The following is a 57,671-nucleotide window of genomic DNA, read 5'->3' as shown; positions in this document are numbered from 1 at the left end:
TGCACAGTCAACCCATCGGCCCGGTCTGCATCCGTTTGGGCTTCAAAATTGCGCACATCCAGCCGCAAACGATACCCAACCGGCAGGTCGATATTAAAATCGCCCACGGCTTCAAGCCCGGCGCGATTATCAAGGGACCGCGCCACATAGCGCTGGAGCAAACGCGGAGTGCGTTCTTCCCACCGGGCAGCGACCAGATATTCAAAGCGATTGGCCCCACGGCGCACCGCAATGCGTGTGGTATCAAGCGCACCGGAAAGCTGCGGCTCTTCCACAAAAATCAAAGGCGCGCGCTGGTCGTCTTTATCGGCACGGGGCAATGGCTGAAGTGTAAAAATGGACGGGGGCGGACCATCTTGCCCCAGATCCACAAGACCGCCACAGCCCGAAAGTGGCAAGGCCAAAGCAACGGACAAAAGGCTTGTGCGCAAAGAACGGCGGATAAAACGTCCCTTAAAACAACGCATGAAATGGGTCATCAGTTTTTCTGCCCTTCAAACTCTGGTTGCCTGGAGCCAAACAATGCCTCGATCGGTTTGTCTTCAAACTTCTGCGCGACCGTATCAAGCCTTTGGGTCAAACGCCGCAGATCACCGATCAGACGCGCCACTTCCGGCAAGCCTGTATTCACAAAGCGCGACACCCCTTCGCGGTTATCGGACACCAGCCCCGTCAGTTCATCAGCCAAAGCATCGGCGGACCGGGCAGCCTCGGAGGCTTGCTCAAAGGTCTTGCGCACATCTGTGTTCATCACATCATTGGTGGTTTCAGCCAGGTTGGAAAAGGCTTTTGCGGTGTTCTGGAAATCAATGATAGCATCATCCAGATGCAGCAAAACCGCATTGATTTCCTCTGAACGCCCCGCAAGGCTGCTTGATAGAATATCGATATTTTCCAAGATATTGGCCACCCGCTGCTGGGTGTCCGGCCCCAAAAGTTCCTTCACATTATTAACCGCCAGAATGGCTTCATTGATCAGATTGGGGGCCTCTTCGAATACCTGCTGGATGGGCGATCGTTCCGACGGGATTTCCCCCACACCCGCATCTTCAGAAATGGGGAGGGCACGGCCCCTTTGGCCACCGGAAATCTGCACAAAGGCAATGCCGGTAAATCCTTGTAATTCCAAACGGGCCACGCTGCCTTCCAGAATTGGAACATCATATTCGATGCGCACCAAAACCCGCACCTTGGACGGATCTTCGGGAGGGATGGAAATATCCAGAACAGACCCCACAGGCACACCGTTCAGCCGCACCGCGCTTCCCTCGCTCAGCCCGGCAACCGATCCTTCGAAGAAAATCTCGTACCGCTTATATTGCTGATCCACATCCACCTTTGCCAGCCAGATCACAAAGGCGAAAAGGCCGCTGATAAGCAACAGCATGAACGTGCCGATAAGCAAATGATGTGCGCGCGTTTCCATTCGGATCTTCTCTCGCTTAAAGGACAGTCATCGTTTCTAAGGGTGCAACATCTGCCGCAAGCCCCCGCCCTGAATATAGAGTGGTCATTCCACCCTGCGACGGGCTTTTTGCGCCGCCCGCGAACGTGGCCCATGGAAATACTCTCGCACCCATGGGTGATCGAAGGCCAGCAATTCCTCGATCGTTCCTGTTATGATTACTTTTCTCTCGGCCAGAACAGCGATCCTGTCGCAGCTTGTGAATAAGGTGTCCATATCATGGGTAATCAAAAATACCGTCAGCCCCAAAGTGTCGCGTAGTTCCAAAATCATTTGGTCAAAAGCTGCGGCCCCAATGGGATCAAGGCCAGCCGTGGGCTCATCCAGAAACACCAGATCAGGATCAAGAGCCAAAGCCCGTGCAAGGCCCGCCCGGCGCTTCATGCCGCCAGATAATTCCGACGGATATTTCGGCCCCGCATGGGCCGGCAGCCCCACCATCGCAATTTTATAAGCCGCGATTTCATTCATCAACCGCGGCGACAAATCGAAATATTCCCGCAAGGGCACCTGCACATTTTGCGCGACCGTCAACGAAGAGAAAAGCGCCCCTTCCTGAAAGAGAACGCCCCATTCACGGCGTGCTGCTTTTTTATCTTCGTCGGAAAGCAGCGCCTGATCGCGCCCCGCCACCTCGATCTTGCCCGCATTGGGCTTATGCAGGCCAATGATCGACTGCAACAAAACCGATTTTCCGGTGCCCGATCCGCCAACAACGCCCAGAATGTCCCCGCGCCTTACATCCAGATCAAGGTCATGATGAACCACAAGGCTGCCAAATTGATTGTGCAGGCCGCGCACCTTGACCACACAGTCATCGGCGTGGTCCTGGGCCTTTTCGGCCTGATCCTTTATGATCATATCCTGAACCATCACCATCCGATCGTTGTGAAGAACATAGCGAAAAACGCATCCAGCACAATCACCAGAAAAATCGATTCCACCACCGCTGCCGTGGTGTTCCGTCCCAAAGATTCTGCTGTTCCATGCACCGACAGCCCCTGAAAGCACCCGCTCACCGAGATGACGCCCGCAAAAAAGAACGATTTAATAAGGCCGATATAAAGCTCGTTGAGCAAACTCAGGTCCGACATACGGTTGAGAAATTGGGACGGAGTAATATCCAATGTGAACCACGCCATCAAAGCCCCGCCGATCAGGCCCATCACATCGGAAAAAAAGGTCAAAAGCGGTAGAACAAGCGCAAGGGCCACAATGCGGGGCAAAACCAGAACATCAATGGGATTGATGCCCAATGCCTTCATGGCATCCACCTCTTCGCGCATCACCATCGAACCGATTTGCGCCGCAAAAGCGCTGCCCGACCGCCCTGCAACAATCACCGAGGTGAGCAAAACACCCAATTCGCGCAAGACGCCAATGCTCACCAAATCCGCCACCAGAATTTCCGCGCCGAACTGGCGAAGTTGCACAGCTCCTTGATTGACGATCACCGCCCCGATCAAAAAGGAAATAAGCCCGACAATCGGCATGGACCGCAAGCCGACCACTTCCATTTGATAGACAAGCGGTGTCAGGCGAATACGCCTTGGATCAAGGATCGACCTGGAAAGCCGCCCGAAGACATTTCCCAAAAACGAAAGCAGCGCCCCGAAATTAACGATGATCGTTACAGTGGCGATCCCCACATCTTCGACCAGCTTCAGCAAAGCCGATTCACGGGGCGGCTCGACATCACAATAGGCATCGCTTTTACAGATATGTTCGACAATGCGTTTTTGTTTATCATTGCCAAAGCGGAAAACAGTTTTCACCTGAACCGCATCAAGCTGAAGTTGCAGCCGATGCACCAGCCAAGCCCCCACCGTATCCAAGGCGGCGACCTGACACAGATCGATTTCCGCCCGGTTTTGCGCCATTGGCTGAACACGCGCGACAATATCTTCCAGCCGGGACGCCGTTTCAATCAGCCATGATCCACGGGCGACCAAACGCAAAACATCGCCATGGCCATCAATCTCAAGCCCCGGCTCTTCAATGGTTTCTTGTCCGACACCCGACACAAAGGCTCCCATTCTTATGATGCCCGGAATTTCCACACCGGCATGACAGCTTAGCTATTAAAGTCGCGCTTTCCAAACGGATTGACGCCCCCGCGCCCAAGGCACGAAGGCGTTTGCTGCAAAGGCTTAATGATTGGCTCTGGTTTGTTCGCGCACTTCCTGTTTAGCGATCTGGTTGCGATGCACTTCATCAGGGCCATCGGCCAAGCGCAGCGTACGGGCCTGCGCATAGGCATAAGCAAGGCCGAAATCATCCGATACACCGCCGCCGCCATGAGCCTGTATGGCCCAATCGATCACGTCGCACGCCATATTTGGGGCCGCCACTTTGATCATGGCGATTTCTTTTTTCGCCGCCTTATTGCCCACCGTATCCATCATCCACGCCGCTTTCAGGGTCAAAAGCCGTGCCGTATCAATGCGAATCCGCGCGTCAGCAATGCGTTCCGACCATACCGACTGACGCACCACCGGCGCGCCAAAGGCTTCACGCGCCGTCAGACGCTGGCACATTTTTTCAAGCGCCCGTTCCGCCAGCCCAATAAGCCGCATGCAGTGATGAATACGGCCCGGCCCCAAGCGGCCTTGGGCAATTTCAAAACCGCGTCCTTCGCCCAACAGCATATTCTCTTTGGGAACGCGCACATCGGTGAAGGTCATTTCCGCATGGCCGTGCGGCGCATCATCATAGCCAAACACCGGCAGCATCCGCGTCACCTTGACCCCCGGCGCATCCATGGGCACCAGAATCATCGATTGCTGGCGATAAATATCTTCATGATTGGGATCAGATTTGCCCATGAAGATCAGAACCTTACAGCGCGGGTCCCCGGCTCCTGATGTCCACCATTTGCGGCCATTGATCACATAATCATCGCCATCACGAACAATACTGGATTGAATATTGCGGGCATCGGACGACGCCACATCCGGCTCTGTCATGGCAAAGGCCGACCGGATCTCGCCCGCCAATAAAGGTTTGAGCCAGCGTTCTTGCTGGGCCGGCGTGCCATAGCGTACCAACACTTCCATATTGCCCGTATCGGGGGCAGAGCAATTGAACACTTCCGACGCAAAGAAAGAGCGGCCCATTTCTTCGGCCAAAGGCGCATAATCAAGATTGGACAGTCCGGCGCCTTGATCGCTATCGGGCAAAAACAGATTCCAAAGCCCTTCCTTACGCGCTTTGTCTTTCAACTCCTCGATAATCGTCAGGGGCTGCCAACGGTCCCCCTTTGCCACTTCAGCGAACATATCCGCCTCAAAAGGATAATAATGCGTTTCCATAAAGGCGCGAACGCGGGCCAGCATGTCCTGGCAACGGGCGGAATAAGCAAAGTCCATGGTCTGCGCTCCTGATTGGGCAAAATCGGTGTGGCCCATAGTATCGGGCCTTCCCGCTTTGAAATCCACCGCTTGCATCACGGCCCTGCCAATTCAGGAGGGAGCTGTCTGGCCGCAAATACTGAAAAGGGGCGGCAATATGCACCGCCCCTTCCTTGATATAGGACGCAGCAGTCGATCAGGCCAAGTCTTCCATCATTTCTTCGAACATGGGGAAGGTAAGCGCCTGCGGACCATCGGACAAAGCCTCTTCCGGCTTGGGATGGAATTCCACAATAATGCCATGTGCGCCCACGGCTTTTGCCGCCTTGGCCATGGGAATCACCATATCGCGCCGACCCACCGCATGGCTGGGATCGACAATCACCGGCAGGTGGCTCATCTGCTTCAACAAAGGAACAGCAGACAGATCCAGCGTGTTGCGGGTGGCAGGCTCGAAGGTGCGGATGCCGCGTTCGCACAAGATCACCTGCTTGTTGCCTTCGGACAAAATATATTCCGCCGCTTGCAACAATTCATCCAGCGAGGCCATCATGCCGCGTTTCAAAAGAACGGGACGATGGGTGCGGCCCACCAGCTTCAATAGCGGGAAATTCTGCATGTTGCGCGCGCCGATCTGCAAAATATCCGATTGCTTGGCCACATCCACCACCTGATCGGTGGACAAAACCTCCGTTACGATGGGCAGGCCATGCCGGTCGCCCGCCTGTTTCAAAAGATCCAGCCCTTCAAACCCCATGCCCTGAAAGCTATAGGGATTGGTGCGCGGTTTGAAACACCCGCCGCGCAGCATGGCCCCGCCATTGGCCCGCACATGTTCGGCGCAGGCCATCACCTGCTCCGGCGATTCCACAGAACACGGCCCCGCAATCACCGTGAAGCCATCGCCAATACTGGCCGACCCCACATGGATCACCGTATCATCGGGCTTGTGCTGGCGACTGGCCAGTTTCCACCCTTTGGGTGCGGGGGCCGCCGGGGACGTGTCGGACTTGGGCTGGGCCGGAATTTTCGCCCGAGCCTTGGCCTGCTCTTTGGCCTGCAATTTGCCTTCTTTGTTTTGCACATCACGCAAGGCATCGGGGGTCACTTCGGTGGGGGCCACATCTTCCGATGGATAGCATCCCAAAACCTTCAAGAACCGCGTGCGCCGCGCCAGATCGTCAAGGGCGGCCGCCACGGCCCCATCCCGGACATTGCCCAGAATATCGATATAGAACAACTCCTCCCACGGATTGCCGTGCAAGGGCCGCGATTCCAGCTTCAGCATATTGATGCCGTGATCGCGGAACACCAAAAGCGCATCCACAAGGGCGCCGGGCTTTTGATCCACCGACAAAACCAGCGTGGTTTTGGCCGGAACACTTTCAGGAACCGCTGCCGGAGTGCGGGCCACCACAATGAAACGGGTGTGATTTTGCCGCTGATTGGCCAGATCGCTTTTGATGTCATAAAGGCCCCACAAAGCCCCCGCTTCCCGTGAGGCAATGGCGGCTGCCGTGCCCCCCGCATCGGCGGCACGCTCCATGGCGTGGGACGTGGTTTCGCAATAAATAATTTCCACATCCCCAAGCCGGGCCAAGAAATGGCTGCATTGGGCATGCACCTGCGGATGCACGAACAAGGTGGTCACCTGATCCGGTTTCAGCTCTGTATTTGCCGCCAACAGGCTATGCTCGATCTTGTGCGTCACCTCCCCCACAATGGACAGACCCGTGTGCTGCAACAGGTCATACACATCATTGATGCTGCCAGAGGTGGTGTTTTCGATGGGCAGAATGGCGCAATCCGCCTCCCCTTCCTCGGCTTTTCTCAAGACCGCCTCAAAGGTATCGCAGCCCAGTTCCACCAGCTTGCCAGCGCGGCGGGCAAAATATTTCTGACAGGCCGCCTGACTGTAAGATCCGGACCCGCCAAGATAGGCCACCCGACGCAAACTGGTCCCGTCTTCGGCATTTTCCCGCGCATGAAGGCTGGCTTGCTGCAACAGGACCGAATCTTCAATGATCCCTTGGAATAATTTGGTTACCAGATGCGCATCCAACCCCAATTCGCGGCCCCGACGGATCATCGACACCAGACTTTTGCGCTCAACCCCGGTATCGCGCACGGCCTGACCGCTTTTGAGCTTGTTCTCTGCCACATGAAGACTAAGGCTGCGCCGCTGGGCCAGAAGCTGCAAAAGCTGCTGATCCACGTCGGAAATTTTGCTCCTCGTCTCGTCCAGTTCTGTCGTTTTTGTCGCTGACATGGTCCTCACCTTGCATAAAAAAAGCCTCCCGGGGTTCCGGAAGGCCTGTCGCTTGGATTAATGCTGTGTGCAATTCAGCAGCCGAGCGCTATACGACCTCCCCGGTGGGGGACGTAAAATAGAACCCAAAATAAAAAAAGCTGCGTTGCATAATCATGGGGCGACCATAAGTGCGCCCTATGCGCAATGTCAATAAAGAAATTATCAAAAATGCGCAATATTTGTTTCCCTTGAAACCATTATGGCTCACGAGAAATGGACTTGCATCCCCTGGATCAAGCCTGCAACAAAGAAAGAGAGACGCATTAGACAAGAGACAAGGCGTGATTTGATATGTCGAAACAAGGCGATGCTCTGCGCAAACTCTATCCGCCACTTGCCAGTGAATTCTCTGATTATCTGGATGTGGGAGACGGGCATCAGCTCTATTACGAAGTGTCGGGGAACCCTGACGGGCGGCCTGTGGTGTTTTTGCATGGTGGCCCGGGAGGCGGCACATCGCCTGTACAGCGCAGATTTTTCGATCCCAAGCGCTACCGCATCATTTTATTTGACCAGCGGGGCTGTGGTCGTTCCAAGCCCTTTGCCAGTCTTGACGCCAATACCAGCCACCATCTGGTGGCGGATATGGAACGCCTGCGCCGCCATTTGAAAATAGATCGCTGGCATGTGTTTGGCGGATCATGGGGCAGCACGTTGGCGCTGCTTTATGCCCAAAGCTATCCCGAACGGGTCACGGCACTTGTTTTGCGCGGCATTTTCCTGATGCGGCAACGGGAACTGGACTGGTTTTATAAAAGCGGCACCAACGCCCTTTTCCCCAGCGAATGGCAGGATTTTCTGGCCCCTATCCCCTTGGAAGAACGAGGAGATATCATTGAAGCCTATTATCGCCGTCTGACAGGGCCCAATGAAGCGGAGCGAATTCAGGCTGCCAAGGCATGGAGCCGGTGGGAAAGCAGTTGCGTGACTCTGGTTCCCGATGAACAACAGATCCGGCAAAGCGATAACGCCCAGTTCGCCTTGGCTTTTGCGCGCATAGAATGTCACTATTTCAAGCACCGCGGCTTTCTGGAACATGATGATCAAATTCTGCGCCACGCAGACCGCTTGCGCCAGATTCCCACAATTCTGGTGCAAGGGCGCTATGATGCCATTTGCCCGCCAATATCCGCATGGGAGCTAAAACGCGCCCTGCCCGATGCCACTTTGCGGCTTGTCCCCGTGGCAGGACATTCCGCTTTTGAACCCGCCATCGTGCATGAATTGGTCACGGCAACGGACCGGTTGGCCTGATCGGGCGTCCGGCGTTTTTCATGCCGCCTCTTTGAAGAAAACGCCCGATAGTGCCGATCAAAACAAAAGCGGTATTGCGCTAGGCAGGCAAGTGCGACACTCTCTTGATGGCTGTAATCTTGTTAAAGTTCCGAAGGACTCCATTATGTTTCGCCGTTTGTCTTTGACCCTTTTCGTCCTTACCGTCAGCCTTGCAAGTGCAAGCTGTGGCTCACCATCCGGTGAGCTTCTGGTTGAAAATGCGTGGGCACGGGAAACACCGGAAGGGGCCCCCAATGGGGCCATTTATCTCACCATCCACAACAATACCGGCAGCGATGACCAATTGATCTCTGCCGCATCCTCTCTGGCCCGGCATGTGGGGCTGCACACCAGTGGCGAAGAAGACGGCATGATGCGCATGCGTCCCATCGACAGCGTTGCGATTGCCTCTGGCAGCACCGCGCAACTGAAACCCGCGGGCGATCATATCATGCTGATGGGATTGGAAAAACGGCTGGAAGCGGGAACCCGGATACCACTCACATTGCAGTTTGAAATCGCCGGAGAAAAAACCATCGACGTTCGCGTTATCGGCATGACCGACAGTCCGGATTGATCTGCCTTAATCGTATAAATCCTGCCATTATACTGCCAGATCGCCCTGCCTTTATCACGGGAACGGATGAAAGATATTTACATAGAATATTGAGCGTGGAGACCTTTATGCCCTTCCGCTATCTCGCCTTTTTTATCCTGATTTGTGTCGCGTCTCCGGCCCGGGCGCAATGGTTCATCCCCGGCGATCCGGAAGATTGGAACGCGCAAGTCGGTCTTGGCGCTGCTGTGCGTCCCGATTTTCCCGGTGCCGCATCCCTTGTTGCTACGCCCGTTCCCTATTTCGATATCACCTATAAGAAGCGGTTTTTTCTCAATACCGGCCGTGGCCTTGGCACTTTTCTCTATGGCGACAAAAATGGGCGCTTGAAATATATGCTCGGCGCCAGCATCGGCCCCAGCTTCGACACACGGGGACGCAAGGATGTTCCCGGCCTGCCAAAAGTAGGTGTTACCGCATCGGGCCAAGCCTTTGGCGAGATATTCTTTGATCGCTGGTCGGTGGAATTCACCGTCCACAAGGATATGATCGGCAAGGGGCATGAAGGCCTGCGCGCTGATCTTGGCCTCAATTACACCCAGCGGATCGATGGCAAGCGCGGCTTGTTGCGCGTAGGACCGCAGGTGCAATTTGGCTCCGGCGATTTCATGGACAGCTTTTTCAGCGTAACACCAGAGCAAAGCCCCGCCGCGAACCTTCCCACATTCAATGCCAATGCGGGGGCCGCCCGGCTGGGTGGACAAGCCTTCCTGAGCTATCCCATTGCCGAGCACTGGAATGTGGTGTCTGCGGCCACCTATTACCGGCTTGTCAATGATGCAGCCGACAGCCCTGTCACCCGCGACAAAAACCAGCTCAGCCTGTTTCTGGCGCTCGCTTACCGGTTCTAGGCGGGCCGGAGACTACGTGACATGACATTACATCCCTGCGCGATAGACAACCTCACCATCGATGATGGTCAAAACCGCATGGGTTTGGGGAATGTCCGCAACGGGAACGCGCATGATATCTTTTGAAAAGGCGCTGAAATCGGCGCGTTTTCCCACTGTGATACTGCCAATTTTATCCTCTTGGAATGAGGCAACAGCAGGCCAAAGGGTAAACATCTTCAACGCTGTCATGCGGTCCACCGCCTGTTCAGGGTGCCAGCCTTGGGCCGAAAATCCATTCAGGTCCATGCGCCCCACGGCAGCATAAAATTCGATCATCGGATCACCGCGTTCAACCGGCGCATCAGAGCCCGCAACGATCATTGTGCCCTTATCAAGCAGCGTTTTCCATGCATAGGCCCCCACAAGCCGTTCCTGACCCAAACGTAAGGGAGCAAAATGCAGATCACCAATGGCATGGCTGGGCTGCATAGAGGCAATCACCCCCATTTCGGCAAAGCGGTCCATATCACCGGGGTCAAGAATCTGGGCGTGTTCGATACGCCAGCGGGGATTTTCCACGCCCCGGTCTGCCGCATCCACAGCCTCAAAAGCGTCTTTGTACCAATCCAGCAACATGTGATTGGCTTTATCGCCAATGGCATGTGTGTTGATCTGGATGCCGGTTCTTAAGGCCTTCTCCAAAAAGGCCGAAGTTTCTGCCTTTTTCATCATCAAAAGTCCGCTGGTCTGCGCATCCGCATAGGGCTCGAGCAAAGCCGCTCCGCGCGATCCCAAGGCCCCATCCATATAAAGCTTCACCGCCCGCGTCTGGATACGGCCATTTTCCGACACGCTTGGCCCCGAAGCCATCAAGACCTCGGCCCCCTCTTGATCGATGGAATTATAAACCCTGAGCGCAATCTGCCCTTCATCGGACAACCGCTCTAGCAAGGGCACATCTGCGGGCAGGACCGACATATTGTGCAGACCGGTCCAGCCATAGCTGCGATACACCTTATCGGCCTTTTCATAGACCTCCACACGATCGACGGACTGGTCCTGATCACCACCTGTCAAGACCAGATTCATGGCGGTATCGATCAGCATGCCCGTAGGAACGCCTGCTTCATCCTTTAGAATATCGCCACCAAAGGGGGGCGTGCTGTCCGCCGTAATGCCTGACTGGGCCAAAATATTGGAGGAAGCCACCGCCGCATGGCCATCGGCACGCACCAGAACAATCCGGTGATCTCTAGACACCGCATCCAGATCGGATCGGGTGGGAAACCGCCCTTCGGGCCAGTGGGTTTCAATCCAGCCGCGCCCGATCACCAGCGCGCCCGGCGGCACCGTTTTCAGATGTTTGCCCAAGCGGTCCTGCAAGTCTGCGATCGAGGCAACGCCTTCCAGATTCAGGGTCATCTCGCGCATGCCAATGCCATAAAGATGCGCATGGGAATCGGTAAAGCCGGGGAAAAGCGCCGCACCGTCAAGATCGATCCGCGTGATATCGGTGCGCCCTTCGGCTTGCGCTTGCGCCTCGGCCAAGGCGCCCACATAGCGGATCATGCCATCGTCCACCAGAACCGCTTCAGCCATCGGGGCAGCATCATTGGCGGTATAAATGGGACCGCCATAGATCAGCAAACCGTCTGCCTGCGCTGCTTGCAGCCCGGCCACAGACAACGCCACAGATAGACCCGCCGTTTTCACCGCCTGCACTGTCAGAAATCGACACATGATCCGTCCCCTTTGCCCTTATAAAACACCGCCACATGGTGCCTGTTTTCACGGATATGGCAAGACGGCTTATTTCAGATCGAAATCGAAAGGCTCCCGGCGCTTTTTAAAAAAGCGCATGAACAGCTTGGCCAGTGCCACCACAAAAAAAGCCGCCAGCGCAATGCCAAAGATAAACAGCATCATACCGTAGACAATGGTTTCGGCCTGCGTAACATCGCTGGCCCCGTAGCGCACATAAAGCCGCCATGCCGCAAAGCTAAGCGCCAAGGCCCCGGCGATCAAAACCAGACGAAAAAGCGGAAAAGGAGGCTGTGTTTTCATGGAGTTCCCTTGTTCATAACCCGCCCGCCGGGCTTTTATCCCTAACAGTGCCGCACAGCATTATAGCAAGCCATGTTTTTTTGCAGCATGGCGGAACTGATCATAGCTCAGCCCCAGCATTTTTGCGGTTTCGCGCTGATTGAATTTACAAGATTCATAGGCCCGTTCCAGCAAGTCCCGCTCATGATTTTCCATATGCACGCGAAAATCATAGGGCAAGGACGGGGAAAGGGGCCCGTCCGCGGGGCGAATGATCGTCTGCTTTTCTTCTTCCTTTGCGGAAGGGGCGCTCTCTTTACCTGCATTATCTTTCGCCAATGGGCGATAAGGCGAGGCAAAGGGGTCGAAATCCACCACCTCTACCGCATCATCGGGGCGGGCCCAGCGATAAACGGCGCGCTCCACCACATTTTTCAGTTCCCGCACATTGCCCGGCCACTGCCAATTGCAAAGCTGCTCCATGGCTTGGGGAGAAAATCCGGCAAACGACGCCCATCCCAGTTCATGGGCCATTGCCCGGGCAAAATGATCCACCAAAAGCGGAATATCGTCGCGCCGCGCCCGTAAAGGCGGCACCGTCAACACATCAAAGGCCAAACGATCCAACAAATCGGCACGGAAGCGATCCTGATCGGCAAGGCTCGGCAGATCCACATTGGTGGCCCCGATGATCCGCACATCCACCGTCAGACTATCATTGCCCCCCAGCCGCTCAAACTGGCCATATTCAATAATACGCAGCAATTTTTCCTGTGCTGCCTGAGACAAAGTGGCAATCTCGTCCAGAAACAGGCTGCCTTTGTCCGCTTGCTCGAACCGGCCGGCCCGACGGCGCACCGCCCCTGTAAAGGCGCCCGGCTCTACCCCGAACAATTCGCTGTCAATCAAGGATTCCGGCAAGGCCGCGCAATTGAGTTTGACAAAATTCTGCCCCCAGCGCCGCGACAGAAAATGAAGCCGTGCGGCAATCAGCTCCTTGCCGGTACCGCGTTCTCCGATCACAAGAACCGGCCGATCCAGCGGGGCCAATTGGCTCACCTGATCCATCAGATCCAGAAAAACCGGATCGCTACCCAGAATATTGATATCCGCAGGAGACATAATACTAATTATTCGTAATTTTTGCCATTATTTGTGAATTTTCACAATATCGCAAAATATCAAAAATCCCCACCAAAAAAATTAACCTATATAAATCAATATGTTACGATTTTATCAAAAACTGGCACGCCATTTGCTTTTATGGGGGATATCGAGATTAAACACGACAGGGAACGGAGATAAAAACAATGAATATCCTGACACATATGGGCGCAGCCCTTGCCAGCACCGAAGCTCTTCATTGCGAAAATGATGGCATGATGACCTTCTTTGGCAATGCCAGCCGCCACCGTGCAGAATTTGGCTGGGGTCCGCGCCAACGCCGCCGCGACCGTAACCGTCGCCGGGACGCCTGAACCGGACCAATCCAGCCAATCCGGGCGGTTTGATAGTCTGCCCGAGTGACGACAGCGAGACAACAAAGATAAAAGGAGCCAAAAGCCATGGGTATTTTTTCCCGCCTCACCGATATCATCAATTCCAATCTGAATGCCTTGCTCGACCATGCGGAAGAGCCTGAAAAGATGATCCGCTTGATGATTCAGGAAATGGAAGACACCCTTGTCGAGGTCCGCTCGGCCGCCGCCAAGACCATTGCCGATCAAAAAGACTGTGAGAGAAAATTGCGGCGCTTGGACGATGCCCAAGCCGAATGGCAACGCAAGGCCGAATTGGCTTTGTCAAAAGACCGCGAGGATCTGGCCAAAGGCGCCTTGATCGAAAAAAGCAAGCTCGCCGAAATGGCCGCGCAAATACAGGAAGACCTTGAGCATCTGAGCGAAGCCCTTGGTCGCCATGAAAACGATGTGATCAAGCTGGAATCCAAGCTGCGCGAAGCCCGTGCGAAGAAAGCCACCATCGAGGCACGCTATAAAACCGCAGAAAACCAGTTGCGCGTAAAGCGGTCTTTGTACGATACCCGGATCGAAGATGCGTTCTTGCGCTTCGACAAGGTGGATAGCCGCCTTGACCGCCTGGAAGGCGAAGCCGAAGCGCTTGATTTGGGCCGTGGGCAAGGTCGCACATTGGCCGATGAATTCGCCTCTTTGGAAACGGAAGATGCCATTCAGGCCGAACTGGATGCGCTGAAATCAAAGTTGAAGCCAGCCAAGAAAGCTGATCAATAACAGGGGCTGATCATGGAATTTTTGGAAGTCCCGCTTATCATCTTTCTCGCAGTGGTTCTGCCCATCGCCATTATTTTTCATTACGCAACCGAAATGAAAAAGGCCAAAGGGCTCTCTGCACAAGATGAAGCAACATTGGACGAGCTCCGCAGACTATCAGAAAAGCTCGAGGACCGTACCACCACCCTTGAGCGCATTCTGGATGATGAAGTTCCCGATTGGAGGTCACGTCGCCATGAAACGCTTTAGCCCTAACAAACTCTACAAAGATCCGGCCAATGGCAAAATCATGGGCGTGTGCGCGGGTCTTGCGGATTATACCGGCATCAAAGCCAACATCATCCGCGTCGCGCTTGTGATTGGCTGTATGATCGGCTGGTTTTTGCCCCTCGTGCCCATCTATTTCATTCTTGGCTTCGTTCTCGATGAAAAGCCCAAGGATCTTTATGAAAACGAGGAAGAAGAAACCTTTTGGCGCACAGCAAGAAACCGTCCGGATGTCAGCGCCGTCGATTTGAAAAGACGCTTTCGCAGCATCGACCGTCGCATCCAAAGCATGGAATCCTACATGACATCCAAACGCTTCAAGCTCGACCGCGATCTGCGCAGCCTTGAAGACTGATCCATCAGCGATCCGACATCAAAAAAGGCATATAGCCGGGGGATCACCCCCGGCTTTTTTAATGGCCTTCAAAGGCACGCACTTCAGCCAGTTGCTTGGCAAAAGCAGGGCGCGCAATCAGCAGGCACACAAGAGCAATGGGGAGGCACAGCAGCGCCATCCACAAATAGGCCAGATCGATCTTGCTATCATCGGCGAACACGGTGGTGGTGAAAAAGCCGAACATAGTGGGGCCAAGCCCCATACCGATCAGATTGACCACAAATAGATAGATCGCCGTGGCCTGCCCGCGCAATTCATTGGGGCTGGCAGCAGCCACCCCCGCATAAGCCGTGCCCCAGACCCAATTATTGAAAAAGATCGACAGCGCCAAAAGCCCCGTTGCCAAAATCGGCGAGCCCACCATGGGAAAGCTGAAAGCAAAGGGCGCACCACACAGAATCGCCAAAATCAACAAACGGAAATGAGTATCATTGCGGCCCTGCGCCATCCAACGATCGGTAATCACACCGGCTGTCAAAATGCCTCCGGTGCCCGCAATCAGCATCACAAGCCCAAATACCAGCCCCACCTGTCCCGGCGTAAACCCGTGCACCCGACCATAAAAAGCCCCGATGAAATAGATGGTGCCATAACCCAAAGCAGACAGGAACGCGATGCCGATGAACCCCAGCACAAACACCCGCCAACGCTGCAGGAAATAACGCACAGTTTCTTTAACGGGCACTGTCGATGATCCTGCCGTCATGGCCCGGCCCCGCCGAAAAGGCTCTTTTACAAAAATCAGCATGGCCGCAGAAAGCAACAGACCGGGCAGCCCCACCAAAATGAAGGTCATCTGCCAGCCGCGAATCTCGCCGAATAAAGGCAAGGTGCGGGTTCCGGCGCTACTGACAAGTTCGATCACCGCGCCGCCAAACAAAAACGCAAGGGCCGATCCCAACGGAATACCCAAAGTATAAATACTAATGGCGCGCCCCCGCTTATGGGGGGCAAACAGGTCGGAAATCAGCGAATTGGCCGCAGGTGTCAGGGTCGCTTCCCCAATGCCCACCCCCATGCGCGCCAGAAACAGCATGGAAAAGCTTCGGGCCAGCCCGCAAGCGGCGGTGGCAATACTCCAGACCGCAATACCAAAGGCAATCAGGCCGCGGCGGCTGCGGCTATCCACCAACCGCGCGAACGGAATCCCGAAAAAGGTATAGAACAGCGCAAAAGACAGGCCGGTCAACAGCCCGAATTCCAGATCCGACACATCCAGATCCGCCTTGATCGGCCCCACAAGAAGTGCCAGCACCTGCCGGTCAATGAACGACACAGTATAAATCAACAGCAGCAAGGCCACCACAGCCCAGGCATAGCGCGGCGCGGGATAAGGCGGTTCTTGATGCGGCAATTCTGATGACATATCGGGGGAAGACGGGGAGATTTTCTGGGCCGCCTGCGCGGAATTACTGGTCGAGCGATCCTGATCTGTCACGCGGCATTTCCTCTATTTTCACAAGCAACGATTGCCGCTTATGATCTTCTTTCACTGTGTCATACATTGACATTGACGCATGAGGAGGCCAAATCCCTCAATGAAACCATGAAAAAAACACATCCTGACCTTTAACGCGGACCCAGTGACACAGATGCCCAATGTACAGAATCAAACCGCTTATGAAAGCCTTGATGGCACCACGCTTCAGGATGTGAGGGACAGTTTCGAACTGCTTGATGATTGGGAAGACCGCTATCGCTATATCATCGAGCTGGGCCGTAAGCTGCCCAAATTACCGCAAGATGCCTATAATGAAGCCAATAAGGTTCGCGGCTGCACCTCGCAGGTTTGGTTGGTTGCGACCCCGGAAGGGCCGGAACACCGGCTGGTTCTGAAGGGTGACAGCGATGCCCATATCGTCAAAGGGCTGGTGGCGCTAATGTTGCTGATTTTCTCCCGAAAAACGCCGGACGACATTCTAAAGACCGATGCCCGTGCCATTCTGGAAGAATTGGATTTGCGGCAACATCTTTCCCCCATGCGCGCCAACGGGCTGTTTTCCATGCTGGAACGGATCGAAGCTCTGGCCGCCAGTGCCAAAAAACAAACGGCCTGAGACATGCTGGCCGGGCCATAGATTTGGCCCGGATCATCAGCCTTGTTCAGAATCGACAGAGCGCACTTTCAAAACAATTCCATCCACATCCCAAACCTCGACCACAGCACCTTGAGGCGCATCGTCCCCATGTGCCGTCCATACCGTGTCACCGGCCTTTACCCGGCCCACGCCATTGACAATTTCCCCGGTTACCACCAGCCGCCGACCCACATAAGCGCGCGGCCCGCGATTGAGCAGCGCGGCCTCTTCATCTTTGGGCCGTGTGCGGAAATAACGGCGCCCCGCCCATGTGGCCAAAACCGCCAACACCGCAAAGGCCGCCCCTTGCATTTCAGGGCCGAGAAACGGCAATTGCAGCGTCAACAACCCGGTCGCCCCGGCGGCAATGGCGATCCACAAAAACAAAACGCCCGGCGCCACCATTTCGACGATCAATAACAGAAGGGCTATGATGAACCACATCCACGGGCCGAACCAAAAATCATCCATAATCATGCCCTCCCTTATTCCTGATCGTCACCGGACTGCGGCACTGAAAAAGGCGATGCAGCATTATAAGGATTTCGAGGACGGGAGGGCCGTTTGCCAGACGGTTTTTGCGCCTTGTCCTCTTTTTCTGCCCCGCCGATACCCTTTTGAAACAGCTCTTGCATGCCGCCCAGCGCGCCAATGACCCCCGTAGCCTCCAAAGGCATGAACACCATTCGGGCATTGGGGGAATTGGCAAATTTGCCTAAGGCTTCCACATATTTTTGCGCCACGAAATAATTCACCGCCTGCGCATCGCCATTGGCAATCGCCTCGGACACCAAGCGCGTGGCTTCCGCTTCGGCCGCAGCAAGACGTTCACGGGCTTCGGCATCCAGCACCGCCGCTTCACGCCGCCCTTCGGCTTCCAGAACCTTGCCCTGCTTTTCCCCTTCGGCTCGCAAAATCTCGCTGGAGCGCTTGCCTTCCGCTTCCAGAATTGCCGCGCGTTTTTCCCGCTCCGCCTTCATCTGGCTGGCCATGGCATTCACGATATCGCGCGGCGGATTGATGTCCTTGATTTCGATCCGCGTCACTTTCACGCCCCAAGGGGTGGTGGCATCATCAACCACATTCAGCAAGGAAGCGTTGATCTTATCCCGCTGCGACAGAATCTCGTCCAGATCCATCGAGCCGATCACCGTCCGCACATTGGTCATGGTGAGATTGAGGATGGCAATCTCCAGATTATCCACCTCATAAGCCGCCTTGGAAGCCTCCAGCACCTGGAAAAACACCACCCCATCAACGCCCACCATGGCATTGTCCTTGGTGATCACCTCTTGGGTGGGAATATCAAGCACCTGTTCCTTCATGGTCAGCTTAGCGCCGATCCGTTCGATGAAGGGCGTAAGAAAGTGGATCCCCGGCTCCAAAGTCCGGGTATAGCGGCCCAGGCGCTCAACGGTGCAGGCATATCCTTGGCGTACCATCTTAACGCCCGCAAAAATGATCAAAAATGCGAGGGCTATCAATAAAATGACAAAAATCTGCATCGGAGTCATGGATCTGCCTTCTTGTTATTTCAATTCGCTAATTTTGGCGTGGAAATGCCCTTCTGGCAAAAGAAAATCGCCTTCAACCAAAGAGCTGAAGGCGATTTAACACATGTCATCCGATCAGCAAGGGACGTTAGAGCGCTTTCAGCACATGTTCGGCGCTAGACACCTCGAACGCGCCCGGCTCTTCCACGAACAGCTCGGACACCACGCCGTCTTTGACGATCATGGCATAACGCTGGGAGCGCGTGCCCATGCCAAAGCCCGTGCCATCCATTTCAAGGCCCATCGCTTTTGCAAAGTCGCCATTGCCATCGGCCAACATCTCGATGCCCTTGGCATCGGCCGATTTGCCCCAAGCATTCATCACAAACACATCATTGACAGACAGGCAGGCCACCATATCCACATCTTTTGCCTTGATGGCATCCAAGTGATCCACGAAACCGGGCAGATGGCGGGCCGAACAGGTGGGAGTGAAGGCACCGGGAACCGCGAACACAACGGCGGTTTTCCCCGCAAACAAAGCGTCGGTTTCAACTTTCTCCGGCCCGTTTTCACCCATGCGGCTCAGGGTTGTCGAAGGCAGCTTATCGCCTTTTTTGATCGCCATAACATTCTCCTGTTTATGTGAAAGGCTTGTATCTGGATGGATCAGCATGCGGGGCAGAACACGCCCGAAAATGAGGCCATTCCCGCGTCAGAATTCGGCCAGAGGATAGCGCCATTTGCACCGAAATCCAACCATGTTCAATGACTTTCGGCAAATAACAAAAAAGGGTGGAGCACGCTTGCTCCACCCCATCCCCGTCCGAAACAAAAAGCCTGTCAATGAACGCTTTTGCGCCGCCGCATAAAGCCAAAGCCGATCAATCCAAGCCCCAGCAATCCAAGGCTTGCCGGAACCGGCACAACGCGCACATCAATGGCCGCAAGAACGGTGCCACCCGTGGGCGAAATAGCGCTCAATTCAAAGGAATACAGGCCCGCAACATTGGGATTGAACCCGCCGGAAGGCGCAGTAATGAAAGGCAAGTCATCATCAAACAGGAAGCCGAACAGCAAATTCTGACTGCCTTCAATGGTGGCCAACCCACCTAAAAAGGGATCGAACAGCAATATCCCGAAATCGGTCCCATTGCCCGGGTCCACATCATAGGCCAATTGAAAGCTGTATCCTGCACCAACAAGATCATCAAATGTGGTGCCTTGCCCTTCCAGATTGATATGGAAAGCGAAGTTCCACACAGCCCCTTCTGTCCCGCCTGGGCTGAAATTGGTGCCGGTATCGGCAATGAAGGTGCCTGCACCGTCATTTTGCAAATTCGGGCCGACAAAGCGCTGATGCGCCGTTATCCCCAATGTCAATTCCCCGGCAGATGTTTGCGCCCGCGAAATGGCCACCGCCCCATTGGGAATGCCATCACCGCCAAATTCCACCCCCGGCAAGGCTCCGAATTCATCGAATATGGGGCCTGCCTGCGCCACTCCGATCCCTGCAACAGAGAGAGCAAGCGCCCAAACACACCGTTTAAATCCTGTTTTGATCCCCAGCTTCATCATAATCTTCCCCGTTCCTATCCATAAATCCGACGACGAACACGAAGGCATGCCGCACACCCAAAACCAACCGGCAACTATAGTTATCACAATGCAAATATCGTGCCGGTTGTAGGAGACTTGAAAATCAGCCGATTACAAGGGGAAGCTCATATTTACATATTTTTAGTGGTTAATTAGGCTTTACAAAGATCCGTCACACGTCAGACATCTGTAAGAATTCCTGACAATACCAAAACAGGCTAGTCATCGGGCCAATGCATGGCCGCAAGATGCTGCAAAGATTGCTCAAGCCGTTTTTTGTGCTGGTGCATGGTAAACAACGCGAACAACCGGGGCGACAATCCGGAAAATTGCCGTGTTTCTTGCCAATGAAGGCGGCTGCCCTCAGCTGTTTGGGCCAATGTCCAATGCACCGAGGTGCGCCACATATCGGTGCTGCGCTCCGCCGACCAGGAATTGGGAGGAGCATAGCCGGTCAGGGTTTCATCAATCTGCCATGTACGATCATTCGCCCGCATATAGAGCAAGCGCGTTGCTCCCACCGTGCCGTCCTCTCCCATCAAAGGGGCCACAAGGGTTACGCCATATTCCCAATCCACCCGATGCCCGGCATCCGCAAGGGCGACAAAGGCTTGGTCTGGCGTCAGAGGCAAATCAACAGTCAAATCAATGCGCCAGTCTTCTTTCGACCAGGAAAAGGCCACAACGCCAAGAGCGGCCAACGCAAAAAGCGCCAACATCGCTAAAATCGCCCATTCCCACGGCTCTTTCTTATGCATCTTTGCTGCCATTTTTCTTGAGGATTGCAGCCAACAGATCGGCTTTTTTCAGGGTAAAATCACTGGTCACCCAGCGTTGTTCGGCATCTTTCAAGAACTGTCCCATTTGCGGCCCCGGCTGGATACCAAGAACGGTAAGATCGCGGCCTTGCAGCGGAAAAACAGGGCGGCGCCAGCGTTGAATGTCAGAAAATGCGGCGCGGCTCAATCCCTTGTCTGACAGCAAGAAACGATCCACAAGGGTTCGCGCCCCATCAGACCAAAGCGCCTGACGCACGGCTTTTTCACCATCATCGGGAAGCGGCCCTGTCATGGCCGTCAAGCGTGTTGCATCGGCCCGCGACAGCTTGAAGCGTTTGGCGAGGCGTTCATATGTTTCCGGACGCAATAAGGCAGCCAATCGCCGCAAAGGATCAGCCAGATCCAAGGCATTTTCACGCTGCACCAGCCGATCCAGTGCTTGCAGGCCAGCGGATATGTGCCACTCCGGCAGAACATGGCCCAAAATACCGCCCTGTTCCATCAATGTCAGGGTCGGCACAGGATCGGGCGCCATCAACAAACGCAAGAGTTCAGCGCGTATCCGCTCCACCGACAACAGATCAAGCCGATCACGCAAGGCAATACAGGCCTCATAGCCGGCCGCATGGGGTACCCCCTTGCCATAATGGGCAAAAAACCGGAAAAATCGTAAAATCCGCAAGGCGTCTTCACGAATGCGTTCTTCTGGGTCGCCAATGAACACGATCCGTCCGGCCCGCGCATCAGCCACGCCCCCATGATAATCATAAAGGCGGCCATCCAGATCGGCATATAAGGCATTCATGGTGAAATCGCGCCGCCGTGCATCGGCCTGCCAATCATCGATGAAGGCCACTTGGGCATGGCGTCCAAAGGTTTTCACATCATGGCGCAAGCTGGTGACCTCGAACGGCTGATGCGCCACAATGGCCGTGATGGTGCCATGGTCGATCCCCGTTGGAACCGCTTTCAAGCCTGCGGCCTTCAGCTTTTCAATCACCACATCCGGTGGGTGGCTGGTGGCAATGTCCACATCCTGCACCAAGCGGCCAAGCAAGGCATCGCGCACAGCCCCTCCCACAAAACGTGCCTGGCCCTCACCCAAAGCCCTGATCACGGTGCGGCTTTTTTCATCCTTTATGAAAGGCGCAGAAAGATGCATGGGCACAGTCAATTATCGGGGATTTTCTCGAAATGTCCGGGAACGATCTCGCCATCAACAGTGGTTGCCGGCACATAACGCATAGTCTCATCGGCACGTTCGGTGGTGCCCGCATAAAAATAAAGAACCGCAGCATAAGCCAGCACAAACACACCGCCGCCCAGCATCACCGCTTTTTCCAATCGGGGATTGGTTTCACCGCCGGCCTGTTTCAAACGGCGCACCAGCCACAGCCATAACAAGAAAAACGCAAAGGGCAGCAAGAACAGCCCCAATCTCAAGAACACAGCGCTCATAAACCATCCTTTTGTTCATTGTCGAGGCGCAAAACCTGAGACAAATTCACCAACATATGCGCCGTTGCCCCCCAGATATAAAAGCCCTCATAAGGCATGGCATAGAAATGGCGTTTCGTCCCAAGAAACATGCGGCTGTGGCGTTGGTGATTATTGGGATCAAGGATAAAATCCAGCGGAACCTCAAAGGCTTCCGCCACTTCCGATTTCTGCAAATAAAGATCGAAAGGCGGCGTAACCAGCCCCACAATGGGGACAATGCGAAAGCCCGTCACCGTTTCATAGGTATCAAGCCGCCCCATAATATTGATGGCTCCCGCGTCTATACCGATTTCTTCTTGTGTTTCGCGCAAGGCTGTGGCCACCGCATTGCGGTCGCCCTTATCGGCTCGGCCACCGGGGAAGCTCACTTGCCCGGCATGGGTGGACAAATGATCGGCACGACGGGTGAGCAAAATTGTCGGACGATCTCCGCGATTGACAATAGGCACCAATACAGCGGCCTTTTTATGCTGCTTTGGCCGATCCTGAGGGGCATCCGGCCCATCATAAAGATCGAAATCGCTGCGCAGTGGTTTCCGCGGCGCACAGTCCAACCGATGTTTGATATGGGCGAAAACCACTCAATCCTCCACCAGATCACCAAGAGGAAAAAACGCGCCACAGCTCCACACGCCGACTTTTTCCGCACCGTCGATCATCATGGGCTGCGCAAGTTCCGCCAGTTCATAATAAACCGGACGGGCAATCAATGCTTCCAACCGATCGCGCACCAATAGATGCGGCAAAGGATCGCCGTGTTTATCCTGATCCAGCCAAATAGGGTGATCCTCGTCAGCCACCACCAGATCGCCCACATGGGTTTTAAAGGACAAGACCTGATCTTCGCCCTTCCCTTCCACCTCCATGGAGGTGGCGAGAAACGGCGCATCATCCACAATGATTTTCAATTTTTCCACGGGCGTGACAAGATAATAGCCATCATCATCATGGCGCAGCACACCGGAAAACAACCGTACCATTTCCGGGCGATTGATGGGGGTTCCCATATAATACCACGTGCCATCGCGGGCGATGCGCATATCAATGTCACCGCACAGCTCGGGATTCCACAGATGGACCGGCGGATATTTTTGTTTCGATAGCTGCGCAAACAGCGCATTCAAGCGCTTTCCGGCCGCCAAATCGGCCTTCGTCACAGCTTTTGAATATATTCCAACCATTGTTACGTCTTTCGTCTCGACCACCTACTTCTATATAGTGATGATAGCATGCACCACAAACACCGCAGCACCTTGGTGATAATAGGGTCTGCGCGGCACCATCTCTCAGACAAGAGGCCCGCCTATATGAGCGACCTGCAACACACTGCCCCCGATGCAATTTCCGATGCCTTAACCCATGAAGCCGATGCAGCCATAGAAACGGCGATGCATATCAAGGCCGAAATTGCCCGCCATATATTTGGTCAGGACCGGGTGATCGAAGAAACGCTGACCACATTGCTATCGGGCGGCCATGCGCTGATCGTCGGGGTGCCGGGCCTTGCCAAAACCTTGCTTGTGGAAACGCTGGGGACGGTTTTGGGATTATCGGAAAAGCGGGTGCAATTCACCCCGGATCTTTTGCCTGCCGATATTCTGGGCAGCGAAGTTCTGGAAGAAGATGCGCAAGGAAAGCGGGCTTTCCGGTTTTTACCCGGCCCCATTTTCAGCCAGCTTTTCATGGCCGATGAAATCAACCGCGCCAGCCCGCGCACCCAATCGGCATTGCTGCAATCCATGCAGGAACGGCAGGTTTCCATCGCCGGGGAACGTCACAATCTGCCTGAGCCTTTCCATGTTCTCGCCACCCAAAATCCCATCGAACAAGAAGGCACCTATCCCTTGCCGGAAGCGCAGTTGGACCGGTTCTTGATGCAGATCGATGTGGATTATCCCGACCGTTTATCAGAGCGCCAGATCTTGCTCCATACCACGGGCATAACCGCCACCAGCATTGCCAAGGTGATCGATGCCAACCAGTTGCTCATGCTGCAAAAACTGGTGCGCAAGCTGCCCGTAGGGGAAGCGGTGGTTGATGCCGTGCTTGATTTGGTACGCGGAGCACGCCCCGGCAATGATCACCCTGAAATCGTCTGGGGCCCCGGTCCGCGCGCTGCTCAAAGCCTGATGCTGGGCTGTCGCGCCCGCGCCTTGCTGGATGGCCGCCTCGTGCCTTCGGTAGACGATGTAAAAGCCCTTGCCATGCCGGTTTTACGCCACCGCATGGCTTTAAGCTTTTCCGCACGCGCCGATGGCCTGACCAATGATCAGGTGATCACCGATCTTGCGGGCAGGCTTTAAGCAATTGGCCATGAAACGCCCCATATCCAACGCACTTGGCCAAAAGGCTTCCCCCGCTCTGGTGCCAATGATGGACCTGTGGCAACGCGCCCAATCCTTGGCCGACCGCCTGCCCGCCCATCAGATACGCGCCGATAAAAGGCTGCATGCCGCCCAAAAAGGCGTGCATGGGCGGCGGCGGGCCGGTCCAGGCGACAGCTTCTGGCAATTCCGCCCTTATGAAAATGGCGAACAGGCCTCCAATATCGATTGGCGGCGCTCGGCCCGCTCCGATGCGCTTTATGTGCGGCAGCAGGAATGGGAAACGGCCCAGAATGTCTGGTTCTGGGTCGACAGCTCGGCCTCCATGCAGTTTCGTTCCCCCCTTGCCCAAGACAGCAAAGCGGATCGGGCGATCCTTTTGGCGCTGGCCACCGCCCGGCTTTTGACCGGCGCGGGCGAACGGGTCGGCCTTTATGGGCAACATGAAAAGGCCGCAGGCGGGCGCTTCGGGCTGGAACGCTTGTTGGAAGCCATCAGCCGCACCCGAATGACAGACTGCCCGCCCTTTCCCCAAAGCAAACCGCTGGACCGCCACGCCCATCTGATCCTGATCGGGGATTTTCTGGGGGAAGAAGACGACACCCGACAAAAATTGCGTCAGCTGGTCGGGCTTGGGGTGGCGGGCCATTTGATGCAGATTGTCGATCCTGTGGAGAGTGATTTTCCTTATCGCGGACGGGTGCGTTTTTCAGGCATGGAACACGAAGACAGCCTGCTTCTGGATCGGGCCGACGATCTGGCCGACAGCTATCGCAAGCGCATGAAGGCATGGTCTTCGATGCTGGGCGACATGACCCGGCGGGCGGGTTGGACCCATTCTGTGCACCGCAGCGACCACTCCCCCGCGCTGGCGCTTTTGACCCTCATCGCATTAACGGGACGGACAGGCTGATGATGTCATTGGGTGGATTGGGCAGTTTGGGATTTACCGCGCCTTTCGTATTGCTTGGTCTTTTGAGCCTGCCTGCTTTGTGGTTTTTGGTGCGGGCCTTGCCGCCACAACCCCGAAGCGAACAGTTCCCGCCCATGGTGCTTTTGGGCGATTTGATAAACAGCGAGCCTCCGCCTGCCCGCACCCCGCTTTGGCTTTTGATTTTGCGCTTTTTGCTGGGGGCTTTGTTGTTCTTGGCATTGTCCGGCCCGGTTCTGAACCCCATTGAAGAAACACCCGGCGATGGTCCGGTGCTTCTTGTGGTGGACAATGGCTGGGAAGCTGCCAGCCGCTGGGACGACCGCATTGCACTTTTAGACCGCTTGCTAAACACGATGGCGCGGGAGAACCGTCCGGTGGTTTTGCTGCCCACGGCCCCGCCGCCCAATGGTTGGCGCAGCGGAGAAGATGCAGCAAAACCCCAGCCACAGGCCGCCAGCGACATGCGGCGGTCCTTGATGGGCTTTGCGCCGGTTCCCTGGTCGCCCGATCTGCAACAGACCACAGAAATTGTGACACAACTGGATCATGATTTTGCGCGCATTTTCTGGATAAGTGATGGTCTGGCCCATCCCCGCAGCGATGATTTATGGTCGGCCCTGAACGCCATGGGCACGGTGACACTATATGCCGATGGTGCCGCCGATTATCCTGTGGCCTTGCTGCCTTTGGTGCAAACCGGGCTGGATTATAGCCTGACGGTGGTGCGCCCGCCCCGCCAAGCCCCTGCCCGTTTTGTCGTGCAGGCGCTGGGATCGGATGGCCGCCGATTGGGTGAAGCGGATGCTGTATTTGGCGAATGGGCCCAAACCGCACAGGCACGGATCGATCTGCCCCGCGATCTGCGCAATCAGGTCGCCCGCATTGACATCGCCAATGGGAAAAGTGCCGGTACCGTCGCCTTGTTGGATGCGCGATCCGGCCGGCCCCTGGTGGCCTTGTCTGCGGGGGAAGCCTCCAGCGCCATTCAACCACTGAAATCGCCCTTGTTCTATTTGCGCCGCGCTTTGGAGCCTTATGCAGAACTGACCGACGGTGCGCCGGCCACATTATTGGATCAATCGCCAAGCGCGATCATTCTGGCCGATGTGGGGCGCATGGCAGAACCTGCTCAACGGCGCTTGGGCGCATGGGTTGAAGAAGGGGGATTGTTGATCCGTTTTGCCGGACCGCGCATGGCGGCAGGCGGGGATGATTTGATCCCGGTGCGCCTGCGTTCGGGGGACCGGGCGGTGGGCGGCGCCCTTTCCTGGGAAGAGCCGCAACCCTTGGGGCCGTTCAATCCCGATGGCCCTTTTGCAGGATTGACGCCCCCCGAAACCGTGCGTGTAAGCCGCCAGCTTCTGGCCGTTCCCGATATCAATCTGGCCGACCGTACATGGGCGCGGCTTCTGGACGGCACACCCTTGGTGACCGCCAACCGCCGGGGCAATGGCTGGATCGTACTGTTTCACACCAGCGCCAATGCCGATTGGTCGTCTTTGGCTTTATCGGGCCTGTTTGTGGATATGCTCAAGCGTCTTTTGCCCCTGGCCCAGCATCGGGCAGGAGCGGACCAGCAACATAACGGCCCCGAATTTCTGGCCAATAGAACGGTGATGGATGGCTTTGGTCGCCTTGGCCCCGCCAATACCGATATTGCCCCCATCAGCAGATCGGCCTTTGACCGCACATCCGCCTCGGCGGCACATCCCCCGGGTTATTACGGCCTTGCGGCCAATCCGTTGGCTTTGTCTTTGATGTCGGCCAATGGCCCGATCACCGCCGAGTATCAGTTCCTTGAAAGTAGCCGCCCCGCCATGGACATTGCCACCGGCAGCCGCACAGACCGCGCCCTTGCCCCCTTATTATTTGCGCTGATGGTGGCCCTTGTGGCCCTTGATATGATCGCCAGCCTTTGGATGCGCGGTCTGTTCAACCGCCCGCTTACCGCCTTGCGCCGCGCTGTGACACCTGCCGTCATTCTGATATCGGGCGGGGCCTTGTTCTTGGCAGCACTCCCCGGTACCGGCCATGCGCAAAGCACCGAACGGCTTGAAACCGGCTTTGCACTGGAAGCCACAGCGGCCACCCGCATCGCCTATATCCGCACCGGCAATGCCCAGATCGACACCCGATCCCATGCCGCCCTTTATGGCCTGAAGCGCATCATGGAATTGCGCACCGCCGTAAAAATGGGCGATCCGGTGGGGCTTGATCCGGCCCATGACCCACTGGTGCTGTTCCCGCTGATTTACTGGCCTGTGCCACCGGATATCCAAAGCCCAAGCCCCGATGCCATCCGTGCCTTAAGCCGGTTTTTGCGGAGCGGCGGTATTGTGTTGATGGATACGGGGGTAAACGATAGCGCCAGCGACAGTCTGGGATTGGAGAATCCGGTTTCACGCCAAGCCTTGCAACGCCTTCTTGGCCAGCTTGATCTGCCCCCCCTTGCGCCGGTGGACGGCGAGCATGTTCTGGCCCGCAGCTTTTATCTGCTGGATGAATTTCCCGGCCGCATCACCGGACGCACCCTGTGGGTGACCGATGATTCTGTGGGAGAAGAAGCCCGTGTCAGCCCCATCTTGATCGGGGGCCATGATTGGGCATCCGCATGGGCCATCGATGAATTCGACCATTTTCTGGAACCGCGCCTGCCCGGCGGTGTGCGTCAGCGCGAATTGTCTTTTCGCTTTGGTGTCAATCTGGTGATGTATGCACTGACCGGCACCTACAAGGCCGATCAGCTTCATCTGCCCGCCTTGATCGAACGTTTGGGGGAATAGGGGATTATGATGGCGCTTTCCCTTGGGTTCGACCCGATTTTCCCGCCATGGATATTGATCGGTCTGGCGATTTTGTTTGCGGCGTTCAGCGCCCTTTTGTTGCTGCGTCGGGCGCGCGGCAGCCTGATCCGCACCCTGTTTTTCGCAGCCCTTATCCTTGCTCTTTCAAATCCCCATCTGGTGCAGGAAGACCGCACCGCGATGTCCGATATCACCGTGGCTATGGTGGATCGCAGCGCCAGCAATCGCATTGGCGATCGGGAAAGCGAAACCGATAAGGCCATTGATGCCCTGCGCGCCAATATTCAAGCAGCGGGCGGGGAATTGCGGGTGATCGAAAGCGACCGCAAGGCTGATCGCACCGAATTGTTCGGCCCCTTGGCGGCCGCTTTGGCGGATGTTCCGCCAGATCGCCTGTCCGCCGCCCTTTTGATCACCGATGGCCGCATCGACGACATATCCCGCGGGGAGGCCCTGACCGCCGCCGAGCGCCCCATCCACAGCCTGCTGACCGGCAACCGCACGGCCCCCGACCGCCGTATCGAGGTGATCCGTGCTCCGGAATTCGGGCTGGTGGACCGGCCTGTGACCATCGAATTGCGCATTGAAGAAGACAATATCCCCGAAAGCGGTCCGGTGGCCCTGACCATTCGCCGCTTCGACAAAGCACCGCAACAGCGCATGGTGATGCCCGGCGTTCCCTTCGAGATTACGCTAACTCCGGAACGGCGCGGCGAAATGCTGGTGGATGTTTCGGTGGAAACCGCCCCCGATGAAACGGTTCTGGTCAATAATCGCGCATTGTTTTCGGTGAACGCGGTGCGCGACCGGCTGCGGGTGCTGCTGGTTTCGGGCGAACCGCATCCCGGTGAACGGGTCTGGCGCGATACGCTGAAATCCGATCCGGCGGTGGACCTTATCCACTTTACCATTTTGCGCCTGCCCACCAGCCAGGACCCCACGCCGGTGAGCCAATTGTCCTTGATCCCCTTCCCCACCGAGCGTTTGTTTTCCGAACAGCTTGAAGATTTCGATCTGGTGATTTTCGACCGCTATTCCCTGCGCGGGGTGTTGGATGTGCGGTATTTCTCCAATCTTTTGTCCTATGTGGAAGGGGGCGGCGCGATCTTTGTCGCCAATGGACCGGAATATGCCGAGCCTTTGAGCATTTTCCGCACCCCCCTTGAACAGGTCTTGCCCGCCTCTCCGACCGGCACCATCAGCAGCACCGGCTTTGTACCCGCCCTTACCGAACTGGGCCGCCGCCATCCGGTTACACAAGGATTGGAACAACCGGGCGCCGCGCCATGGGGCCGGTGGTTCCGTATGGTGGACAACCGGGTGATTGACGGCCAAGTGCTGTTATCGGGCCCCGGCGAACAACCGCTCTTGGTTTTGAAACGCGCCGGAGAAGGCCGCATCGCCGAATTGATGTCGGACCATGTATGGCTGTGGGCGCGGGGTGTGGAAGGCGGTGGCCCTTATCAAGAGCTTTTGCGCCGGAGCGTTCATTGGTTGATGAAAGAACCGGATCTGGAAGAAAAAGCCCTGTCGGCCCGATCCGACGGCGAAGACATCGTAGTAGAACGGCGCAGCTTGTCCGGCGAACAGGCCATGGTCACCGTCACCGGCCCGGACGGGAGCGAACGCACCCTGATGTTAAGCCCCGGTGCCAACGGCATTGCCGAAGGGCGGCTTCTTGCAACAGAGGCAGGGTTATACCGCATAAGCGATGGCGAAGATGAAACGGTGGCGGGCATCGGGCCTGTGGGCGGCCATGAATTGTCGCGCATCATGCCAACAGATCAGATCGTGCGCGATGTGGCGCAAAAAACCGGCGGCGGCATCTTCTGGCTGGAAGATGGACTGCCCGATATTCGTCACCCGTCAAAACAGGCCACAGCGGCGGGCAATGGGTGGATGGGGCTGCCCCAGCGCCGCGCCAGCCGCATCGAGGATATCGCCCAGACAGCGCTTCTCCCCGCATGGGCATGGGCGGTTATACTGGCGGGTTTGCTGGCGCTCACATGGAGAAAAGAAAGCCGCTAAGTGGAAGACGGCACATGGGTGAGAACCGAAACAGGGCAGAGCGAAAACCGCTCCGGCAAGGTTTTCCACCCGCTTCCCGCCGGGTGAAACAGCAAACGCTCCGGCGGCACCGGACCGGGCATGAGGCACAGGCTTGGCATAACCGGTTGAAAGCCCACACGGCTATAATAGGCGGCATCCCCCACAAGAAACACCGGCCCAAGCGCCCTGTCTGTGGCCACGGCCAATCCCTTGCGCATCAGTGCCGTGCCGACGCCGGTGCCTTGCGCGGCGGACGACACAACCAAAGGCCCCAATAAAAGCCCGGCTGTTACTGTATCCTCGACATTTATATGCAAAGGCCAAAAGCGTACCGAGCCCAACAGGCCGTTATGCCCCCGCGCGATAAAGCCCAGACCCTCGACCGGCTGCACATCATCACGAAAGCGGTAAGCGGTGCGTTCAAACCGCGCGACACCGAATGCCTGATCCAGCAGGGCATCGATAGCCACGGCATCTGCCGCTTTCTCTTGTTCCAAAACGAAGCTCAATGGCTTTCTCCCTGCCAAGGGTCGCCTGATAGACGATCACGGATAAGGAGCGCAAGAGAGGGTTTCAAGATATAGGGTCTTACCAATCGACCTGGGCACGAAGTCCGAACATATTCAGCCCGAAATCATCCTCCACGGTCCCATCATTCTTGAGATGCAAATGGCTGGCGCTGTCGTAAATTTCCATATGGCTGATATTGGCCATGAAGCGGATATGATCCACCGGACGCCAGCTTAGACCCGCAAGAAACGTCAATTGCTGGCCACCAAAAATGCTTTCATCGCTGGCATTAAGATCAACCCAATCCGCACCAAAGGCAACGTCCAGCGCACCGAAACCGCCTTTCCCCAAGGGATTGTCGGGCTTGGTGCGCGACCATGTTCCCGCCGAGCGCTTATAGGCCCGCTGTTCGCCCGTCAGGAAATAACCCAGATGAAGGCTGGCCCCGTTGAACCGTGCCGTCGAGGACTGACCCGCTTCGTCACGCACCGATAACCCCAAAGTGGCCAGTTCGGTTTCGAAATAGAACGCCCCATATCCTCCGGCCAGTTCCAGACCGGTATAAAGGCTGGAGGTGCTGTCAAGACTGCCGGTATCCAGCAAACGGCTATCGGACGCATGAAACAGCGGACGATTGCGCAAGCGCCCTTGCTCCGCTCCGGAGTCGCGATATTCCACCGATGCCCCCATATGGGTGAAGGCATGTTTCGGGCCGAATGTGTAATGACCGCGCGAGCTGACGATCAGGCCATTGACCTCGTCATCCTCATCAAAGGCCCCATCGACGAAAATGCCGGATTTCCAGTGCCAGTTCTCGCCGCTCCAATCAGCAGTGACGCCCATTTCGCGGCGCAGATCAATGGCATCGGTAAAGCGGCTGCGCTCCATGAAAACCACATCCAGCGACGACACCTGCTCTTCCATAGAGGCCTGGGTTTTCTGATAGCCGACGATCAGTGCCAGATTGTCGATCCCCTTATAGGCCAGATAGGCATCCGCCACATTCGTTTCACCACCGGCGAAATCCACTTCAAACTTATAGCCCCAATCGCCCATTTCGCCCTGCGCACCGATCCGCACCCGGCGAATTTCCGCAACCGTCCCCAAGCCCCGGTCGGGCGTGAACCCATCTGCGCTTAATGTCCCGATCTTGTCGGGATCACCGATCTGCGCAAAATCCGATTGGATGCGCCCACGGATCTTGAAATTTTTAAAGCCGTCACCTGTGAAGCTGGGGGCACCGGCCGCTTTTACCACCAACGGTTTTTCTTCCGGCACAGAATGTGGATCATCCGTTGATGTTGCCGTCTCACGCTCGGCCAAAGGGGCCGGGGACAAGGGCGCTGCGGGCGAGCGCTCTGCTTTCAGCTTTTCGATCTCCGCCCGCAGAAAATCGATTTGCGCTTGCAGTTCTTCCACGCTTTGCGCTGCCGCTGATACGGCCCCGCCCATCAAAGCCAAGCCGCAAACACCGGCCAAGCGCACATGACGCCACTTCTTGTTTTCCATGCCCTTATCCTGTTCTCGCCCGTCAATAAAGCCCGTACAGTCTGCACATCACGTCACAATGGCCACAGGACTTTCGCATATTTCTTAAAGATCCGGCCATTGCATATCCATGATGCTTTCGTGACGCTTTTATTTCATGCCGTTGTCTTACATGTCAACGGCTTTGCGCGCTTGCATCAGGTCTATACCAAATCCCAACCGGATTATACCGGACGCGTGACGGTGCCGGTTTTGTGGGACAAGAAAAGCCAAACCATCGTCAATAACGAATCCGCCGAAATTATCCGCATTCTAAACAGCGCCTTCAATAACCTGCCGCAAACCCGGCATCCCCAGATCGACACCTATCCCGAAGATTTGCGTGCCGATATCGACCGCCTGAATGACCGCGTTTATCACGCCATCAATAACGGGGTGTATAAAGCCGGCTTTGCCACGACCCAAAGTGCTTATGAAGAGGCATATCTGGAGCTGTTCAAAGCACTGGACGAGATGGATGACCGGCTGGCAAACAATCGCTATCTTTTAGGGGATCGGCGAACGGAAGCGGATTGGCGGTTGTTTACCACCCTTGTGCGCTTCGATGCGGTTTATGTGGGGCATTTCAAATGCAACAAACAGCGCATCGCCGATTATCCACATCTTTCAGGCTATCTGAGGGATCTGTATCAGGTTCCCAGCGTGCGCGAGACTGTACATTTCGACCATATCAAAGCGCATTATTATGCCAGCCATGCCAGCATCAACCCCACCGCCATCATCCCCTTGGGGCCGGATATGGATCTTGATGCGCCCCATGGCCGCGATCACCTCCCCGCACGATGATAGCAAGGAAAATATCCTTCCGGTCTAAAGCCGTCCCGACTATCCTCGACCATCAAAGCTGTGTGGGGAAAAGGGAAACCGGATGGACAGCACAACAACAGACGCATCCCAAAACGCGCCCGATAATGAAAAAACCGGCCACACCCATTGCCTGAATTGTGGCACCTCTCTCAGCGGCCCCTATTGCTCTCGATGCGGGCAACATGATCGGGATCTACGCCGTCCTTTCTGGACCTTCACCATAGAGTTCGCCGACAATATCTTTTCGCTGGACAGTCGGCTGGCCCATACATTGATCCCGCTCTTTTCCCGCCCCGGTCGTATGAGCCGCCTATATGTAGAGGGCCACCGGGCCAATTATGTAGCACCTGTGCGCTTGATGCTCATCAGCGTATTGGTGTTCTTTCTCGCGGTGGAATTGGGCAATGTGGCATTGCTGCAACTGGTGCGGGCCGCCGATCCGGCACCCCTTACGGATCAGGAAGCCATAGCGCCATCCGGACCGGAGACAGAGCCTGCGACAGAGGCGGAGGCAGAAGCAGAGGCCGGCATCCCGGCGATGACCTTGGAGTTTTTTGAACCAATCCAGAAAAACGCCTCCCCCGCCCTTTCCTTTGATGACAGCATCGAGACGATCAAGCGCGAAATCGCTGAAAATAATGAAACGGACATAGACAGCGCCCCCCTTCTGGACTTCATCTCCCGTCTTCTGACCGGAATGGGCCAATTCGCAAAGAATCCGGAACTGATCAATGGGGTGTTCAACACATGGATGCCCCGCGCCATGCTGGTTCTGGTGCCTGTCTTCGCCCTTTTATTGCGCGCGATGTATTGGCGGAAAGACGCTTATTTTTTCAACCAGCTGGTTTTCTCACTGCATTTTCACGCCTTCTTGTTCCTCTTGCTCACCGGCCTTGTCATTCTTGGGTCCATGGGCATGGGAGCCGCCAGTGGCCGAATTTATTTTTTCGGCGTGCCGGCCTATCTGCTGCTATCCATGAAGCATTTTTATGGGCAGGGCTGGTGGCGGACTATCTTCAAATTCCTGACCCTAAGCGCGCTTTATAATATCGTGCTGATCGCTGTTTTATTAGCAATTTTGCTGATCGGATTGACACAAAGCTGAAAAAAAGCCGGCAGGCTGTTCAAGAAGACTCTGGCTCAAAGGTCAGGGACAAGGAATTAACGCAATAGCGCTGCCCTGTGGGGGCGGGGCCATCGGGAAACAAATGCCCCAAATGGCTGTCGCAAGCACCACAGCGCAGCTCTACCCGCACCATACCCAAACTTTCATCGCGGATTTCGGTGATCGGGGCATCCTTGACGCGATCAAAAAACGAAGGCCATCCAGATCCACTGTCATATTTGGCAGCAGAGGAAAACAACGCCGCGCCGCAGCCTGCACAGTGAAACTTTCCGGCACGTTTTTCGGCCAAAAGAGCGCCGGTAAAGGGCGGCTCGGTGCCGCCCTTTCGGCAAATATAATAGCGCTCCTCGCCCAGTTTCTCACGCCATTCCTGATCGGAGCGAGGAGCGCTCATCTTAGTTCACCTTACAGTGCATGCAGATGGCATAAGCCCCTTTGGGATCTTTCAGCCACTGCAGCTCTTCCATCGCCGTCATAAAGCGGCCCTGTATATCGGCAACCACCGGAACCGTCTGCCCCATGCTGTCGGGAACCATTCCGCGAACCTGCGCCTGTTCGAGAACACTCACTATGAAGTTTTCAAAGGGATCCAATTGTTCTTGAACATGACGCACGCCATAATCGCCCTCTTCCAGCCCGGCTTTTTGCGCCGCAGCCTTCACCGCATCATCCAATCCGCCCAAATGGTCCACAAGCCCCAATTCCAGCGCGGTTTCCCCCGACCACACACGGCCTTGGGCAATGGCGTCCACAGCCTCCACGCTCATGGAGCGGCCCTCCGCCACGATGGACAGGAATTTCCCATAACCATGTTCGATCGAGCTTTGCACCAGATCCGCCACCATTGGCGACAAGGGCCGGGTAAGATCAAACGCACCGGCAAGCTGGGTGGTTCCCACGCCATCGGTGTGCACACCCAACATATCCAGAGATTGATCGAATGTTGTAATCATCCCGAAAATTCCGATGGACCCGGTAATGGTTTCCGGCATCGCCCAGATTTCATCGGCATTGGCTGAAATCCAGTAGCCGCCCGATGCCGCCACGGTTCCATAAGAGGCGATCACCGGCTTGCCGGCCTTTTGCACATCCAACACCGCCTGACGAATGACCTCGGAGGCGAACACACTGCCCCCGGGGCTATCGATACGCAGCACAAGGGCTTTCACCTTATCATTGGTGCGGGCCGCCTTAATCAGCTTGACCGCGGTATCGGCACCGATCTGCCCCACCGGAGCCTTACCCGGCACGATGGCCCCGCGCAGGCTCACCACAGCCACCAAGCGATCGTCCTTGTCGTCTTTATCATGCGATCTGAGCTGCTTTAAATAATCGGTCAGGCCAATGCCTTTAAAGCCTTCGCCCATATCGGCCTTGCCCACAAGGTCCACCAAGGCGGCGGTCATTTCACTGCGGGTTTTCAAAGCATCCACCCAGCCCAAGTCCAGAGCCATTTTGGATACATCCCCGTCGGCGGCACGCAAATTGTCCACCATTCCGTCGATCGCAGCCGACAAGGCCCCCTCGTCAAAACCGCGCAACCGTGTCACATCCGCAAGATAATTCCCCCAAAGGCTGTCCAGAAAGCCTTTGGTAGCTTCCTTTGCGGCATCGGACATATCATTGCGAATAAAAGGCTCCACCGCAGATTTATAAGTGCCGACACGGAAGACATGCACATCGGCCTTCAGCTTGTCCAAGGCATCTGAAAAATAAGGGCCATAAGCGCCATAGCCCATTATGCCTACGTCCCCCGCCGGATTGAGCCAGATTTCATCGGCATAAGCCGCCAGATAATATTGCGGCTGGCCGAAAGAATCGCCCATAGCGATGATCTTCTTGCCACTTTCCCGAAAGGCTTCCAGAGCGCCTCCAAGTTCGTGCAGAACCGCAGGCCCCGCCCCGGTGAATTTATCCAGATCCATCACCATAAGAGCGATTTTGTCATCGTCCTGCGCCGCTTTAACCGCCTTCATGGTATCACGCAGCTTCACCTCGACGGGTTTGGCACCGCGGAGCACATCATTGATGGTCGGTATTTTCTTCTGATCGACAATCTGCCCGACTGGATTGAACACAAAGGCACCGCCCTGCGGCACTTCAACCCGCTGCCCATCCCCGGACATGCCGGAAATCCCCGCAATCATCACAAAAACAAGAATGAAAAAAATAAAAGCCGCCACCGTCGTAAAGGCGCGAATAGCTCCCCAGATAAAACTGAAAATAGCTTTCATAATGTCTGTCCGTTCCTCATATTGCACCAGATGGTGGCGAAATTTATCTGCAAGGCGCCTTATAAACCGCAGTGATTATTTTTTCACCTGCTGTGTTTCAATAGCTTCAGTGCCAACGACATCAAGCATATCATCAAGGCGCGCAAATTTTAAACGCGGGTTCTCACCTTCGGCGGCCTGCCGTTCGGCGGCATCAATTTTCTGCCAATCGCGGAAGGTGACTGCCCGGATCTGGCGTTTGGCGATCAGGGCATCCAGGCCTTTGCGCCCTGGCTTATCCATGGGTTTCACATCGTTTAGAATACGTTTTGCAATCTCGGCCCCATCGGGCTTGTTGGTACCAATGGTGCCTGTTGGCCCGCGCCGCGCCCATCCCACGGCATAAAGCCGGTCACTGATAAAGCCGTCATTGTTGACAAAACGGCCAAGGCGCTCGTCGAACGGGACACCTTCGATGGCGCTGCTGCGATAGCCGATGCAGCTGATCAGCAATCCGCATGGCACAGTAAACATCTCGCCGGTGCCGATACACGCACCATTTTCAACACGGGTGCGCTCCATCAAAACACCGTCCACCCGATCATCGCCAAGAATTTCCACTGGCCGGGCATAAAAGCCGAAATGCACCTGAACCGGCTTTTCCTGCGCCGAATGGTCGCCAAATCCTCGTAAGGCGGCCAACACTTTGCGCTGTTTGGGCTCCAGATCCACATCACCGTCCATGGGGGGCAGATCCGCCTTATCAACCAAAGGAACAGCGCGTTCCAGGCGTCCCATTTCCCCCAGTTCCTTAGGCGTAAAGCTGGCGTCCATCGGGCCACGCCGCCCGAAAATCCAGATGGTGCGCAAGGGCATCCGGGAAATGGCATCTTTGGCCTTCGGGGAAATATCCGATCCTTCCATCTCGGCTTCGGTTTTTGCCAGCACCCGCGCCACATCGATGGCCACATTGCCGTTGCCGATGATCACAACATCAGAGGTATTCAATTCCGGCGTCAGCGCCACATAATCGGGATGGGTATTGTACCAGCCCACAATATCTGCCGAACCGCGCACGCCGGCAAGATCCTCACCGGGAATCCCCAGCTTTCTATCTTGCAAGGCCCCCGTAGCCAGCACCACCGCATCATAAAGATCCAGCAATTCCGCCACACTGACATCACGGCCAATGGACAAATTGCCCACAAAGCGCACATCATCGCGGCTGGCGGTTTGGTCATAGCGCTTTGTGACATTTTTGATGGACTGATGGTCGGGCGCAACACCGGTCCGGATCAGCCCGAACGGCGTGGGCAGCCGATCGATCACATCAACTAAAACCGCATGCCCGCTTTCCGCCAAGGCCTCTGCCGTATAATATCCGGCAGGCCCGGAACCAATGATCGCCACCTGCAACAAATCTGTGCTCACATCCCCTCCGCAATAGCAGCCCCCTGCCAATATCTACGGACAAGACTGCCACGACCATAGCGCCAAGGCGAGACTTTATCGCATCCCTGTGACGCAGTTCCTAACGCCCTTCATCCGCACCGCGTTCCAGATGCAGCTTTTTCCCATCGGAGAACTGGTAGAAGGCATGCAGCAATTGAATACTGGTGTCCGTTTCCAAAAGATGATCGCCCCGACGGCTATAGGCGGTGATATTGCCCACATCCCGGTCACGGTCTTTGCCGAAAGAATCCGGCGCAGCCTGACGGCCCGGCTCCCACAAAATCAGCAAGTCATCGCTTTCCAGCCGCCCTGCCTTACGCAACAATTCCAAGGGCCATGCCTCGCGGTCTACCACCACCACACGATCCCATGCCTTCAGGCTTCCCGCATCTTGTTCCATGCTTGGGATATAGACCGTTTGGCGCACTTGCTGCGGCTGGCTGCTCAGCGCAGAATCCGCCACCACCATCAGGCCCGGTTTGCCCGGAACCCGTTTCAGGAAGGCCGCAAAAGATTCCATCTTCGACGGGATCACATCCAGCGCACCATCCGCCTTCGGCCCGGACAATCCAAGACCGTTGATCTGTTGCCACCATGTTCGCGTGGCCTCGTCATAAAGGATGATATTTTCTTCATAAGAAGCCCCGACCAGACGCAGCGGCGTGGCATCGCCGTCCACATCCCGCTTAAACACCATGGCCGAAGAGCACACTTGGCAATAAGTGACGGCAATGGGCACGCCCCCCAGGCTATCATTGATAATCCGGTGGGCTGCCACGATACGCATGGGATAGCCCCGCACCGCGCCATTGATTTCAACGGTGATCAGCGGCTCCAGATTGCCGGTTTTATGATCGGCCAAGGCCGGAAGCAGTGATGGCCTGTCATAAGATGGCGGCACATCTTCGGGGAGATCAAGACGGAAGCCGCTGGACCCTACGATGCCCACCGTCAGATCCCGATCCGACCATTGCGCCTTGAAATCTTCCGACAACACCGTTTGCGCCGATGCCTGAGAGATCCCTCCTCCAAAGTTCAAAGGCCCGCCCACCAGCGACAGCGCGAGAAACGATCCGAGAAGAATTGATTTCAACATAAAATACCCTTTTGCCCCCCAATGGGGCCTCATCATCCAAAAGTCATCCCCGATGATCTTCATATGGTGGCCCACCCAAAGCCCGGAAAGCCCTTCCCCGTCACGAATGACCATGGCCCTTTCACAAAGCCGTCACACTTAAGATACATGGATAAAACAGATTATGAGAGAAAACACGTCCCTTGTAATCGGAATGGATCCGGTATTTTTTCTTTGATGCCGAATTTAATTGAGAAAAAGAGTTTCAAACATAGTGCCTTAACCAGCGACACTCCTTTTCTAAAACGGTCGTTTTTGGAAGGGTTATGTAGACGGCTGACTATAGCCAGAAAAAGCCCAACAGATAATTTAGCAAGATCGGTCAAGCACGTCTTACCGTGCCCCCGTAACGCTAAAGGGGCCACGAAGGAGACAATGATGAAGACGGCCTTTGAGCGATACCATGCCCGAATGCAGCGTGTACTGGACCACATCGAGCAGCATCTCGATGGTGATCTCGATTTGGATGCCTTGAGCCGTGTTGCCGCATTCTCAAAGTTCCACTTTCATCGGCAGTTCTCTGCTCTGTTTGGGATATCCACGCATCGGTATGTTCAACTCGCTCGTATGAAACGGGCATCATACCGACTTGCTTTTAGGGGAACGGATACAGTTACCGACATCGCATTGGATGCCGTTTACGAAACCCCAGAAACATTCTCCCGTGCTTTTAGGGAGCGATTTGGGCAATCACCATCTGAGTTCCGTCAGATGCCCGAATGGGAATCGTGGCTTGCGATCTTCGACCCACTCACAAAAGCAAGGAACAAATATATGATTAATTTCAGCAAGAACGATGTGAACATCGTAGAATTTCCCGAAACCGCCATCGCCGTGATGGAACATCGTGGCGACCCCGGTAAAATTGGCGATACGATTCAGCGGTTCATTGCATGGCGAAAGACCGTTGGGTTACCGCCTCGTGTCAGCAATACGTTCAATGTTTTTCACACCGATCCTCTCACAACACCTCCAGCGGAGTTTCACATAGACTTATGTGCTTCGACAGATCGAAAGGTTGCAGAAAACGACGCAGGTGTCAGAGCCGGAACAATCCCTGCCGGACGGTGTGCAGTCCTGCGCATGACCGGGTCAAGCGATGACCTTGAGAAGGCAGCTACGTTTCTTTATCGTGACTGGTTGCCCGATAGCGGGGAAGATTTGCGAGACTTCTCATTCTATTGCCAGCGCATAAGTTTCTTTCCGGATGTTCCCGAAAACGCGGCTGTTACTGATCTCTTTGTGCCGCTGAAATAACGACGAACGCCCCCGCTACTGGTGGGGACGTCTCTGGCTTCTGCCTATGTTCCAAAAACGCTCGTTTGTGGGGGCTTTGCCATCTAAAGTGCGGAAATTTCAAAAAACCCGCTCGCCCTGCCTTGACATCTTTTCCCGCCATCGTAATTAGAGGTGCAGCTGTTAGCACTCATGTGCTTTGAGTGCTAACAGGGGGCCGTAAGGCACCACATATCAATTTTCAGGGGCATCAAGCACCTATAGAGCCACAAGGAGGAAACTTCATGGCATTCCGTCCATTGCATGACCGTGTTCTGGTCCGTCGCGTTGAAAGCGAAGAAAAAACCAGAGGCGGCATTATCATTCCCGATTCTGCCAAAGAAAAGCCTCAGGAAGGCGAAGTTGTTGCCGCCGGAGCCGGTGCCAAGAACGAAAAAGGCGAAGTGGCACCGCTTGACGTGAAAGCTGGCGACCGCGTTCTGTTTGGCAAATGGTCTGGCACAGAAGTCAAGATCGACGGCGAAGACCTGCTGATCATGAAAGAATCGGACATTTTGGGCATCATCGGCTAAAGCCGCCCCACCCTTTTGTTCCATAAGCTATCATTGAAACAAGGAGTCAGTCCATGGCTGCCAAGGAAGTTAAATTCCACGCTGATGCCCGCGCCCGTATTCTGCGTGGCGTCGATACGCTTGCCAATGCTGTTAAAGTGACACTGGGCCCCAAAGGCCGCAATGTTGTGATCGACAAATCATTCGGTGCCCCGCGCATCACCAAAGATGGTGTGAGCGTTGCCAAAGAAATCGAACTGAAAGACAAGTTCGAAAATATGGGCGCGCAGATGGTCAAAGAAGTGGCCTCCCGCACCAACGATATGGCAGGCGACGGCACCACCACCGCCACCGTTCTTGCCCAGTCCATCGTTCAGGAAGGCGCCAAAGCTGTTGCCGCCGGCATGAACCCGATGGATCTGAAGCGCGGCATCGAACTTGCTGTCACCAAAGTCGTGGAAGACATCAAGTCCCGCTCCAAAGACATTGCCTCGTCCAGCGAAATCGAGCAGGTCGGCACCATTTCCGCCAATGGCGAAGCCGCTGTCGGGCACATGATCGCCGAAGCAATGGACAAGGTTGGCAAAGAAGGTGTGATCACCGTCGAAGAAGCCAAAGGCCTTGAAAGCGAATTGGATGTCGTTGAAGGCATGCAGTTCGACCGTGGCTATCTCTCGCCTTATTTCATCACCAACTCCGAAAAGATGGTGACCGAGCTGGAAAACCCCTACATCCTGCTCTTTGAAAAGAAGCTCTCGAACCTGCAAGCCATGCTGCCGATTCTGGAAGCCGTTGTGCAATCCAGCCGTCCGCTTTTGATCATTGCCGAAGATGTGGAAGGCGAAGCCCTTGCCACTTTGGTGGTCAACAAGCTGCGCGGCGGCCTCAAGGTTGCTGCTGTAAAAGCCCCTGGCTTCGGCGATCGCCGCAAAGCCATGTTGGAAGACATCGCCATCCTGTCCAAGGGTCAGGTGATCTCGGAAGATCTTGGCATCAAGCTTGAAAATGTCACGCTCGACATGCTGGGTACAGCCAAGTCGGTTACCATTACCAAAGACGACACCACCATCGTTGGTGGCGCCGGCGATGGCGACGACATCCGGGCCCGTTGCGAACAGATCCGCGCCCAGGTGGAGTCCACGAATTCCGACTATGACAAAGAAAAGCTGCAAGAACGCCTTGCCAAGCTGTCTGGCGGCGTGGCCGTGATCAAAGTCGGCGGCGTGACCGAATCGGAAGTGAAAGAACGCAAAGACCGCGTTGATGATGCCCTGCATGCAACCCGTGCAGCTGTGGAAGAAGGCATTGTTGCCGGTGGCGGTACGGCTCTTCTTTATGCCACCCGCGTTCTGGCCGATCTCAAAGGCGAAAACGACGATCAGACACGCGGCATTGCCCTTGTCCGTCGCGCTTTGGAAGCTCCGGTTCGCCAGATTGCTGCCAATGCCGGTTTCGATGGTGCCGTGATTGCCGGCAAACTTCTCGAGCAAAAAGACACCAATTTCGGTTTCGATGCCCAGAAGGAAGAATATGGCAATCTGGTTGAGCGCGGCATTATCGACCCCACCAAGGTCGTGCGCCATGCTTTGCAAGACGCTGCATCCATCGCCGGTCTGCTGATCACCACCGAAGCCTTGATCGCCGATGCGCCTGAAGACAAATCGGACGCTGCCGGTGCTGCCGGTGGCATGCCCGATATGGGCGGCATGGGTGGTATGGGCGGTATGGGTGGTATGGGCTTCTAAGCCTTTCCCCTCATGCTTGCTGTATCTTCGGATACACCTACAGTCGAAGAAGCCGTGGCGCACCTTGCGTCACGGCTTTTTTTTATGTCGGAATGGCGTTATGCTGGCGCCCTGTTTTGCTTTCGTCCTCCCACTCGGAGACTGTGATGCGCTCTATTTTTGTGTTACTTGTCCTTTTGTTCACGTTTTTCTTTCGCACCGCCCATGCGGGCGACCATGCGGATAGCCAAAACATATCAGGGCTGTTGCGCTTTGAAGCCAGTGACAGCGTTGCAGCCACCATGGACCGTTTGGAAGCCGCCATTACCCAACGCGGCTTCAAGGTTTTTGCGCGCATCGATCACCAAGCGGGTGCCCGCTCTATCGACATGGACTTGCGCCCCACCCAATTGCTGATTTTCGGCAATCCCGAAGGCGGCACACCCTTGATGCAAAACGCCCAGACAATGGGAATCGATCTGCCCTTAAAGGCCTTGGTTTATGAAGCAGAAAATGGCCAGGTCTTTGTGGCGTTCAACGATCCGCACTTTCTCGTTCATCGCCACAGCCTGAAAAATGGCGAGGCGATCACAAAGAAAATGACCGGCCTGATAACGGCCTTGGCAAAAGCGGCAACCGCCTCGGATTAAGACAAGAGCTGTTGCTCTTTATCCATCCCCATGCATCCTGTGCAAATTAACCGTTACCCCCGGGCTTGACCTGAAGGTCCGGTTCGGTCGATCCACAATGTGCCATAAGCGAAGAACGGGATTCCCGGATCAAGTCCGGGAATAACCATATAGAACCGCAGACACTCCGGCTCATTCAAATTCCAGAATCACCTGATCCACGGCAAGGCTATCACCAACCCCTGCCTTGATCGCCGACACGGTGCCATCGCGCTCGGCACGCAGGATATTTTCCATCTTCATGGCTTCCACCACCGCCAAAGCCTGCCCGGCTTTCACCTCGTCGCCTTCGGTCACATTGATGGCCACCACAAGGCCCGGCATGGGGCAGAGCAGGAATTTCGAGGTATCAGCCTCTACCTTTTCCGGCATATGGGTCATCAACCGGTCCACATGCGGAGGAAGCACGGTGACGGTTTTGGACACGCCGCTGGTAGACAATTGATAGCCCATATTCAGCCGGTCCAGCTCCAACGTGACCGGCCGTCCGTCGATCGTGCCGGAAAACACCGTCTTGCCCGGTGTCCAATCGCTGGCCAGTTCAAAACTTTTGCCGCCCATCACCAATGTGGCCCCGCCCTGTGACGGATAAATGCGGGCACTGACATGGCTATCGTCCAGATGGATGATCCATTCGCGGCTTTGCACCGCCGCCACAGACGCAATGCGCCCCGGCATCTGGGAATCGCGCGATGTTTCTACCGCATGAATGAAACAGGCCGCAGCGCGCATGGCCAGTTCGATCTCCGGCGTCATCACCCCGCCTTCAAAGCCATCGGGATATTCTTCTGCAATGAAATTGGTGCTCAACCGCCCTTCGGCAAAACGCGGATGGGCCATCACCGCGCCCAGGAACGGTATATTATGGGCGATGCCGCGAATATAGAACTGGTCGAGGCTGGTGCGCATTTCCGCCAAAGCGGCCTCACGGGTTTCGCCCCATGTGGCCAGTTTGGCGATCATCGGATCATAATACATGGAGATTTCCGCGCCTTCGAATACGCCGGTATCATTCCGCACAGAACCGGTTTCCGCAGGGGGGCGATAGCGGGTCAGACGACCAATGGAAGGCAGGAAATTGCGATAAGGATCTTCGGCATATATGCGGCTTTCAATGGCCCATCCCGTCAACCGGATATCCTCTTGCGTCATGCCCAAGGGCTGACCGGCCGCCACTTTGATCATCTGCTCGACCAGATCCAGCCCGGTGATCATTTCCGTAACAGGATGCTCCACCTGAAGGCGGGTGTTCATTTCCAGAAAATAGAAATTACGGTCTTTATCAACGATAAATTCCACGGTCCCGGCCGAGCGATAATCCACCGCTTTGGAAAGCGCCACCGCCTGTTCGCCCATGGCTTTGCGGGTGGCCTCGTCAATGAAAGGCGACGGGGCTTCCTCGATCACCTTTTGATGGCGACGCTGGATCGAACATTCCCGCTCCCCCAGATACAAAACGGTGCCTTGGCTATCGCCCAGAATCTGGATCTCGATATGGCGCGGCTCGACAATATATTTCTCGATGAAAATACGCTCATCGCCAAAGCTGGACCGCGCTTCCGACCGTGCCGAGAGAAAGCCTTCCCGACATTCCTCTTCATCCCACGCAATGCGCATGCCCTTGCCGCCACCGCCCGCCGATGCCTTGATCATCACCGGATAGCCGATATCCGCAGCAATTTTCACCGCTTCGTCATCATCGGCAATTTCACCGATATAGCCGGGAACGGTGGACACACCGGCTTTCTGAGCCAGCCGCTTCGATTCGATCTTATCGCCCATGGCAGAAATGGCATGGATCGTGGGGCCGATGAAGACAAGACCCGCCGCTTCTACCGCCTCTACGAATTTCGCATTTTCCGATAAAAACCCGAAGCCGGGATGAATGGCCTGCGCGCCCGTATCTTTCGCCGCCTTGATGATCTTATCGGCCAGCAAATAGCTTTGCGCGGCAGGGGCTTCCCCGATATGCACATGCTCGTCAGCCATTTCCACATGCAGGGCATCCGCATCGGCATCGGAATAAACGGCGACAGTTCTGATTCCCATGCGTTTGGCAGTTTTGATGATGCGGCAGGCGATCTCGCCCCGATTTGCAATGAGAATCTTTTCAAACATAATGGGTCTCTTCCTGATCCCGATCATAAGCGATAAAAACGAGCTTTCCTGTCTAGGCCGATCATCGCTTCGAGGCAACCAATCCCTTGCTGCATAAGACGGAACTTATGATTTCATAAAGGCGGTTTCTAAAAAGACGGGCCATCTTTCCGCCCGATCATGGCCGTGCAGGCTGTGGTTTTCTTCCTCGCCCCATATGCGGCAAAATGCCGACAAAGATCGGTCTTGATTTTCAAAGAAAGCCCGCTTATTGTCCGCCGCTCAATTCGGGATAGGGATATCTGCGTCTTTCGGCGCCCCCTTTCTTGAACGGATCAGAATTTGGCTCGCGCCGAACAGCGGTGCGGCATCGGGTAGATGAGGACGAGATGGCTGTACCTAAAAGAAAAGTGTCGCCGATGCGCCGTGGCAATCGCCGCGCTCACGACAAGCTGGAGCGGGTCAATTATCAAGAAGATCCGCATACCGGCGAATATGTTCTGCGCCACCATGTGGATCTGAAGACCGGCATGTATCGTGGTCGTCAGGTGATTGCGCCCAAGGGCGATTGATCCCGGAACACGACCAATGAATAAGACCGGCTTGAAGCATGCTTCAGGCCGGTTTTCTTTATGAGATCTTCCGTCTTCTGCGGGCGGGCTGGCCCCACCCGCAGATAGAAACGCCTTATTGGGCTGCTTGGCTTTTCGGAGCTGTCCATTCAAGCGGTTTGAACTGCTCGTCCAGTTTCGGCTCCATCATATGATTGCTGTAATTAGACAGGGTTTTGAGCGTAATGCCCAACACCACTTCCAGTACAGTCTGCTTGGAATAACCGGCATCGAAAAATGCCTTCAGGTCGCTTTCATCCGCATAGCCGCGCTTTTCCACAACAGCTTGGGTAAAGCTGCGCAGGGCCTGAAGCTTCGCATCGGGAAGTTCGGTGCCATCGCGCAATGCTTTTAAGACAGCATCATCCATCTGCGCCATTTTGGCAGCGCCGGAATGGGCCGCCATGCAATAGCTGCACCCGTTTTCAAAGCTGACGGTCAGCAAAACCACCTGGCGTTCCACAGGGCTAAGGCTGGTCTTGTCGTAAATGCCGGAAAGGGTTGCATAGCCTTCAAGAGCCGCCGGTGCATCAGCCAGACCACGGAGAATATTTGGAACAAATCCGTATTTTGCTTCCGCCTTTTCCAGAATCCCCTTGGATCCTTCAGGCGCGTTTGCTGTATCGTGAAATGTGAACTCAGACATGAATATGCCCTCCTTATGTAAGGACTTTTTCCTAAAACCGACCACATGGACAGTCCCCGTTCATCTGGTGTCGGGCCAGCGAATAAACACCCCTTCACGAAAAATTAATCCCGATGGTCAAAGCACTTTAAGTGGGGCATGGCTGCACCCTAAATTTCCATGATAAGATTGCCCATGACACATCGTTCAAAATCTGCGACCCCCCGTTGGAAACTGGAAAACGGTACCCCGGTAACCGCGCATGATCTTGCGACAGAAATCAAAGGCGTTCCCCGCACCAAATTCTGGCGATTAAGCCATCTGGCGATTCTTTGGCCCATGGAAGCAGACCCCGACAGCCTGGAAAAGGAAGACGGGTTCGCAGACGGATTCGTTCTGGAACTGGTGCCAACACAAACGGGGGTGGATTGGCTTTTGCAGCCGGTGGATGCGGACGCGCAGCACAGAATCACCGGTAGTGAAACCGATGGTCCCTCTGCGGTCGCCGCAGCCTTCCAACATCTTGATGATATGGCTGAAAAACGCCGAAAGGAGCGGGAAAGGATGCCCGATGCATCCTCCCCCGATTCGCTTATTTGAATTCGATCTTTTCGATCTCGAAATATTTCTCGCCAGACGGGGTGATCACTTCCACCTCGTCCCCCAAAGACCGGCCGATCATCGACCGCCCGATGGGCGAGGTAAAGGAAATCCGCCCTTTTTTCACATCGGCCTCTTCCACACCGACGATCTGGTAGGTGGTGGATTTGTCATCCTCGTCCAGCAAGGTCACCGTGGCTCCGAACATCACCTTATCCCCCTTCAGGGTGGTGGGGTCGATCACCTCGGCACGGCTGAGACTGTCTTCCAGTTCCATCACCCGCGCTTCGATCATGCCCTGCTTTTCTTTCGCCGCATGATATTCGGCATTTTCAGAAAGATCGCCATGGGCCCGCGCCTCTTCAATCGCTCTGACGACGGCTGGCCGTTCGACGGTCTTCAATTGTTGCAGCTCTGCCTTGAGGCTGTTGAAACCGGAGGCCAGCATAGGGACTTTTTCGGTCATCTTTCGTGCTCTTATTGCAAATTATTTAAATCAAACGCCGGTCGCACGCAGGAGCAACAAGCTCCGAAACAAGCGGCCGGCGAACGGCGAGCTCCATTCTGGACAATGGCCAGAATCAGCCCGAACGCATAGCGTAGGATTGCAGAGGCGCAACTTCAAGGGTTCCGCGCTTTCCAGTGCCAAGTGCTTTCACAGCAGCGCGGGCGCCGGCCATGGTCGTGTAATAGGGAGTGCCCATAATCAAGGCACTGCGCCGGATTTCATAAGAATCGGCGATGGACTGGCCGCTTGACGTGGTGTTGAACATCAAATCGATTTCGCCGTCCTTTAGCAGATCAACAATATGGGGACGGCCCTCGGCCACTTTATTGACGATTCGCACCTCGATCCCGTGCTCCGCCAAAAAGCCTGCGGTGCCGCGTGTGGCAATCAGATCAAACCCCAAAGACAGCAATTCACGCGCCACGGGCACGATGGCGTCTTTATCCGTATCCCGCACCGAAATGAAGACCAGCCCTTGTTCAGGCAAAATCGTTCCCGCCGCGATCTGGCTTTTCAAAAAGGCCCGGTCAAAGCTCACATCAAGGCCCATCACTTCACCAGTGGAGCGCATTTCCGGCCCCAAAATCACATCGACACCGGGGAAACGCGCAAACGGGAACACTGCTTCTTTCACGGCCACATGGCGGCGCGGGAAAGGTGTCAGATCGAAATCCGAAAGCTTTTCTCCGGCCATCAGGCGGGCCGCGATCTTGGCGATGGGAATGCCGGTGGCCTTGGCAACAAAGGGCACGGTGCGGCTGGCACGGGGGTTCACCTCGATCAGGAAAATATCCGTCCCACGCACCGCAAACTGCACATTCATCAAGCCCTTCACGCCCAGTTCCAACGCCAAAGCGCGAGTCTGGCGGCCGATTTCTGCGATGATGTCGTCGTTCAGGGAATAAGGCGGCAAAGAGCAGGCGCTATCGCCGGAATGGATCCCCGCTTCTTCGATATGCTCCATCACTCCGGCCACATAAACGTCGGTACCATCAGACAGCGCATCCACATCCACCTCGATGGCATCACGCAAATAGCCATCCACCAAAACCGGACTATCGCCGGACACACGCACGGCTTCGCGGATATAGCGGTCAAGATGCGCATGGTCATAGACGATTTCCATGGCCCGCCCTCCCAAAACATAAGAGGGGCGCAACAGCACCGGAAAGCCGATTCGTTCAGCGATGCACACCGCTTCTTCCCGCGTGCGGGCAAGGCCGTTGGGGGGCTGCTTCAGCCCCAGATCATTCAGCATCTCAGCAAAGCGGTCGCGGTCTTCAGCCCGGTCGATGGCATCGGTGCCGGTGCCCAGAATGGGAACGCCCGCCTGTTCCAGCCCCTTGGCCAGTTTCAAGGGTGTCTGGCCGCCAAACTGGACGATCACGCCAAGAAAGTCGCCCTTTGCCTGCTCTGTCCGGACGATATCCAGCACCGTTTCCAGTGTCAGCGGCTCGAAATATAGCCGATCCGAGGTGTCATAATCGGTGGATACCGTTTCCGGATTGCAGTTCACCATGATGGTTTCATAGCCTGCATCCGACAGCGCGAAACAGGCATGGCAGCAGCAATAATCAAATTCGATGCCCTGCCCGATGCGATTGGGCCCGCCGCCCAGAATCATCACCTTGCGCCGGTCGCTGACATCCGCTTCATCTTCTGCGGGCAAGGGTTCGCCGGTCAGGATATTGGAGATGCCGTCTTCATAAGCGGAATAAAGATAAGGCGTTTGGGCGTCAAACTCGCCCGCGCAGGTATCAATGCGCTTGAACACCGGGCGCACCCCCATGCGATCACGCAAAGCCGCCACATCCTTGGGAGTGGTCGACGCCAGATGCGCCAAACGCTCATCGGAAAAGCCCAGTTTCTTGAGATCCAGCAATCCGGCGCTTTCGGTCGGAAGGCCCTTGGCAAGAATATCCGCTTCGGCATCGGTGATGCGCTTGATCTGCCCCAATATCCACGGATCATATTTGGTGATGGCGGCAACCTGATCCACGGTCATCCCAAGGCGAAAAGCCTGTGCGATGCGCAACAACCGATCCGGCGACGGCTGCACAAGGCTGGCCGAAATGGTATTTCCATCCGGTTGTTCGGGGTCGTAACCATCAATCTTTACATCATCAAGACCGGTCAGCCCCGTTTCCATGGACCGCAGGGCCTTTTGCAGGCTTTCGGGGAAAGACCGCCCGATGGCCATGGCTTCCCCCACCGATTTCATCGATGTGGTCAGCAAGGCCGAGGTATGGGGGAATTTTTCAAAGGTAAAGCGCGGCACCTTGGTGACCACATAATCAATGGTCGGCTCGAAAGATGCCGGTGTCACGCCGGTGATATCATTGTCCAGTTCATCCAGCGTATAGCCCACCGCCAGTTTGGCGGCGATCTTGGCAATGGGAAAGCCCGTCGCTTTGGAGGCCAGCGCCGATGACCGCGACACGCGCGGATTCATCTCGATTACCACCAACCGTCCGGTTTTCGGGTTCACCGCAAACTGGACATTGGAGCCGCCGGTTTCCACGCCGATCTCTCGCAATACCGCGATAGAGGCATTGCGCATGACCTGATATTCCTTGTCGGTCAGCGTCAAGGCCGGGGCAACGGTGATCGAGTCGCCGGTATGCACCCCCATGGGATCAAGATTTTCGATGGAACAGATGATGATGCAATTGTCCGCGCGGTCACGCACCACCTCCATCTCATATTCTTTCCAACCCAGCACCGATTCTTCCACCAGCACTTCATCCACCGGCGACGCATCAAGGCCCGATTTGATAATCTGTTCGAATTCTTCTTTGTTATAGGCAATGCCGCCGCCGGTGCCGCCCATGGTGAAGGACGGGCGAATAATGGCGGGCAGCCCCACCTGTTCCAGCACGTCTTGCGCTTCGGCCAAGCTGTGCGCCACAGCGGATTTTGGGCTTTCAAGGCCGATTTTATCCATCGCCGTCCGGAACAATTGCCGGTCTTCCGCCTTGTTGATGGCCTCTTCATTGGCGCCGATCATGGCAACGCCATAGCGCTTTAGAACGCCGTTTTTCGATAAGGCCAATGCCGTATTCAGCGCCGTTTGTCCGCCCATGGTGGGCAGCAGGGCATCCGGCCGTTCCCGCGCGATGATTTTTTCCACCATTTCAGGCGTAATCGGCTCCACATAAGTGGCATCGGCAAGGTCCGGGTCTGTCATGATGGTCGCCGGGTTGGAATTCACCAGAATAACCCGGTAGCCTTCCTCTTTGAGCGCCTTCACCGCCTGCGTGCCGGAATAATCGAACTCGCAAGCCTGCCCAATAACGATCGGTCCGGCCCCGATAATCAGAATGGATGAAATGTCCGTGCGTTTGGGCATGATCGCGGCAAACTCCCGAATGAAGGGCCACAACGCACCATTTCATGCGTGTGGCCCAGCAAGGTTCCAGTCCTAAACCGCCTGCCCATAAGGGCTTGCGGCTCTCATATGTCACGCCCCAGAAGAAGCCCCTGCGACGAATGTTTCAAACAGATCGAAATTGTCTTGCGGCCCCGGTGAGGCTTCAGGGTGTTGTTGAACGGAAAATACCCGTCCTCCATCCATCTCCAATGCGCACACAGTGCCGTCAAACAAGGACAATTGCGTGATGCGGACATCTTCGGCCAATCCGTTGCGATCCACGGCAAAGCCATGGTTCATCGACGTGATGGCCACCCGCCCCGTATCCAGATTCTTGACCGGATGATTGGCCCCGCGATGGCCCTGATGCATCTTCACGGTTTTGCCGCCCATAGCCAAGCCCAACATCTGATGGCCAAGGCAGATGCCAAAAACCGGCAAACCACTTTCCAATAATTTACGCACCACCGGCAGTGCATAGCTGGCGGTGGCCGCAGGATCGCCCGGCCCGTTGGACAAAAACACGCCATCGGGGGCCAGCGCCATAATATCTTCAAAAGAAGACGTGGCAGGCACCACCGTCACCCGCGCCCCGGCATTGGCCAAATTGCGCAAGATATTATATTTGATTCCGAAATCCATGGCCACCACATGGCGCGTGGGAGCACGCATATCGCCATAGCCACCATCAATCCGCCACAGGGTTTGCGTCCATTCATAAGCCTGACCGGTGGTGACACTGCGTGCCAGCTCCATGCCTTGCAGCCCCGGCCAGTCCCGCGCCTGCGCCAGCAAGGCAGGCAAATCAAAGCTGCCATCGGGGGCATGGGCAATCACCCCGTTGGGGGCACCCTCGCGGCGGATCTGCCGTGTCAGCCTGCGGGTATCCACGCCACTGATGCCGATAAGGCCTTGCGCCTTCGCCCAATCGCACAAGCCCTGTTCGGCGCGCCAATTGGATGGGGCCGATACCGGCTCACGCACAATGAACCCTCGTGTGGCAGGGCGGGCCGATTCCATATCGTCCGCATTGGTTCCCACATTTCCGATATGGGGGCTGGTGAAAGTAATGATTTGCCCGGCATAGCTCGGGTCTGTCAGGATTTCCTGATAGCCGGTCATGGCGGTGTTGAAGCACACTTCCCCCACGGCATTCCCGACAGCACCGATGCCGGTGCCCCAATACACACTTCCATCCGCCAAAACCAAAGCCGCTGTGATATCGTCACGGGGCGGTGTCGGCATTTTGGGATATTCCATGGTCGGGACGGCCCTCGCATTTTAATCGGCACATTGCTTGGTTGCAGGTGCCTCCAGATAGGGTTAGTGAGTCCGCATCAGGAAGTCTAACACTGAGCGTTCAAAACCGGGGCGGAGACTAGTGAAAGCGGGGCGCAAGGTCAAGCCGAGGACGCTGGTAAAATGATGAACGATAACAATATGTTACACAAATAGCCAATCACGGCTCTCCCCACCGGTCTAAGATGCTGCAAAAACCGGGACGACTCAGCCGGATAATAATTGATGAAAAAGAGCCGTCACGGTGATTGAGAAACAGGGATTGAAAGAATGACGTTACGCGAAAAACTGAATGCGGCAGTGAAAGATGCCATGCGCGCCCGCGAACCGCGCAAAGTATCCACCTTGCGCCTGATTCTAGCCTCCGTGAAGGACCGCGATATTGTCCGCCGCACCGAAGCGGATGAACGCGATGATGACGTGATCATCTCGGAAATCATGACCCGCATGATCAAGCAGCGGCAAGACAGCATCACCGCCTATGAAGAAGGCGGACGGCTGGAACTGGCGGAAAAAGAGCGCGAGGAAATCGCTGTTATTGAAGGCTTCTTGCCCCGGCAATTGGGTGACGACGAAATTTTGGCCGCCTGCAAGGCCGTGGTCGAAGAATTGGAGGCCACCTCTTTGAAAGATATTGGCCGCTGCATGGCTGTCTTGAAAGAGCGCTATGCAGGCAAAATGGATTTCTCGAAAGCCAGCAAGCAGATCAAAGCCCTTTTATCGCAATGAATGACATGCCGGGCCAATTTGGCCGTCGTATAGTTTCGCACCCGAAACAATCAGCTTTCCCCGTAACGGGAAAAATCAGGGCTTACGAAAACGGATAAAATGATGCGTTTTCAACCACGTTTCATGGATGAACTGCGTGATCGTGTCCCCATTGGTGATCTGGTGGGGCGCAAGGTCAAGCTGACGCGGGCGGGCCGTGATCTCAAGGGCCTTTGCCCCTTCCACAATGAAAAAACGCCGTCTTTCCATGTGGTAGAAGACAAGAATTTCTACCATTGCTTCGGCTGTGGGGCGCATGGTGATGCCATCGGCTGGCTGATGGAAACCGAAGGCCTGAGCTTCCCCGAAGCGGTCGAGCATCTGGCGGATCTGGCCGGGATTCCCATGCCCCGCCCCGACCCGGAAGAGCGAAAACGCGCCGCAGTCGCGGCCAATCTGCATGATGTTATGGAAACGGCCACCACTTGGTTCCAGCAACAGCTGGGCGGCAGCGCGGGGCGAGCGGCGCGGGCCTATCTTGCGGATCGCGGCCTTGATCCGCGCACCATGATGGCATTCCGCTTGGGATTTGCCCCCGATTCTTATGACGCGGTGCATGATGCCTTGACGGCACGCGGCATAAAGCTGGACCAACTGATCGATGTGGGCTTGCTCAAACGCTCGGATAAAGGGGGCAAGCCCTATTCCTATTTCCGCAACCGGATCATCTTTCCCATCACCGACCGACAAGGCCGCGTGGTCGCTTTTGGTGGCCGCTCCATGGAAAAAGACAATCCTGCAAAATATCTCAACAGCCCGGAAACGACGCTCTTTCACAAAGGCCGCACGCTTTACAATCTGGCCGGCGCCCGCAAAGCCGCCCATGAAAGCGGCACGGTTGTTGCCGTGGAAGGCTATATGGATGTGATCGCTTTGGCCCAGGCCGGTCTTGCAAATGCGGTGGCCCCCCTTGGCACCGCCCTCACCCCGGAGCAGATCGAGGCTTTATGGAAGCTCAGCGCCGAGCCGGTGCTATGCTTTGATGGCGATACCGCCGGGGTGCGCGCGGCCAGCCGTGCCGCCGAACGGGCTTTGCCGCTTTTGAAGCCCGGCCAGTCTTTACGCTTTGCCTTGCTGCCCAAAGGCCTTGATCCCGACGATCTGGTCCGCCGCGAAGGGAAAGAAGCCATGGAAGCGGTCTTGAAAGCCGCAGAACCTTTGTCCGACCTGTTGTGGCGCAGTCTGACCGAAGGCGTTGACACGTCCACCCCCGAACGGCGTGCCGGCCTAGAAAAAAATGTATTCTCCCGCCTTGCCGATATCAGCGATGAAAAAATTCGCGGCTTTTATATGCGGGACTTTCGGGACCGTTTTTTCCAAACCTTTCGCACAAAAGGACGGTCTTTCTCCAAAGGGACGGCCAACAGAAACCAGCAAGGCGGCAACAAAAAATCGCCCTGGGGCAGATCCCAGACCATGTCCGGCCCGGCTTCACCACAATTGAAAGCCAGCCGTTTGGCGCGATCGGGCCTTCGTGAAGACCTTCATTTGTTTGAACAGTTGATTTGCCTTTATGCCATCAATCATCCGGCGCTTGCACAATCCCATGCCGAAGAACTGGCCGGGCTTGATTTCACCGACAGCGTGCTTGACAAATTGCGTCTGGAACTCTTAGTCACGCTGAGTTCCGATCAAGGTCTTGATCCTGATACACTGAAGGACCATTTGGCTAAGAACGGATTTGGGGAAACCGTGGCGCATCTTATGCGCGCACCTTTGTTAAGACCGGCTTGGTCCGCATGGCCCGATGCCACATTGCGTGAGGCGGAGATAGGATGGTGCCATGTGATGGCGCGTTTGCGCCGTTTGGCGCTAAAACGGGAGATTGCCTCCATCGAGGCAGCCTATCGCAAAAACGGGAGCGACGACACTCTGCGGCATCTTATCCAGTTAAAGCGGGAATTCGACAAAGCCGAAGGCACGGAAGCCGAATTGGAAGGCTATGTATTTCGACCGATTTAAGCGAATTTAAAGGCCCGTTGAGTGACGTCGAACAAACGGGACACTTGAGACGGACGGAAACGAACTGGAACGGACACGGTTACAGAACCATTTTGGATGGCGCATCGCATTGGCCGTACGCGCACCGGACGATTTTGAAAGCAAGAGACAGAAAATATGGCAGCCAGCCCTGAAGCACATGACGCCATTGACGCAGGCGAGGACGGCGACAGCCCCATTCTCGATTTGAGCGAAGCCTCCGTCAAAAAGATGATACTTCGCGCCAAAGAACGCGGATATATCTCTTATGACGAGCTGAACAAGGCGCTTCCGAGCGAGGAAATGTCGTCGGAAAAAATCGAAGACGTTATGAGCCTCCTGTCCGAAATGGGGATCAATGTCATCGAGGGTGAAGAGCCCGACGAAGACAGTGACACGGAAGAGGCAAGCGCAAAGCCAGCCAAGAAAAAAACCGCATCCCGGAGTCGGACAAAGTCCACCAAATCCAGCACTGCTGACAAAGCCGAGGCTGGTGCCGAGGACGACGAGGATGACGATAAGGACGAGGAAGAAGAAGAAACCTTCAAAGTCTCTGAAGTAAAATCGGAAAATGATCGCACCGATGATCCCGTGCGCATGTATTTGCGGGAAATGGGCTCGGTGGAATTGCTCTCCCGTGAGGGCGAGATCGCCATCGCAAAACGCATCGAAGCCGGTCGGGAAACGATGATTTTGGGCTTGTGCGAAAGCCCCCTTACCTTTCAGGCGCTGGTTTCATGGTCTGAAGCCCTGAATGAAGGGAAGATGCTGCTGCGCGATATCATTGATCTGGATGCCACCATGGGGGGTGGACCGGAAGCCGCTGTCGCCGCCACGGCCCAAGGCGATTCAGACGACGAAGACGCCAAAATTGGCGACGACTCGGTCGCATCTGTCGCCGGCGACTCGACAAAATCCGGACAAAAAACCGCCGATCCGAAAAACGACTCGGAAAAAACATCTGAAGATACAGCCGCACCGGCCGATGATGACGAGGATGACGACGACGAAGCCAATATGTCCTTGTCGGCGATGGAAGAACATCTCAAGCCCGAAACCCTTGAGAAGTTTGAAACCATCACCGCCACCTATAAGAAGCTGCACCGCTTGCAAGGGGCGCGTCTTGAAGCTGCCGCATCCGGTGAGGTTCTGTCCACCGCCAATGAACGCAAATACAAAAAACTGCGTGCCGAGCTGGTAGAGCTTGTGCGCTCGGTGCGCTTCAACAATCTGCGCATCGAAGAAATGGTGGATCAGCTGTATTCCTTGAATAAACGGCTGTTGACACTGGGTGGCCGGGTTCTGCGCATGGCGGAAACCTACAAGATTCCCCGCTCAGATTTCCTGAATGAATATATGGGGCAAGAGCTGGAAGAAAACTGGTTGGAACGGGCGTCCGCCAAAGACAAGAAATGGGCGAAATTCGCCGCAGCCGAAGCCAGTGCTGTTGCCAATATCCGCGATCAGGTGTCTGAAATTGCCAGTGAAGCGGGCCTGCAGGTGGCGGAATTCCGCCGCATTGTGCATACGGTACAAAAAGGCGAGAAAGAGGCCCGCATCGCCAAAAAGGAAATGGTGGAAGCCAATCTGCGGCTGGTTATTTCCATCGCCAAGAAATACACCAATCGCGGTTTGCAATTTCTGGATCTCATTCAGGAAGGCAATATCGGCCTGATGAAAGCGGTGGATAAATTCGAATATCGCCGTGGCTATAAATTCTCCACCTATGCCACATGGTGGATCCGGCAAGCCATCACCCGCTCTATTGCCGATCAGGCCCGCACCATCCGTATTCCGGTGCATATGATCGAAACCATCAACAAGCTGGTGCGCACAGGCCGCCAGATGTTGCATGAAATCGGTCGTGAAGCGACGCCTGAAGAATTGGCCGAGCGCTTGTCCATGCCTTTGGAAAAGGTTCGCAAGGTGATGAAAATCGCCAAAGAGCCGATCAGCCTTGAGACCCCCATTGGCGACGAGGAAGACAGCCATCTGGGCGATTTCATCGAGGACAAGAACGCCATCTTGCCAGTAGATTCCGCGATCCAGTCCAATCTGCGTGAAACCACAACACGGGTTCTCGCCAGCCTGACCCCGCGTGAAGAACGTGTGCTGCGTATGCGTTTCGGCATCGGCATGAACACGGATCACACTTTGGAAGAGGTGGGCCAGCAATTCTCGGTGACCCGCGAGCGTATTCGCCAGATCGAGGCGAAAGCCCTGCGCAAGCTCAAGCATCCGAGCCGCTCTCGAAAGCTCAGAAGCTTCCTCGATACTTAAGAAAATACCAAATACGGCCATCCATATCGGGTGGCCGTTTTGCATAAAAGGCCGACTCCGAAAAAGGACGGGCCGCGCAAAGCCTGTCGCCACGCTATGGGTTTTTCATGCGTTCATCGGAGGCGGAACCAATTATGGCTGATCCGGCGGCATGCTGCGCTTTCATAAGAAAGTGC

General features: G+C 55.6%; 52 protein-coding genes and 1 pseudogene (1 of these 53 only partly in view). 23 read left to right on the top strand and 30 right to left on the bottom strand.

Features of this window, described 5'->3' with window-relative positions; all coding sequences use genetic code 11:
- The 6 genes from IEX96_RS07255 to IEX96_RS07230 all read right to left on the bottom strand — a co-directional run.
- Positions 1-467: the 5' portion of an ABC-type transport auxiliary lipoprotein family protein gene (locus IEX96_RS07255; protein WP_188873708.1), read on the bottom strand. Its footprint begins 220 nt before the window's first position; 467 of the gene's 687 nt are visible here — the first part of the coding sequence; the start codon lies at positions 465-467; the stop codon falls past the left edge of the window.
- Positions 468-478: 11 nt separating this feature from the next.
- Positions 479-1,426, bottom strand: coding sequence for an MlaD family protein (locus IEX96_RS07250; RefSeq protein WP_188873707.1), 948 nt, complete (start codon positions 1,424-1,426; stop codon positions 479-481).
- Positions 1,427-1,510: 84 nt separating this feature from the next.
- Positions 1,511-2,338: an ABC transporter ATP-binding protein gene (locus IEX96_RS07245; RefSeq protein WP_150005312.1), complete on the bottom strand. Its 828-nt coding sequence runs from the start codon at positions 2,336-2,338 to the stop codon at positions 1,511-1,513.
- The gene (locus IEX96_RS07240; RefSeq protein ID WP_188873706.1) at positions 2,338-3,489 is read right to left on the bottom strand and encodes an MlaE family ABC transporter permease; all 1,152 of its coding nucleotides are present in this window, start codon (positions 3,487-3,489) and stop codon (positions 2,338-2,340) included. The genes IEX96_RS07245 and IEX96_RS07240 overlap by 1 nt, the downstream gene beginning before the upstream one ends.
- A 126-nt stretch (positions 3,490-3,615) precedes the next feature.
- The gene (locus tag IEX96_RS07235; RefSeq protein ID WP_150005402.1) at positions 3,616-4,833 is read right to left on the bottom strand and encodes an acyl-CoA dehydrogenase family protein; all 1,218 of its coding nucleotides are present in this window, start codon (positions 4,831-4,833) and stop codon (positions 3,616-3,618) included.
- A 178-nt stretch (positions 4,834-5,011) separates the two neighbouring features.
- Positions 5,012-7,084: a bifunctional 3-deoxy-7-phosphoheptulonate synthase/chorismate mutase gene (locus tag IEX96_RS07230; RefSeq protein WP_229773597.1), complete on the bottom strand. Its 2,073-nt coding sequence runs from the start codon at positions 7,082-7,084 to the stop codon at positions 5,012-5,014.
- 333 nt (positions 7,085-7,417) lie between these two features.
- Here IEX96_RS07230 and pip point away from each other — a divergent pair, with 333 nt between their 5' ends.
- The 3 genes from pip to IEX96_RS07215 all read left to right on the top strand — a co-directional run bounded on the left by pip (position 7,418) and on the right by IEX96_RS07215 (position 9,868).
- Positions 7,418-8,380 carry a prolyl aminopeptidase gene (gene pip / locus IEX96_RS07225; protein ID WP_150005314.1) on the top strand — a complete coding sequence of 321 codons (963 nt, stop codon included), beginning with the start codon at positions 7,418-7,420 and terminating at the stop codon, positions 8,378-8,380.
- Between the two features lie 145 nt (positions 8,381-8,525).
- On the top strand, positions 8,526-8,978 hold the full coding sequence (locus IEX96_RS07220) for a copper chaperone PCu(A)C (protein WP_188873705.1): 453 nt from the start codon (positions 8,526-8,528) through the stop codon (positions 8,976-8,978).
- Positions 8,979-9,085: 107 nt separating this feature from the next.
- On the top strand, positions 9,086-9,868 hold the full coding sequence (locus IEX96_RS07215; protein ID WP_188873704.1) for a MipA/OmpV family protein: 783 nt from the start codon (positions 9,086-9,088) through the stop codon (positions 9,866-9,868).
- 27 nt (positions 9,869-9,895) lie between these two features.
- Here the strand turns inward: IEX96_RS07215 and IEX96_RS07210 are convergent, their stop codons facing one another.
- From IEX96_RS07210 to pspF, 3 genes are all read right to left on the bottom strand, one after another.
- A complete protein-coding gene (locus IEX96_RS07210) occupies positions 9,896-11,590 on the bottom strand; it encodes an amidohydrolase (RefSeq protein WP_188873703.1) in 1,695 nt (564 codons plus the stop codon).
- Between the two features lie 69 nt (positions 11,591-11,659).
- A complete protein-coding gene (locus IEX96_RS07205) occupies positions 11,660-11,914 on the bottom strand; it encodes a hypothetical protein (RefSeq protein ID WP_150005318.1) in 255 nt (84 codons plus the stop codon).
- Positions 11,915-11,974: 60 nt separating this feature from the next.
- On the bottom strand, positions 11,975-13,015 hold the full coding sequence (gene pspF, locus IEX96_RS07200) for a phage shock protein operon transcriptional activator (protein WP_188873702.1): 1,041 nt from the start codon (positions 13,013-13,015) through the stop codon (positions 11,975-11,977).
- 188 nt (positions 13,016-13,203) lie between these two features.
- Here pspF and IEX96_RS07195 point away from each other — a divergent pair, with 188 nt between their 5' ends.
- The 4 genes from IEX96_RS07195 to pspC all read left to right on the top strand — a co-directional run bounded on the left by IEX96_RS07195 (position 13,204) and on the right by pspC (position 14,764).
- On the top strand, positions 13,204-13,371 hold the full coding sequence (locus tag IEX96_RS07195; RefSeq protein ID WP_188873701.1) for a hypothetical protein: 168 nt from the start codon (positions 13,204-13,206) through the stop codon (positions 13,369-13,371).
- An 87-nt stretch (positions 13,372-13,458) separates the two neighbouring features.
- Positions 13,459-14,142: a phage shock protein PspA gene (gene pspA / locus IEX96_RS07190; RefSeq protein WP_150005319.1), complete on the top strand. Its 684-nt coding sequence runs from the start codon at positions 13,459-13,461 to the stop codon at positions 14,140-14,142.
- Positions 14,143-14,154: 12 nt separating this feature from the next.
- Positions 14,155-14,391, top strand: coding sequence for an envelope stress response membrane protein PspB (gene pspB, locus IEX96_RS07185; protein ID WP_149999765.1), 237 nt, complete (start codon positions 14,155-14,157; stop codon positions 14,389-14,391).
- A complete protein-coding gene (gene pspC, locus IEX96_RS07180) occupies positions 14,378-14,764 on the top strand; it encodes an envelope stress response membrane protein PspC (RefSeq protein ID WP_188873700.1) in 387 nt (128 codons plus the stop codon). The genes pspB and pspC overlap by 14 nt, the downstream gene beginning before the upstream one ends.
- Before the next feature lie 58 nt (positions 14,765-14,822).
- Here the strand turns inward: pspC and IEX96_RS07175 are convergent, their stop codons facing one another.
- Positions 14,823-16,244, bottom strand: a complete 1,422-nt coding sequence (locus IEX96_RS07175) for a spinster family MFS transporter (protein ID WP_150005321.1) — start codon at positions 16,242-16,244, stop codon at positions 14,823-14,825.
- 154 nt (positions 16,245-16,398) lie between these two features.
- Here IEX96_RS07175 and IEX96_RS07170 point away from each other — a divergent pair, with 154 nt between their 5' ends.
- The gene (locus IEX96_RS07170; RefSeq protein WP_150005403.1) at positions 16,399-16,863 is read left to right on the top strand and encodes a SufE family protein; all 465 of its coding nucleotides are present in this window, start codon (positions 16,399-16,401) and stop codon (positions 16,861-16,863) included.
- A gap of 36 nt (positions 16,864-16,899) precedes the next feature.
- Here IEX96_RS07170 and IEX96_RS07165 read toward each other — a convergent pair whose 3' ends face one another.
- The 9 genes from IEX96_RS07165 to IEX96_RS07125 all read right to left on the bottom strand — a co-directional run bounded on the left by IEX96_RS07165 (position 16,900) and on the right by IEX96_RS07125 (position 23,436).
- A complete protein-coding gene (locus IEX96_RS07165) occupies positions 16,900-17,355 on the bottom strand; it encodes an NfeD family protein (protein ID WP_188873699.1) in 456 nt (151 codons plus the stop codon).
- 14 nt (positions 17,356-17,369) lie between these two features.
- Positions 17,370-18,398 (bottom strand): SPFH domain-containing protein, encoded by a 1,029-nt coding sequence (locus IEX96_RS07160; RefSeq protein ID WP_188873698.1) that lies wholly within the window; start codon positions 18,396-18,398, stop codon positions 17,370-17,372.
- Between the two features lie 127 nt (positions 18,399-18,525).
- Positions 18,526-19,005: a peroxiredoxin gene (locus IEX96_RS07155; protein WP_188873697.1), complete on the bottom strand. Its 480-nt coding sequence runs from the start codon at positions 19,003-19,005 to the stop codon at positions 18,526-18,528.
- Between the two features lie 215 nt (positions 19,006-19,220).
- On the bottom strand, positions 19,221-19,955 hold the full coding sequence (locus IEX96_RS07150; protein ID WP_188873696.1) for a VPLPA-CTERM sorting domain-containing protein: 735 nt from the start codon (positions 19,953-19,955) through the stop codon (positions 19,221-19,223).
- Positions 19,956-20,194: 239 nt separating this feature from the next.
- Positions 20,195-20,734, bottom strand: a complete 540-nt coding sequence (locus IEX96_RS07145) for an SRPBCC family protein (RefSeq protein ID WP_188873695.1) — start codon at positions 20,732-20,734, stop codon at positions 20,195-20,197.
- Complete coding sequence (locus tag IEX96_RS07140; protein WP_150005326.1) at positions 20,727-21,917, bottom strand: CCA tRNA nucleotidyltransferase; 1,191 nt, start codon at positions 21,915-21,917, stop codon at positions 20,727-20,729. The genes IEX96_RS07145 and IEX96_RS07140 overlap by 8 nt, the downstream gene beginning before the upstream one ends.
- An 8-nt stretch (positions 21,918-21,925) precedes the next feature.
- Positions 21,926-22,213, bottom strand: a complete 288-nt coding sequence (locus IEX96_RS07135) for a hypothetical protein (protein WP_150005327.1) — start codon at positions 22,211-22,213, stop codon at positions 21,926-21,928.
- Entirely contained in the window at positions 22,210-22,836 is a 627-nt protein-coding gene (locus IEX96_RS07130) for a CoA pyrophosphatase (RefSeq protein ID WP_150005328.1), read from the bottom strand. Before IEX96_RS07130 ends, IEX96_RS07135 begins: the two co-directional genes overlap by 4 nt.
- The gene (locus tag IEX96_RS07125; RefSeq protein WP_188873694.1) at positions 22,837-23,436 is read right to left on the bottom strand and encodes a DUF1285 domain-containing protein; all 600 of its coding nucleotides are present in this window, start codon (positions 23,434-23,436) and stop codon (positions 22,837-22,839) included. It abuts the gene before it with no gap.
- Between the two features lie 126 nt (positions 23,437-23,562).
- Here IEX96_RS07125 and IEX96_RS07120 point away from each other — a divergent pair, with 126 nt between their 5' ends.
- The 4 genes from IEX96_RS07120 to IEX96_RS07105 are packed head-to-tail and all read left to right on the top strand — an operon-like array spanning position 23,563 to position 30,345.
- Positions 23,563-24,558, top strand: a complete 996-nt coding sequence (locus IEX96_RS07120) for an AAA family ATPase (RefSeq protein ID WP_188873693.1) — start codon at positions 23,563-23,565, stop codon at positions 24,556-24,558.
- Between the two features lie 10 nt (positions 24,559-24,568).
- Positions 24,569-25,492, top strand: a complete 924-nt coding sequence (locus IEX96_RS07115) for a DUF58 domain-containing protein (RefSeq protein ID WP_150005329.1) — start codon at positions 24,569-24,571, stop codon at positions 25,490-25,492.
- Entirely contained in the window at positions 25,492-28,296 is a 2,805-nt protein-coding gene (locus IEX96_RS07110; protein ID WP_188873692.1) for a DUF4159 domain-containing protein, read from the top strand. Before IEX96_RS07115 ends, IEX96_RS07110 begins: the two co-directional genes overlap by 1 nt.
- Before the next feature lie 6 nt (positions 28,297-28,302).
- Positions 28,303-30,345: a hypothetical protein gene (locus tag IEX96_RS07105; RefSeq protein ID WP_150005332.1), complete on the top strand. Its 2,043-nt coding sequence runs from the start codon at positions 28,303-28,305 to the stop codon at positions 30,343-30,345.
- Here IEX96_RS07105 and IEX96_RS07100 read toward each other — a convergent pair.
- Positions 30,342-30,875, bottom strand: coding sequence for a GNAT family N-acetyltransferase (locus tag IEX96_RS07100; protein WP_188873691.1), 534 nt, complete (start codon positions 30,873-30,875; stop codon positions 30,342-30,344). The two genes, IEX96_RS07105 and IEX96_RS07100, sit on opposite strands and share 4 nt — an antisense overlap.
- 79 nt (positions 30,876-30,954) lie before the next feature.
- On the bottom strand, positions 30,955-32,385 hold the full coding sequence (locus IEX96_RS07095) for an OprO/OprP family phosphate-selective porin (RefSeq protein ID WP_150005334.1): 1,431 nt from the start codon (positions 32,383-32,385) through the stop codon (positions 30,955-30,957).
- A 63-nt stretch (positions 32,386-32,448) separates the two neighbouring features.
- Here IEX96_RS07095 and IEX96_RS07090 point away from each other — a divergent pair.
- Together IEX96_RS07090 and IEX96_RS07085 are read left to right on the top strand one after the other, a co-directional pair.
- Positions 32,449-33,210: pseudogene (locus tag IEX96_RS07090) on the top strand (glutathione S-transferase family protein); the annotation flags it as partial.
- An 82-nt stretch (positions 33,211-33,292) separates the two neighbouring features.
- The gene (locus IEX96_RS07085) at positions 33,293-34,336 is read left to right on the top strand and encodes a DUF3667 domain-containing protein (protein WP_150005336.1); all 1,044 of its coding nucleotides are present in this window, start codon (positions 33,293-33,295) and stop codon (positions 34,334-34,336) included.
- Between the two features lie 19 nt (positions 34,337-34,355).
- On the opposite strand, the gene msrB is transcribed toward IEX96_RS07085, so the two are convergent.
- The 4 genes from msrB to IEX96_RS07065 all read right to left on the bottom strand — a co-directional run bounded on the left by msrB (position 34,356) and on the right by IEX96_RS07065 (position 39,118).
- Positions 34,356-34,751, bottom strand: coding sequence for a peptide-methionine (R)-S-oxide reductase MsrB (gene msrB / locus IEX96_RS07080; protein ID WP_150005337.1), 396 nt, complete (start codon positions 34,749-34,751; stop codon positions 34,356-34,358).
- A 1-nt stretch (position 34,752) separates the two neighbouring features.
- Positions 34,753-36,591: a signal peptide peptidase SppA gene (sppA, locus tag IEX96_RS07075; RefSeq protein ID WP_188873690.1), complete on the bottom strand. Its 1,839-nt coding sequence runs from the start codon at positions 36,589-36,591 to the stop codon at positions 34,753-34,755.
- A gap of 75 nt (positions 36,592-36,666) precedes the next feature.
- Complete coding sequence (locus IEX96_RS07070) at positions 36,667-37,989, bottom strand: FAD-dependent oxidoreductase (RefSeq protein ID WP_150005404.1); 1,323 nt, start codon at positions 37,987-37,989, stop codon at positions 36,667-36,669.
- Between the two features lie 112 nt (positions 37,990-38,101).
- A complete protein-coding gene (locus IEX96_RS07065; protein WP_188873689.1) occupies positions 38,102-39,118 on the bottom strand; it encodes a DUF3179 domain-containing (seleno)protein in 1,017 nt (338 codons plus the stop codon).
- 417 nt (positions 39,119-39,535) lie between these two features.
- On the opposite strand from IEX96_RS07065, the gene IEX96_RS07060 reads away from it, so the two are divergent.
- From IEX96_RS07060 to IEX96_RS07045, 4 genes are all read left to right on the top strand, one after another.
- Positions 39,536-40,414: an AraC family transcriptional regulator gene (locus IEX96_RS07060; protein WP_150005405.1), complete on the top strand. Its 879-nt coding sequence runs from the start codon at positions 39,536-39,538 to the stop codon at positions 40,412-40,414.
- Positions 40,415-40,677: 263 nt separating this feature from the next.
- Complete coding sequence (groES, locus tag IEX96_RS07055; protein WP_150005341.1) at positions 40,678-40,965, top strand: co-chaperone GroES; 288 nt, start codon at positions 40,678-40,680, stop codon at positions 40,963-40,965.
- A 53-nt stretch (positions 40,966-41,018) separates the two neighbouring features.
- A complete protein-coding gene (groL, locus tag IEX96_RS07050; protein WP_150005342.1) occupies positions 41,019-42,689 on the top strand; it encodes a chaperonin GroEL in 1,671 nt (556 codons plus the stop codon).
- Between the two features lie 146 nt (positions 42,690-42,835).
- Entirely contained in the window at positions 42,836-43,318 is a 483-nt protein-coding gene (locus tag IEX96_RS07045; RefSeq protein ID WP_150005343.1) for a DUF302 domain-containing protein, read from the top strand.
- Positions 43,319-43,489: 171 nt separating this feature from the next.
- Here the strand turns inward: IEX96_RS07045 and IEX96_RS07040 are convergent, their stop codons facing one another.
- Positions 43,490-45,475 (bottom strand): acetyl-CoA carboxylase biotin carboxylase subunit, encoded by a 1,986-nt coding sequence (locus IEX96_RS07040; RefSeq protein WP_188873688.1) that lies wholly within the window; start codon positions 45,473-45,475, stop codon positions 43,490-43,492.
- Positions 45,476-45,843: 368 nt separating this feature from the next.
- On the opposite strand from IEX96_RS07040, the gene rpmF reads away from it, so the two are divergent.
- The gene (rpmF, locus tag IEX96_RS07035; protein WP_149999898.1) at positions 45,844-46,026 is read left to right on the top strand and encodes a 50S ribosomal protein L32; all 183 of its coding nucleotides are present in this window, start codon (positions 45,844-45,846) and stop codon (positions 46,024-46,026) included.
- Positions 46,027-46,141: 115 nt separating this feature from the next.
- Here rpmF and IEX96_RS07030 read toward each other — a convergent pair whose 3' ends face one another.
- Positions 46,142-46,711, bottom strand: a complete 570-nt coding sequence (locus tag IEX96_RS07030; RefSeq protein ID WP_150005344.1) for a carboxymuconolactone decarboxylase family protein — start codon at positions 46,709-46,711, stop codon at positions 46,142-46,144.
- Between the two features lie 174 nt (positions 46,712-46,885).
- Between IEX96_RS07030 and IEX96_RS07025 the strand changes: the two genes are divergently transcribed.
- Positions 46,886-47,290 (top strand): hypothetical protein, encoded by a 405-nt coding sequence (locus IEX96_RS07025; protein WP_150005345.1) that lies wholly within the window; start codon positions 46,886-46,888, stop codon positions 47,288-47,290.
- On the opposite strand, the gene greA is transcribed toward IEX96_RS07025, so the two are convergent.
- The 3 genes from greA to carA all read right to left on the bottom strand — a co-directional run bounded on the left by greA (position 47,283) and on the right by carA (position 52,413).
- On the bottom strand, positions 47,283-47,756 hold the full coding sequence (greA, locus tag IEX96_RS07020) for a transcription elongation factor GreA (RefSeq protein ID WP_150005346.1): 474 nt from the start codon (positions 47,754-47,756) through the stop codon (positions 47,283-47,285). The genes IEX96_RS07025 and greA overlap by 8 nt on opposite strands.
- Positions 47,757-47,871: 115 nt before the next feature.
- The gene (carB, locus tag IEX96_RS07015) at positions 47,872-51,147 is read right to left on the bottom strand and encodes a carbamoyl-phosphate synthase large subunit (protein WP_188873687.1); all 3,276 of its coding nucleotides are present in this window, start codon (positions 51,145-51,147) and stop codon (positions 47,872-47,874) included.
- A 111-nt stretch (positions 51,148-51,258) separates the two neighbouring features.
- The gene (carA, locus tag IEX96_RS07010) at positions 51,259-52,413 is read right to left on the bottom strand and encodes a glutamine-hydrolyzing carbamoyl-phosphate synthase small subunit (RefSeq protein ID WP_188873686.1); all 1,155 of its coding nucleotides are present in this window, start codon (positions 52,411-52,413) and stop codon (positions 51,259-51,261) included.
- Between the two features lie 324 nt (positions 52,414-52,737).
- Here carA and IEX96_RS07005 point away from each other — a divergent pair, with 324 nt between their 5' ends.
- The 3 genes from IEX96_RS07005 to rpoD all read left to right on the top strand — a co-directional run bounded on the left by IEX96_RS07005 (position 52,738) and on the right by rpoD (position 57,495).
- On the top strand, positions 52,738-53,196 hold the full coding sequence (locus IEX96_RS07005) for a GatB/YqeY domain-containing protein (RefSeq protein ID WP_150001561.1): 459 nt from the start codon (positions 52,738-52,740) through the stop codon (positions 53,194-53,196).
- Positions 53,197-53,298: 102 nt separating this feature from the next.
- Positions 53,299-55,197, top strand: coding sequence for a DNA primase (dnaG, locus tag IEX96_RS07000; protein ID WP_188873685.1), 1,899 nt, complete (start codon positions 53,299-53,301; stop codon positions 55,195-55,197).
- Positions 55,198-55,353: 156 nt separating this feature from the next.
- Positions 55,354-57,495 carry an RNA polymerase sigma factor RpoD gene (gene rpoD, locus IEX96_RS06995; RefSeq protein WP_188873684.1) on the top strand — a complete coding sequence of 714 codons (2,142 nt, stop codon included), beginning with the start codon at positions 55,354-55,356 and terminating at the stop codon, positions 57,493-57,495.
- Positions 57,496-57,671: the final 176 nt, after the last annotated feature.

Origin of the sequence: Iodidimonas muriae (assembly GCF_014647255.1) — a bacterium.
GTDB classification, from domain to species: Bacteria; Pseudomonadota; Alphaproteobacteria; order Sphingomonadales; family Rhodothalassiaceae; genus Iodidimonas; species Iodidimonas muriae.
Note: the sequence above shows the minus strand (reverse complement) of the source record. Positions and strands in the feature narration are given on the sequence as shown.

Excerpts from the sequence above, each read along its gene's own strand:
- IEX96_RS07250 (WP_188873707.1), bottom strand. The coding sequence starts at position 1,426 with ATGGAAACGCGCGCACATCATTTGCTTATCGGCACGTTCATGCTGTTG.
- IEX96_RS07245 (WP_150005312.1), bottom strand. The coding sequence starts at position 2,338 with ATGGTTCAGGATATGATCATAAAGGATCAGGCCGAAAAGGCCCAGGAC.
- IEX96_RS07235 (WP_150005402.1), bottom strand. The coding sequence starts at position 4,833 with ATGGACTTTGCTTATTCCGCCCGTTGCCAGGACATGCTGGCCCGCGTT.
- IEX96_RS07230 (WP_229773597.1), bottom strand. The coding sequence starts at position 7,084 with ATGTCAGCGACAAAAACGACAGAACTGGACGAGACGAGGAGCAAAATT.
- pip (WP_150005314.1), top strand. The coding sequence starts at position 7,418 with ATGTCGAAACAAGGCGATGCTCTGCGCAAACTCTATCCGCCACTTGCC.
- IEX96_RS07220 (WP_188873705.1), top strand. The coding sequence starts at position 8,526 with ATGTTTCGCCGTTTGTCTTTGACCCTTTTCGTCCTTACCGTCAGCCTT.
- IEX96_RS07215 (WP_188873704.1), top strand. The coding sequence starts at position 9,086 with ATGCCCTTCCGCTATCTCGCCTTTTTTATCCTGATTTGTGTCGCGTCT.
- IEX96_RS07210 (WP_188873703.1), bottom strand. The coding sequence starts at position 11,590 with ATGTGTCGATTTCTGACAGTGCAGGCGGTGAAAACGGCGGGTCTATCT.
- IEX96_RS07205 (WP_150005318.1), bottom strand. The coding sequence starts at position 11,914 with ATGAAAACACAGCCTCCTTTTCCGCTTTTTCGTCTGGTTTTGATCGCC.
- pspF (WP_188873702.1), bottom strand. The coding sequence starts at position 13,015 with ATGTCTCCTGCGGATATCAATATTCTGGGTAGCGATCCGGTTTTTCTG.
- IEX96_RS07195 (WP_188873701.1), top strand. The coding sequence starts at position 13,204 with ATGAATATCCTGACACATATGGGCGCAGCCCTTGCCAGCACCGAAGCT.
- pspA (WP_150005319.1), top strand. The coding sequence starts at position 13,459 with ATGGGTATTTTTTCCCGCCTCACCGATATCATCAATTCCAATCTGAAT.
- pspB (WP_149999765.1), top strand. The coding sequence starts at position 14,155 with ATGGAATTTTTGGAAGTCCCGCTTATCATCTTTCTCGCAGTGGTTCTG.
- pspC (WP_188873700.1), top strand. The coding sequence starts at position 14,378 with ATGAAACGCTTTAGCCCTAACAAACTCTACAAAGATCCGGCCAATGGC.
- IEX96_RS07170 (WP_150005403.1), top strand. The coding sequence starts at position 16,399 with ATGCCCAATGTACAGAATCAAACCGCTTATGAAAGCCTTGATGGCACC.
- IEX96_RS07165 (WP_188873699.1), bottom strand. The coding sequence starts at position 17,355 with ATGGATGATTTTTGGTTCGGCCCGTGGATGTGGTTCATCATAGCCCTT.
- IEX96_RS07160 (WP_188873698.1), bottom strand. The coding sequence starts at position 18,398 with ATGACTCCGATGCAGATTTTTGTCATTTTATTGATAGCCCTCGCATTT.
- IEX96_RS07155 (WP_188873697.1), bottom strand. The coding sequence starts at position 19,005 with ATGGCGATCAAAAAAGGCGATAAGCTGCCTTCGACAACCCTGAGCCGC.
- IEX96_RS07150 (WP_188873696.1), bottom strand. The coding sequence starts at position 19,955 with ATGATGAAGCTGGGGATCAAAACAGGATTTAAACGGTGTGTTTGGGCG.
- IEX96_RS07145 (WP_188873695.1), bottom strand. The coding sequence starts at position 20,734 with ATGCATAAGAAAGAGCCGTGGGAATGGGCGATTTTAGCGATGTTGGCG.
- IEX96_RS07140 (WP_150005326.1), bottom strand. The coding sequence starts at position 21,917 with ATGCATCTTTCTGCGCCTTTCATAAAGGATGAAAAAAGCCGCACCGTG.
- IEX96_RS07135 (WP_150005327.1), bottom strand. The coding sequence starts at position 22,213 with ATGAGCGCTGTGTTCTTGAGATTGGGGCTGTTCTTGCTGCCCTTTGCG.
- IEX96_RS07125 (WP_188873694.1), bottom strand. The coding sequence starts at position 23,436 with ATGGTTGGAATATATTCAAAAGCTGTGACGAAGGCCGATTTGGCGGCC.
- IEX96_RS07120 (WP_188873693.1), top strand. The coding sequence starts at position 23,563 with ATGAGCGACCTGCAACACACTGCCCCCGATGCAATTTCCGATGCCTTA.
- IEX96_RS07115 (WP_150005329.1), top strand. The coding sequence starts at position 24,569 with ATGAAACGCCCCATATCCAACGCACTTGGCCAAAAGGCTTCCCCCGCT.
- IEX96_RS07110 (WP_188873692.1), top strand. The coding sequence starts at position 25,492 with ATGATGTCATTGGGTGGATTGGGCAGTTTGGGATTTACCGCGCCTTTC.
- IEX96_RS07105 (WP_150005332.1), top strand. The coding sequence starts at position 28,303 with ATGATGGCGCTTTCCCTTGGGTTCGACCCGATTTTCCCGCCATGGATA.
- IEX96_RS07095 (WP_150005334.1), bottom strand. The coding sequence starts at position 32,385 with ATGGAAAACAAGAAGTGGCGTCATGTGCGCTTGGCCGGTGTTTGCGGC.
- IEX96_RS07085 (WP_150005336.1), top strand. The coding sequence starts at position 33,293 with ATGGACAGCACAACAACAGACGCATCCCAAAACGCGCCCGATAATGAA.
- msrB (WP_150005337.1), bottom strand. The coding sequence starts at position 34,751 with ATGAGCGCTCCTCGCTCCGATCAGGAATGGCGTGAGAAACTGGGCGAG.
- sppA (WP_188873690.1), bottom strand. The coding sequence starts at position 36,591 with ATGAAAGCTATTTTCAGTTTTATCTGGGGAGCTATTCGCGCCTTTACG.
- IEX96_RS07065 (WP_188873689.1), bottom strand. The coding sequence starts at position 39,118 with ATGTTGAAATCAATTCTTCTCGGATCGTTTCTCGCGCTGTCGCTGGTG.
- IEX96_RS07060 (WP_150005405.1), top strand. The coding sequence starts at position 39,536 with ATGAAGACGGCCTTTGAGCGATACCATGCCCGAATGCAGCGTGTACTG.
- groES (WP_150005341.1), top strand. The coding sequence starts at position 40,678 with ATGGCATTCCGTCCATTGCATGACCGTGTTCTGGTCCGTCGCGTTGAA.
- groL (WP_150005342.1), top strand. The coding sequence starts at position 41,019 with ATGGCTGCCAAGGAAGTTAAATTCCACGCTGATGCCCGCGCCCGTATT.
- IEX96_RS07045 (WP_150005343.1), top strand. The coding sequence starts at position 42,836 with ATGCGCTCTATTTTTGTGTTACTTGTCCTTTTGTTCACGTTTTTCTTT.
- IEX96_RS07040 (WP_188873688.1), bottom strand. The coding sequence starts at position 45,475 with ATGTTTGAAAAGATTCTCATTGCAAATCGGGGCGAGATCGCCTGCCGC.
- rpmF (WP_149999898.1), top strand. The coding sequence starts at position 45,844 with ATGGCTGTACCTAAAAGAAAAGTGTCGCCGATGCGCCGTGGCAATCGC.
- IEX96_RS07030 (WP_150005344.1), bottom strand. The coding sequence starts at position 46,711 with ATGTCTGAGTTCACATTTCACGATACAGCAAACGCGCCTGAAGGATCC.
- IEX96_RS07025 (WP_150005345.1), top strand. The coding sequence starts at position 46,886 with ATGACACATCGTTCAAAATCTGCGACCCCCCGTTGGAAACTGGAAAAC.
- greA (WP_150005346.1), bottom strand. The coding sequence starts at position 47,756 with ATGACCGAAAAAGTCCCTATGCTGGCCTCCGGTTTCAACAGCCTCAAG.
- carB (WP_188873687.1), bottom strand. The coding sequence starts at position 51,147 with ATGCCCAAACGCACGGACATTTCATCCATTCTGATTATCGGGGCCGGA.
- carA (WP_188873686.1), bottom strand. The coding sequence starts at position 52,413 with ATGCCGACACCGCCCCGTGACGATATCACAGCGGCTTTGGTTTTGGCG.
- IEX96_RS07005 (WP_150001561.1), top strand. The coding sequence starts at position 52,738 with ATGACGTTACGCGAAAAACTGAATGCGGCAGTGAAAGATGCCATGCGC.
- dnaG (WP_188873685.1), top strand. The coding sequence starts at position 53,299 with ATGCGTTTTCAACCACGTTTCATGGATGAACTGCGTGATCGTGTCCCC.
- rpoD (WP_188873684.1), top strand. The coding sequence starts at position 55,354 with ATGGCAGCCAGCCCTGAAGCACATGACGCCATTGACGCAGGCGAGGAC.